General features: G+C 44.6%; 50 protein-coding genes and 1 pseudogene (1 of these 51 cut by a window edge). 24 read left to right on the top strand and 27 right to left on the bottom strand.

All coding sequences use genetic code 11. The features are described from left to right. Positions 1–123: 123 nt before the first annotated feature. The 4 genes from AB4558_RS18650 to AB4558_RS18635 all read right to left on the bottom strand — a co-directional run bounded on the left by AB4558_RS18650 (position 124) and on the right by AB4558_RS18635 (position 3,420). Positions 124–636 (bottom strand): YchJ family protein, encoded by a 513-nt coding sequence (locus AB4558_RS18650; protein ID WP_017060272.1) that lies wholly within the window; start codon positions 634–636, stop codon positions 124–126. 136 nt (positions 637–772) lie between these two features. Then, complete coding sequence (locus AB4558_RS18645) at positions 773–1,990, bottom strand: EAL and HDOD domain-containing protein (RefSeq protein ID WP_029235542.1); 1,218 nt, start codon at positions 1,988–1,990, stop codon at positions 773–775. A 123-nt stretch (positions 1,991–2,113) separates the two neighbouring features. After that, positions 2,114–2,848 (bottom strand): UDP-2,3-diacylglucosamine diphosphatase, encoded by a 735-nt coding sequence (gene lpxH, locus AB4558_RS18640; protein WP_017060274.1) that lies wholly within the window; start codon positions 2,846–2,848, stop codon positions 2,114–2,116. A 77-nt stretch (positions 2,849–2,925) separates the two neighbouring features. After that, on the bottom strand, positions 2,926–3,420 hold the full coding sequence (locus tag AB4558_RS18635; protein WP_017060275.1) for a peptidylprolyl isomerase: 495 nt from the start codon (positions 3,418–3,420) through the stop codon (positions 2,926–2,928). Positions 3,421–3,785: 365 nt separating this feature from the next. On the opposite strand from AB4558_RS18635, the gene cysS reads away from it, so the two are divergent. Continuing rightward, positions 3,786–5,171 (top strand): cysteine--tRNA ligase, encoded by a 1,386-nt coding sequence (cysS, locus tag AB4558_RS18630; protein WP_372073098.1) that lies wholly within the window; start codon positions 3,786–3,788, stop codon positions 5,169–5,171. 98 nt (positions 5,172–5,269) lie between these two features. Further along, a complete protein-coding gene (locus AB4558_RS18625) occupies positions 5,270–5,848 on the top strand; it encodes a thymidine kinase (RefSeq protein ID WP_017060277.1) in 579 nt (192 codons plus the stop codon). A 149-nt stretch (positions 5,849–5,997) separates the two neighbouring features. On the opposite strand, the gene AB4558_RS18620 is transcribed toward AB4558_RS18625, so the two are convergent. The 3 genes from AB4558_RS18620 to AB4558_RS18610 form a co-directional block, all read right to left on the bottom strand. Then, entirely contained in the window at positions 5,998–6,663 is a 666-nt protein-coding gene (locus tag AB4558_RS18620) for a YdcF family protein (RefSeq protein WP_032545711.1), read from the bottom strand. After that, on the bottom strand, positions 6,656–7,510 hold the full coding sequence (locus AB4558_RS18615) for an NAD(P)H-binding protein (RefSeq protein WP_017060279.1): 855 nt from the start codon (positions 7,508–7,510) through the stop codon (positions 6,656–6,658). Before AB4558_RS18615 ends, AB4558_RS18620 begins: the two co-directional genes overlap by 8 nt. 114 nt (positions 7,511–7,624) lie before the next feature. Beyond that, entirely contained in the window at positions 7,625–7,855 is a 231-nt protein-coding gene (locus tag AB4558_RS18610) for a TIGR02647 family protein (RefSeq protein ID WP_017060280.1), read from the bottom strand. Between the two features lie 257 nt (positions 7,856–8,112). Here AB4558_RS18610 and AB4558_RS18605 point away from each other — a divergent pair, with 257 nt between their 5' ends. Together AB4558_RS18605 and focA are read left to right on the top strand one after the other, a co-directional pair. After that, the gene (locus tag AB4558_RS18605; RefSeq protein WP_372073096.1) at positions 8,113–9,420 is read left to right on the top strand and encodes an ATPase; all 1,308 of its coding nucleotides are present in this window, start codon (positions 8,113–8,115) and stop codon (positions 9,418–9,420) included. Positions 9,421–9,782: 362 nt separating this feature from the next. Beyond that, positions 9,783–10,625 carry a formate transporter FocA gene (focA, locus tag AB4558_RS18600; protein ID WP_017072124.1) on the top strand — a complete coding sequence of 281 codons (843 nt, stop codon included), beginning with the start codon at positions 9,783–9,785 and terminating at the stop codon, positions 10,623–10,625. A gap of 318 nt (positions 10,626–10,943) precedes the next feature. Here focA and AB4558_RS18595 read toward each other — a convergent pair whose 3' ends face one another. Beyond that, complete coding sequence (locus AB4558_RS18595) at positions 10,944–11,738, bottom strand: ABC transporter permease (RefSeq protein ID WP_050645084.1); 795 nt, start codon at positions 11,736–11,738, stop codon at positions 10,944–10,946. 437 nt (positions 11,739–12,175) lie between these two features. Here AB4558_RS18595 and torE point away from each other — a divergent pair, with 437 nt between their 5' ends. Genes torE through torA form a run of 3 tightly spaced genes read left to right on the top strand, consistent with a single transcriptional unit; the run spans position 12,176 to position 16,078 of the window. Next, on the top strand, positions 12,176–12,358 hold the full coding sequence (gene torE / locus AB4558_RS18590) for a trimethylamine N-oxide reductase system protein TorE (protein ID WP_017060298.1): 183 nt from the start codon (positions 12,176–12,178) through the stop codon (positions 12,356–12,358). 51 nt (positions 12,359–12,409) lie between these two features. Further along, positions 12,410–13,591: a pentaheme c-type cytochrome TorC gene (torC, locus tag AB4558_RS18585; RefSeq protein ID WP_017060299.1), complete on the top strand. Its 1,182-nt coding sequence runs from the start codon at positions 12,410–12,412 to the stop codon at positions 13,589–13,591. A gap of 24 nt (positions 13,592–13,615) precedes the next feature. Further along, positions 13,616–16,078: a trimethylamine-N-oxide reductase TorA gene (torA, locus tag AB4558_RS18580; RefSeq protein WP_017067667.1), complete on the top strand. Its 2,463-nt coding sequence runs from the start codon at positions 13,616–13,618 to the stop codon at positions 16,076–16,078. 294 nt (positions 16,079–16,372) lie between these two features. On the opposite strand, the gene AB4558_RS18575 is transcribed toward torA, so the two are convergent. Then, a complete protein-coding gene (locus tag AB4558_RS18575) occupies positions 16,373–17,587 on the bottom strand; it encodes a putative manganese transporter (protein WP_372073094.1) in 1,215 nt (404 codons plus the stop codon). Positions 17,588–17,788: 201 nt separating this feature from the next. On the opposite strand from AB4558_RS18575, the gene AB4558_RS18570 reads away from it, so the two are divergent. Both AB4558_RS18570 and AB4558_RS18565 read left to right on the top strand, forming a co-directional pair. Further along, positions 17,789–18,694 (top strand): manganese-dependent inorganic pyrophosphatase, encoded by a 906-nt coding sequence (locus tag AB4558_RS18570; protein WP_017065328.1) that lies wholly within the window; start codon positions 17,789–17,791, stop codon positions 18,692–18,694. Between the two features lie 149 nt (positions 18,695–18,843). Continuing rightward, on the top strand, positions 18,844–19,233 hold the full coding sequence (locus tag AB4558_RS18565; protein ID WP_004734596.1) for a DUF2750 domain-containing protein: 390 nt from the start codon (positions 18,844–18,846) through the stop codon (positions 19,231–19,233). A 98-nt stretch (positions 19,234–19,331) separates the two neighbouring features. Here the strand turns inward: AB4558_RS18565 and AB4558_RS18560 are convergent, their stop codons facing one another. From AB4558_RS18560 to pspF, 7 genes are all read right to left on the bottom strand, one after another. After that, positions 19,332–20,111, bottom strand: coding sequence for a DUF2927 domain-containing protein (locus AB4558_RS18560; RefSeq protein ID WP_029235328.1), 780 nt, complete (start codon positions 20,109–20,111; stop codon positions 19,332–19,334). A 36-nt stretch (positions 20,112–20,147) separates the two neighbouring features. Then, positions 20,148–20,930 carry an ATP-binding cassette domain-containing protein gene (locus AB4558_RS18555; protein WP_017060304.1) on the bottom strand — a complete coding sequence of 261 codons (783 nt, stop codon included), beginning with the start codon at positions 20,928–20,930 and terminating at the stop codon, positions 20,148–20,150. Then, complete coding sequence (locus AB4558_RS18550; protein ID WP_017060305.1) at positions 20,927–21,928, bottom strand: oligopeptide/dipeptide ABC transporter ATP-binding protein; 1,002 nt, start codon at positions 21,926–21,928, stop codon at positions 20,927–20,929. Before AB4558_RS18550 ends, AB4558_RS18555 begins: the two co-directional genes overlap by 4 nt. Then, a complete protein-coding gene (sapC, locus tag AB4558_RS18545; RefSeq protein ID WP_017065331.1) occupies positions 21,928–22,815 on the bottom strand; it encodes a putrescine export ABC transporter permease SapC in 888 nt (295 codons plus the stop codon). The genes AB4558_RS18550 and sapC overlap by 1 nt, the downstream gene beginning before the upstream one ends. Next, the gene (locus AB4558_RS18540) at positions 22,802–23,764 is read right to left on the bottom strand and encodes an ABC transporter permease subunit (protein WP_017060307.1); all 963 of its coding nucleotides are present in this window, start codon (positions 23,762–23,764) and stop codon (positions 22,802–22,804) included. The genes sapC and AB4558_RS18540 overlap by 14 nt, the downstream gene beginning before the upstream one ends. Continuing rightward, the gene (sapA, locus tag AB4558_RS18535; protein ID WP_372073090.1) at positions 23,764–25,386 is read right to left on the bottom strand and encodes an ABC transporter substrate-binding protein SapA; all 1,623 of its coding nucleotides are present in this window, start codon (positions 25,384–25,386) and stop codon (positions 23,764–23,766) included. The genes AB4558_RS18540 and sapA overlap by 1 nt, the downstream gene beginning before the upstream one ends. 102 nt (positions 25,387–25,488) lie before the next feature. Continuing rightward, the gene (gene pspF, locus AB4558_RS18530; RefSeq protein WP_017060309.1) at positions 25,489–26,511 is read right to left on the bottom strand and encodes a phage shock protein operon transcriptional activator; all 1,023 of its coding nucleotides are present in this window, start codon (positions 26,509–26,511) and stop codon (positions 25,489–25,491) included. Between the two features lie 273 nt (positions 26,512–26,784). Between pspF and pspA the strand changes: the two genes are divergently transcribed. The 7 genes from pspA (at position 26,785) to AB4558_RS18495 (ending at position 34,109) form a co-directional block, all read left to right on the top strand. After that, the gene (pspA, locus tag AB4558_RS18525; protein WP_010440091.1) at positions 26,785–27,456 is read left to right on the top strand and encodes a phage shock protein PspA; all 672 of its coding nucleotides are present in this window, start codon (positions 26,785–26,787) and stop codon (positions 27,454–27,456) included. A gap of 14 nt (positions 27,457–27,470) precedes the next feature. Further along, positions 27,471–27,704 carry an envelope stress response membrane protein PspB gene (pspB, locus tag AB4558_RS18520; protein WP_004734605.1) on the top strand — a complete coding sequence of 78 codons (234 nt, stop codon included), beginning with the start codon at positions 27,471–27,473 and terminating at the stop codon, positions 27,702–27,704. After that, complete coding sequence (pspC, locus tag AB4558_RS18515) at positions 27,697–28,083, top strand: envelope stress response membrane protein PspC (RefSeq protein WP_017065334.1); 387 nt, start codon at positions 27,697–27,699, stop codon at positions 28,081–28,083. Before pspB ends, pspC begins: the two co-directional genes overlap by 8 nt. Before the next feature lie 158 nt (positions 28,084–28,241). After that, positions 28,242–29,276: an efflux RND transporter periplasmic adaptor subunit gene (locus AB4558_RS18510; protein ID WP_029236444.1), complete on the top strand. Its 1,035-nt coding sequence runs from the start codon at positions 28,242–28,244 to the stop codon at positions 29,274–29,276. A 1-nt stretch (position 29,277) separates the two neighbouring features. Next, entirely contained in the window at positions 29,278–30,363 is a 1,086-nt protein-coding gene (locus AB4558_RS18505) for an efflux RND transporter periplasmic adaptor subunit (RefSeq protein ID WP_017060312.1), read from the top strand. Beyond that, positions 30,356–33,466: an efflux RND transporter permease subunit gene (locus AB4558_RS18500; protein ID WP_372073088.1), complete on the top strand. Its 3,111-nt coding sequence runs from the start codon at positions 30,356–30,358 to the stop codon at positions 33,464–33,466. The genes AB4558_RS18505 and AB4558_RS18500 overlap by 8 nt, the downstream gene beginning before the upstream one ends. A 76-nt stretch (positions 33,467–33,542) precedes the next feature. Continuing rightward, complete coding sequence (locus AB4558_RS18495; protein ID WP_108112045.1) at positions 33,543–34,109, top strand: DNA-3-methyladenine glycosylase I; 567 nt, start codon at positions 33,543–33,545, stop codon at positions 34,107–34,109. A gap of 245 nt (positions 34,110–34,354) precedes the next feature. On the opposite strand, the gene AB4558_RS18490 is transcribed toward AB4558_RS18495, so the two are convergent. Both AB4558_RS18490 and cls read right to left on the bottom strand, forming a co-directional pair. Beyond that, complete coding sequence (locus AB4558_RS18490) at positions 34,355–35,539, bottom strand: cystathionine beta-lyase (protein ID WP_017065338.1); 1,185 nt, start codon at positions 35,537–35,539, stop codon at positions 34,355–34,357. 188 nt (positions 35,540–35,727) lie between these two features. After that, positions 35,728–37,182, bottom strand: coding sequence for a cardiolipin synthase (gene cls, locus AB4558_RS18485; protein WP_065583881.1), 1,455 nt, complete (start codon positions 37,180–37,182; stop codon positions 35,728–35,730). 366 nt (positions 37,183–37,548) lie between these two features. Between cls and AB4558_RS18480 the strand changes: the two genes are divergently transcribed. The 4 genes and pseudogenes from AB4558_RS18480 to AB4558_RS18465 all read left to right on the top strand — a co-directional run bounded on the left by AB4558_RS18480 (position 37,549) and on the right by AB4558_RS18465 (position 42,599). Further along, the gene (locus AB4558_RS18480; protein WP_050543975.1) at positions 37,549–38,982 is read left to right on the top strand and encodes a sodium-dependent transporter; all 1,434 of its coding nucleotides are present in this window, start codon (positions 37,549–37,551) and stop codon (positions 38,980–38,982) included. 166 nt (positions 38,983–39,148) lie between these two features. After that, a pseudogene (locus AB4558_RS18475) lies at positions 39,149–40,760 on the top strand (methyl-accepting chemotaxis protein). A gap of 178 nt (positions 40,761–40,938) precedes the next feature. After that, positions 40,939–41,637 (top strand): TIGR01621 family pseudouridine synthase, encoded by a 699-nt coding sequence (locus AB4558_RS18470; protein WP_017060318.1) that lies wholly within the window; start codon positions 40,939–40,941, stop codon positions 41,635–41,637. Positions 41,638–41,645: 8 nt separating this feature from the next. After that, on the top strand, positions 41,646–42,599 hold the full coding sequence (locus AB4558_RS18465; RefSeq protein ID WP_372073086.1) for a class I SAM-dependent methyltransferase: 954 nt from the start codon (positions 41,646–41,648) through the stop codon (positions 42,597–42,599). Between the two features lie 93 nt (positions 42,600–42,692). On the opposite strand, the gene AB4558_RS18460 is transcribed toward AB4558_RS18465, so the two are convergent. From AB4558_RS18460 to AB4558_RS18440, 5 genes are all read right to left on the bottom strand, one after another. Next, positions 42,693–43,310 carry a CDP-alcohol phosphatidyltransferase family protein gene (locus AB4558_RS18460; protein WP_102321515.1) on the bottom strand — a complete coding sequence of 206 codons (618 nt, stop codon included), beginning with the start codon at positions 43,308–43,310 and terminating at the stop codon, positions 42,693–42,695. Then, complete coding sequence (locus AB4558_RS18455) at positions 43,300–43,950, bottom strand: ATP-binding cassette domain-containing protein (protein ID WP_017065359.1); 651 nt, start codon at positions 43,948–43,950, stop codon at positions 43,300–43,302. The genes AB4558_RS18460 and AB4558_RS18455 overlap by 11 nt, the downstream gene beginning before the upstream one ends. Next, the gene (locus AB4558_RS18450; RefSeq protein ID WP_372158982.1) at positions 43,916–45,616 is read right to left on the bottom strand and encodes an ABC transporter permease; all 1,701 of its coding nucleotides are present in this window, start codon (positions 45,614–45,616) and stop codon (positions 43,916–43,918) included. Before AB4558_RS18450 ends, AB4558_RS18455 begins: the two co-directional genes overlap by 35 nt. 5 nt (positions 45,617–45,621) lie before the next feature. Then, positions 45,622–46,788 (bottom strand): ABC transporter substrate-binding protein, encoded by a 1,167-nt coding sequence (locus AB4558_RS18445; protein WP_017060323.1) that lies wholly within the window; start codon positions 46,786–46,788, stop codon positions 45,622–45,624. Positions 46,789–47,216: 428 nt separating this feature from the next. Continuing rightward, entirely contained in the window at positions 47,217–47,663 is a 447-nt protein-coding gene (locus AB4558_RS18440) for an META domain-containing protein (RefSeq protein ID WP_004734625.1), read from the bottom strand. 188 nt (positions 47,664–47,851) lie between these two features. Here AB4558_RS18440 and AB4558_RS18435 point away from each other — a divergent pair, with 188 nt between their 5' ends. Together AB4558_RS18435 and AB4558_RS18430 are read left to right on the top strand one after the other, a co-directional pair. Beyond that, positions 47,852–48,115, top strand: coding sequence for a DUF1289 domain-containing protein (locus AB4558_RS18435; RefSeq protein WP_017060324.1), 264 nt, complete (start codon positions 47,852–47,854; stop codon positions 48,113–48,115). Between the two features lie 109 nt (positions 48,116–48,224). Then, positions 48,225–48,392, top strand: a complete 168-nt coding sequence (locus AB4558_RS18430) for a hypothetical protein (protein ID WP_017060325.1) — start codon at positions 48,225–48,227, stop codon at positions 48,390–48,392. A gap of 57 nt (positions 48,393–48,449) precedes the next feature. Here AB4558_RS18430 and AB4558_RS18425 read toward each other — a convergent pair whose 3' ends face one another. The 3 genes from AB4558_RS18425 to AB4558_RS18415 form a co-directional block, all read right to left on the bottom strand. Then, positions 48,450–48,752 (bottom strand): thiamine-binding protein, encoded by a 303-nt coding sequence (locus AB4558_RS18425; RefSeq protein ID WP_017065764.1) that lies wholly within the window; start codon positions 48,750–48,752, stop codon positions 48,450–48,452. A gap of 127 nt (positions 48,753–48,879) precedes the next feature. Then, a complete protein-coding gene (locus AB4558_RS18420; RefSeq protein WP_017057116.1) occupies positions 48,880–49,101 on the bottom strand; it encodes a hypothetical protein in 222 nt (73 codons plus the stop codon). Between the two features lie 253 nt (positions 49,102–49,354). Next, positions 49,355–50,593 (bottom strand): DEAD/DEAH box helicase, encoded by a 1,239-nt coding sequence (locus AB4558_RS18415; RefSeq protein ID WP_371725014.1) that lies wholly within the window; start codon positions 50,591–50,593, stop codon positions 49,355–49,357. 214 nt (positions 50,594–50,807) lie between these two features. Here AB4558_RS18415 and AB4558_RS18410 point away from each other — a divergent pair, with 214 nt between their 5' ends. Both AB4558_RS18410 and AB4558_RS18405 read left to right on the top strand, forming a co-directional pair. Beyond that, positions 50,808–51,428 (top strand): LysE family translocator, encoded by a 621-nt coding sequence (locus AB4558_RS18410; RefSeq protein WP_372158981.1) that lies wholly within the window; start codon positions 50,808–50,810, stop codon positions 51,426–51,428. 267 nt (positions 51,429–51,695) lie between these two features. Further along, complete coding sequence (locus AB4558_RS18405) at positions 51,696–52,052, top strand: hypothetical protein (RefSeq protein WP_017060329.1); 357 nt, start codon at positions 51,696–51,698, stop codon at positions 52,050–52,052. A gap of 143 nt (positions 52,053–52,195) precedes the next feature. Here AB4558_RS18405 and AB4558_RS18400 read toward each other — a convergent pair whose 3' ends face one another. Next, a protein-coding gene (locus AB4558_RS18400; protein ID WP_065583887.1) for a M14-type cytosolic carboxypeptidase crosses the window boundary here: on the bottom strand, positions 52,196–52,335 show its 3' portion. Its footprint extends 985 nt past the window's final position; 140 of the gene's 1,125 nt are visible here — the last part of the coding sequence; the start codon falls outside the window, past its right edge; it ends in the stop codon at positions 52,196–52,198.

Below are 52,335 nucleotides of genomic sequence, written 5' to 3'. Positions count from 1 at the left end.
TTTCAAGATTTCAAGATTTCTAAGCCCTACGTCACTTTTCTAACCTCTGACTTTGCGTCATTCCGAGGAGCCTAAGCGACATCAGGAATCTCTTCTCTTAATCTGACTTCTTAGTCGAACGAGTTACCCGCAGCACTTCTTGTATTTCTTACCACTGCCACAAATACACGGATCATTACGGCCGATTTTAAAGCTCTCAACGGTTTGATTTAAGCGTGGGTCAATTTCTGGTTGTGTAGTTTGTTCCTGCTCTGGGAAGGTACCATCAATGTAGTACCAAAGACCGTCTTCACGTATAAAGCGAGAGCGTTCTTGCATGCAGTATTGCGCGCCTTCTTCATTGAAGTAAGCTTTAAACTCAACAAAGCCTTCGTCTTGGTGCGAGCCTACCGCAGTATCGATGACTTCTAGTCCTGCCCAATCACTGTTGATAGATTCGGCAATACCTTCTCTTTGCGCTTCTGCGTTGCAGCTAGGGTGGTAAGTCGCAACAACATAGTCAACTAAACCCAACACGTGCGCTGAATAACGAGAGCGCATCAACTGTTCAGGCGTTTCAACAGCACTGTGGTGAAGGTGCGCTGATTCACAGCACTGTTGGTAAGTATTTTTGCTACCGCATGGGCATAAAGACATAGTCAGATCCTGTAAAAATGGCCTCTATTAAGAGGCCATAAGTGAATGCGTGGGAGTTTACCAAGAAACGATCGCTCACCAAAGTTTGGTTTCTGTTGAAGTTATTGAAATTATCAAAGTGTTAGCGCGAAGTTTACTATTTCAAGGCTGGAGACAATAGCTCTTGAGCCCAAGTCGTCGCTTCGTCATAAGCTTGACCAAGTTGAGCTTCACTCAGTTTGAGAAGCTGGCGAATACGAGTCGCTTCTTCCCAACGAGCTTGCTCATACGCAACCACCATCGCCAATACAGCACCTAACACGCCTTTACGTTGAATCAAGGCTTGTTTGATCTCGATGTCGATCGGCACTGAATCGAGTACTTGTTTCAATGGTTGGTCAAAGAGTGAGTCCAACAGAGAGAACATACCGGTCAAAAAGGCTTGTCCAGGCTCAACCTTAACATTCATCTTCTCAACCAAGAGTTCACACTGACGTGCGCGTATTACCGCTAAGCCATAAAGTGAGTCCGGCTTATCTTCTTTCGCGGATGCGATAGCCACCAGTGAAACGAACTTACGCAGTTTCTGTTCACCAAGGTAAATAAGCGCTTGGCGGAATGAACGAATCGTTGTTGGTGAACCGCCAGCGGAGTTTACGTAGGTAAGTAGCTTATACGACATGGTCACATCGAGCGTAATCAAACGCTCTACTTCACCAAAGTCGATAGGGTCGTGCGCAATCTCTTTTAACAGCTGAACGGTCGTCAGGAATGCCGGGTTGAGCGCACGCGTTTGGATCATCTCTGGCTTGCTAAAGAAATAACCTTGAAAGTAGGTGAAGCCTGCTTTTTTCGCTTCTTGGTATTCTTCGTACGTTTCTACTTTCTCAGCAAGGAACTTGATATCTAGCCCTTTGAGAGAGTTCATAAACATCGCTGCTTTGGCAATTGGCGTCAAACGGATATCGAACTTGATAATTGAAACGTAGGGTAAGAAGCGCTTCCAAGCTTTACTTGGCACAAAGTCGTCTAGCGCAATGGTATAACCCGCGTCAAAGATGGTTTTGATTGCTTCAAGTAATTCGTCTGTTGGTTCGCAGTCTTCAAGAACCTCAACAACGAGGCTTTCTTTGGGGAACAGAGTAGGGACTAAGTTGATTAGGCTTGCATATGGGAAGTTCACGAACCCAAGCTTATCACCCAACGTATTATAGTGGGTCGATAAGAAGTGATCGGAAAGCAAACGGCTAGTAGCGAGCTCCGGCTCTACTTCAGGGAAAGTGTTCTTAGGACCATCCCTGAATAGCAACTCGTAACCTATGGTTTTCTTGCCTGTGTCGAGTATTGGTTGACGCGCTACGTATGAATATTTCAACTTGGTACTGTGTTCGGTTTATTTCTGGTAGAGAGATAATAGCTAATTCACTAGAAATTACCATACACTTTCTAAGAAAGTCTGACCGACAATAATAATCAAAGTGAAAGTTTAAGCGTGATGTTAAAAGCTATTGCTAAACGCTCGATTCTGTAGTTCAAAACTTTGCGGCGTGAACACCAGCACTGAGCCTTGCGTATACCAATCGCCAAGTACGATACGGGTTTTAGTGCAATTGTTAGCATTAAATGTATGGATGTCTGGGCGGTGAGTATGGCCGTGGATCATCAGATCGACATTGTTTCGTTCCATCACATCTTCGACTTCTTGCTGTGTCACATCCATGATGTCGAGAGACTTGGTCTGCTTGTCATCTTTGATATCTGATTGAACCTTTGAAACAATTTTCTTCTTGATGAAAAATGGAATTCGGTTGAAGACCCATTGTAACCATGGCTGATGCACTTTTTCGCGAAAGGCGAGGTACTTTACATCTTCAGTACATAGGGTATCTCCATGCAATACTACCGCTTTTTGCCCGTAGATATCGATCGTAGAAACTTCGTCGAGAAGTTGTACGCCCGTTTGCTTAGCAAATTTTTTGCCGACTAAGAAGTCGCGGTTCCCTTGAGTAAAGTAACAAGGCACGCCTGTTTTCACTAAGTCGATAAACGCTTGGCGGATAGAAGTCGCGAATTCACTCTTATCATCGTCACCAATCCAGAATTCGAAAAGGTCACCTAATACGTAAAGTGCATCCGCTTCTACGGCTTCTTTCTTCATAAAGGTTAAGAAGCAGTCTGTGATGTCTTCTCGTGACGGAGAAAGGTGCAGATCTGATATAAAATATGTTTTCATAGGTCTAAAAAAAGGGAGCGATTCGCTCCCTATATCCTGATTTTATCGGCTCATCAATACTAACCGAAAGCGATGAATTAAGCTTCGATTGTAGTACCAGTGATGATCACTTCTTCTAGAGGTACATCTTGGTGCATACCCATAGAACCAGTGCTAACACCTTTAATCTTGTTTACGATGTCCATGCCTTCAACAACTTCTGCGAATACACAGTAGCCCCAACCGTCTAGGCTTTCGCTACGGAAGTTTAGGAAAGAGTTGTCGTTAACGTTGATGAAGAACTGAGAGCTCGCTGAATGCGGTTCCATAGTACGAGCCATTGCTAGCGTACCAACTTTGTTCGCTAGACCGTTGTTTGCTTCGTTCTTGATCGTTGCACGAGTTGCCTTTTCTTTAAGGCCAGAAGTCATGCCGCCGCCTTGAATCATGAAACCATCGATAACACGGTGGAATAGTGTGTTGTCGTAGAAACCGTCACGGCAATACTGTAGAAAGTTTGCGCTTGTTTCTGGTGCTTTTTCTTCGTTAAGTTGAACTTTGATATCACCAAAATTTGTGTGAAGGATGATCATGATTGTTACCTTACTGTCTTTTTAATATGAAGTTCGAATTCTAGCGCATGTTGGCAGACTTTCAAATCACCAAATCATTAACTTAACTCGGATGTTTGAGGTAATACCAATCGTAGTAAATAACTGGCCATCCTAGCTTGTTAAAACACTTGATAACGTCGTTAGAAATTTTGAATGTAGAATAACTACTTATCGAAACTTTTTGTCGAAAAGAGCTTCCTTGTTCTCAAGCATTTTTTCTGCGCTATTTATGACCATCTACTTACCGTGATTGGTATAATTCCTGCTTTTAGGGATTACCTATTAAGGTATGACTTGTTATACTGCGAGCTTATTTTGATTAATCCATAAAATAGATAGAGATCATGCTGAAGATATATAACACGCTCACAAGACAGAAAGAGGAATTCAAACCAATTACAGCTGGCAAAGTCGGCATGTATGTCTGTGGGGTAACCATATACGATCTCTGTCATATTGGTCATGGTCGTACGTTCGTTTCTTTCGACGTAGTAACTCGTTACCTTCGTTACCTTGGTTACGATTTGAATTTCGCTCGTAACATCACAGATATCGATGACAAAATCATCAAACGCGCTAACGAAAACGGTGAGTCTTGTGACTCTCTGACTGAGCGTTTAATCGGTGAGATGCACGCTGACTTTGATGCATTGAACATGAAGCGTCCAGATGTTGAGCCTCGTGCGACAGAATACATCACTGAAATCATCGAGCTTGTTGAAAAGCTGATTGAACGTGGTTTCGCATACGTTGCAAGCAACGGCGACGTGATGTTTGAAGTAAAGAAATTCGACGAATACGGTAAGCTTTCAAAGCAAGACCTTGATCAGCTTCAAGCGGGTGCTCGCGTTGATGTTGAATCTGCAAAACGCAGCCCACTAGACTTCGTTCTTTGGAAGATGTCTAAGCCAGGTGAACCTACATGGGAATCGCCATGGGGCCCGGGTCGTCCAGGTTGGCACATCGAATGTTCAGCAATGAACTCGTCTATTCTTGGTAACCACTTCGATATCCACGGTGGTGGTTCAGATCTGCAGTTCCCTCACCACGAAAACGAAATCGCACAGTCTTGCTGCGCGCACGGCACTCAGTATGTAAATACTTGGATGCACAGTGGTATGGTGATGGTAGACAAAGAGAAGATGTCTAAGTCACTAGGTAACTTCTTCACTATCCGTGACGTGCTAGCACATTACGATGCTGAAACAGTACGTTACTTCCTAATGTCTGGTCACTACCGTAGCCAGCTAAACTACAGCGAAGATAACCTAAACCAAGCTCGCGCATCACTAGAGCGTCTATACACGTCACTTCGTGGCCTAGACCTTACAGCCGCTCCTGCCGGTGGCGAAGAGTACGTGACTCGATTCTCTACAGCGATGAACGATGATTTCAACACACCTGAAGCTTATTCAGTACTGTTTGAAATGGCTCGTGAAATCAACCGTATCAAGCCTGAAAGCATTGAAAAAGCAAGCGGACTGGGTGCATTGATGCGTGAACTAGCAGACATCATCGGTATTCTTCACCAAGAGCCAGAAGCCTTCCTACAAGGTGATGCGGCAGGTAACGACGACGAAGTGGCTGAAATCGAAGCGTTGATCAAACTGCGTAACGACTCTCGTGCTTCAAAGGATTGGGCAAATGCCGACCTTGCACGTGATAAGCTAAACGAGTTGGGTATTGTTCTGGAAGATGGCCCAGAAGGCACGACTTGGCGTCGTAAGTAAATCTTATAAAAAGGGCTGATTTTCAGCCCTTTTTTCTAGCACGAATTCTCTATTTTCACCTTTTCTATCTTCAACTTTTAATTAACAGGAATATTTCTGTGGCTCAGATGTATTTTTATTACTCGGCAATGAATGCGGGTAAATCAACAACGCTTCTTCAATCTTCATTCAACTACCAAGAACGTGGCATGACGCCAGTGATCTTTACGGCAGCTTTGGACGATCGCTATGGTATCGGTAAAGTGAGCTCACGAATTGGTCTGCAATCTGAAGCTCAGCTGTTTAAAAATGACACCAACATGTTTGATGCGATCAAAAAGCTCAATGAGGAAGAAAAGCGTCATTGTGTTTTGATCGATGAGTGCCAATTTTTATCGAAGGAGCAGGTGTACCAATTAACAGAAGTGGTTGATAAGCTGCACATCCCTGTACTTTGTTACGGCCTACGTACCGATTTCCTGGGTGAACTGTTTGAAGGTAGCCGTTACTTACTGTCTTGGGCAGATAAACTTGTTGAGCTTAAAACAATTTGTCACTGTGGCCGTAAAGCGAACATGGTAATTCGTACCGACGAGCACGGTGTGGCGATTGCTGAGGGCGACCAAGTGGCTATTGGCGGTAACGACAAATACGTTTCTGTTTGCCGTCTGCACTACAAAGAAGCGTTAGGTAAATAAGCAGCTCTATTTGCTAACGCGAAAGAACGAAAAACGGTGACCAAGTGTCACCGTTTTTGTTTATTGGGCCTGTGTTTTGCTTTCTTCCAAGCCGAGCTTTTGTTTTATTTCCTGCCGAGCTTTTACTTTGTTCAAAGTCTAACTTTTGCTTATTCGAAACCGAGCTTCTTCAATGCTTGATAGGCGTGGTCAACGTCGTCGGGGATCGGCATCTCAATCTGAAAGCCTTTCTCTGGGTAGGATTTGATTCGCTCGTAATCAGCAATTAATGCGCCTAACACCATATCTAACGGCAACTCTTCGTTAAAGTAATCATCCCAAGTTTGCCATCGCGACGTCACGGTAATCTCGGAAGTTTCGTCAGGCCACTGTTTACTGAAGGTTGCGTAGGTACGTTTCTCCATGAAGGGCTTCTGAACTAAGGTTAGCCTCTTCGGCGATAACCCTTTTTCTGTCAGCAACTCATGAGTGAATCGTACATTTTCCCCAGTATTTGTTGCGTGTTTCTCTATGATAATGTCAGAGTCAGGCACGCCACAATCTCGTGCGATAGAAGCGAATGTTTCTGCTTCTGAGCGTTCAAAGCTTCTTTCGGTAAAGCGTCCCACACCGCCAGAAAAAACGATGTAAGGCGCGATCTGTTGGTGATAAAGCTCGGCTGCATATTCAGCTACGCGAGTATCGTTGCTACACAATACAAAGATACAGTCGGAAGGCGTAACCTTGTGACCCATCGACATAAAGTTCCAAAGGGTGTCGACTGAGCGATGCAGTTTTATGTTGGGATTTTTGTTAGCAATAGATTGTTCAGTCATGAAGTGCGTCCAGTGTGGATTCGAATTTAAATGAATAACCTAAGTCGAGAATCTTCTTCGAAGAGATTAACTTGTCTGGGGTATCAACAACAGCGGGCAGAGGCTCACTGCTGTTGGCGCTTTTCAGTGCCGCGGCATAAAACTCCGCCTTACTGACTGTATTTGGTGTGGTCACGTTAACTATTTCATTGTGCAGTTGACTGATAGCGAAATCGACAGCACCAATTGCATCATCAAGGTGCAGCATGTTGGCTGGAGCTTGAGTGCTGACTTGTTTTAACTTGCTTGCGAAGCGTGATGGGTGACGGCTTGGGCCGATTAAGCCACTAAAGCGAAGAATGGTGTAGTCGATACCGGAATCAATCACTGACTGTTCAGCTTGCAGCATGATTCGTGCGTTATCGGAAAATAAAGACGCGTGCTCGTTATCTGAGGTCGAAAGGGGGAGTGATGCATCCAGCTCGTTCAGCACACCCGGCTTAGTTGGGTATACCGTAGTTGAACTAACCATAATGAGCTTTTTAATGTTGGCCTTTTGGCATGCATTGGTGAGTTGCTGCCAGTAGTCGGCATACTCTTGTCCTGCTCCTTTTCTAAAGCCAGGAGGGAAGCTGCCAATCACAATTTCAGTGTTGTTTTCGAGTAACAATGAATAGAGTCGCCCGATAGTCTGTTGTGGATCGGATGAATCAAAGCTAAACACTTCACATGGAATTTGTTCGCTACCAATGGCATCTGCTCCCGCTTGGGTCGTTTTCGTGACCACTACTCGGTTACCATGTTTTTCTAAATGTTCAGATAAAGGTGCACCTACCCATCCTGCACCGACAATAAATATAGAAGCCATGTGTTCCTCACAACTGCAAATGACGAATTTACAATAAGCCTAACAAAGCTTTGCCCAAAAATGAAAAAACTCCACGGCCGAAGCAAGTGGAGTTTTTACTAGAACAATGGAGCTTTAGTTTAGTACGCGAAGAAGCTTGTCTGCGCGCTCTGCCATCTCGATACCTTCATCTGTTAGGTAACCGCCGTCTGGCTGAGTACAAAGGTTTTTTTCGAATAGGCGCTTAACAGCGTCTTGAGTTTCTTGAGCTGCCTCTTGATGGACTTTAATTCCAGTAGCTGCACTACTTACATCAAATTGAAGAAGGAGGTTTAAATCAGCAATATGTTCAGCGTTGTACTTCATAATTGACCTATATATTCATAACGTTCTCTACCTTCACCTTAGTGCGCATTCTCGGCTCAGGCAATAGCAAATAAAGAGAATTGATAAGTGATACCAAATTGATTGATTAATCATCGAGTGATGAGTTTATTTTGGTTATATTGGGTGATTTGCACCCACTTAAATCATCAGTGATGTTTATTGCTAAGTGGTTGTAATATATTGTGACTAGAAATAATTTGCATTGAGCGAATATTGTATAAAAAGGATATGCATAAGTGAGAGCGAACAAAGTAGCATTAACGATCAGTATGCTATTTGCTATCTCAGGTTGTCAAAGTACACCCTCAGAGCAGACAGACGCGAACCAAACCACAAACAACAATAATGAATCGACAATAGAGGTCCGTTCATTTCAGTCTGTCCAAAGCGTTTACTCCGAATGGGAAGTTAAGCTTGAAGACCATGCTCAATTGTCTCTCTATGCACCAGAGAATTACAATGAACTATTAGACGCATGGGATGATGCTGAAAGCATTTATGCGGACTTACTTAAAGACGAAACTCGGATAACCAAGAGTTACTCCATTTTTTCGAGCCTAACTTACGCTGAAGCCTTCGATGAAAAAATCGCTTTGATCAAATCAAACTATGACTCGATCTTAGTGTTAAAGAAGAAGGCTGATCGAGTACTCGCGGATTCGATTGTCCAAATGGATTACCTGAAGTTTCTTGGCGCAGATACCATGTTTACCTCGAGCTACAAACGTTTGTATTCAGAATACAGCGAGTTGTTCGAGTATGTGCTGGTCGATGAGCTTGAAGACGCTCAAGAAGCGCAGGTGGAATTTCTTAACAATGCTCGCTTACTAGAAGTTAAAGTGGCGCATAAGAAATACATCGAACCTTTGAAGAACGAATTAGAGTTCTTGGAAGATGAAGATTTCGATGACGTTGTTCCACTGACGTTTGCTAAAGCGGCATCTCAAATTGCTTTGGCAGAAAGCCAAGTGAAAGCCAGTCCCCGTGAAAAGTCTATCATTGAAGACGCAGTTCACGCTGCGGAGTTCGAATTAAACCACGTGCGCAGTGTCGCTCATGAAGTAAAAGTGCTCGCGAGTGTAAAAGGCGACAAGTTCGAACAATCGGTTTTGAATGCAGAGAATCAGTTGCTGAGCATTTCACAAGTGGTTAATGATGAAGATCACCGTGATGTTGTATTGCGCCTTCAGTCTCAAAAAATTGTAGCGAGTGTTAAAGCGCTGAAAGGCTCAGACATGACGGCGTCATTAAAGTCAGAGATTAAAACTTTGACTGAGCAATTAGCTAAGCTGGAGTCTGAAAACCAGAAGCAAGCGCAGCAACTGTCTGAAGCAACCAAGCACAGTGAGTTGCTCGGTGAGCAGATTACCAAGAGTGATGCTCACATTAAAAGCTTAGAAGAGTTAGTGGATAGTTTGAAAAGCTTAGGTGGCAAAGTGGCCAACGAAAGTGATTCTGATGCGATCTCGCCGAGTATTGAAACAAATCTAGAGAACCCGGCTCTAGAACTATCATCAGAAGAAGTGATTGAACCTTCGGTTTAGCATAACCAATGTCTTTATTTGTGACTGACTTAAAAGCGCCTCTGGGCGCTTTTTTACGTTCTGTTGATCTATGTCAAAATCTGAAAAGAAAAGCTCTCAAAACACGGCTATAGTGTACGTCATTCTTATGGTTTTAACGTAACTTGTTGATATTTATAGATGTGTTGTTTTTATCGTTGGTAGTTTTTCATTCATCAGAGTTTTCTTTTTACTACTAAAGTCGTAAGAAATTTCAATATCATTGAAGGTTTGGTGTTTTCTTAGTTGTTGAAGGAAATTCGAGCTTAAAATAGCTCTTGAATTCAGAAATGAAAGAGAGGATTATCGCGCTCCCGACGACATGTTTCAAAATGTAAATCATCATGAATCTAAACCAATTTGACTCATTATTACCGCCACAAATGGCTGAGCGCGCTGCAGATATTGGCGTAGGTAAAGCAACTAAAGATCCAATCAAATCTTTTCTCCTAGCGATTTCAGCTGGCATCCATATCGGTATTGCGTTTGTGTTCTACACCATCGTAACGACCGGTGCTGGTGATTTGCCTTGGGGTATTACTCGCCTATTAGGTGGCCTTGCATTTAGCCTGGGCTTAATTCTCGTTGTTGTTACCGGTGGTGAGTTATTTACCAGTTCGGTGCTTACTCTTGTTGCTCGTGCAAGTGGTAAAATTACTTGGCGCACGCTCGTCAAGAACTGGGCTACGGTTTATGTAGGTAACTTGATTGGCGCATTGTTGCTGGTGGCATGTATGCTTCTGACTAAACAGTACATGTTTGACCATGGCCAGGTTGGTTTAAATGCAATGGCGATTTCCCAACACAAGATGCACCATGATTTTATCCAAGCTATCGCGCTTGGTATCATGTGTAATGTATTGGTTTGTATCGCGGTATGGATGACGTTTAGTGGACGTACACTTACCGACAAAATCGCGGTAATGATTTTACCTGTTGCGATGTTCGTATCAGCTGGTTTCGAGCACTGTATTGCGAATATGTTCCAAGTCCCTTTAGCTATCGGCATTAAAACATTTGCTTCGGCTGAATTTTGGACAATGACAGGCGCTAACCCAGCGGACTATGTTGATCTGAACATGGCGGACTTTTTGATGAACAACTTGCTGCCCGTTACCATCGGTAACATCATTGGCGGCGGTATCTTTGTTGGTATGTGGTACTGGTTGATCTACCTACGTGACTAACTCAGTTGACGAGATGAGTTAACGCTCTGTGGAAACACTGAACTGACTTATGACATTTACAAGACGGCCTGCATTGCAGGCCGTTTTTTATTTGTGGAAAACCTACTTCTTCATCTCTCTAATGATCATCTGAAAATTCAACAGCGCTGATTACCATGTGTGTATATGTCTTTGAAATCACCCAAAGATCGAAGGCGATGATCTTTCCTTGGGTCGAAATGGACAAAAAAGGATCTATATTGATTTGGTTATCCACAGTTTCTGTGGATAACCTGTCTCAAATTCAGTGAGTAACCAGATCTAAGTGGAGCAGGGAGGTTATTTCGAAGGCTGTATTTGAGCGAGAACTCGCCCTTCTTTGGTTAAAGATGTCTTCAATGAGAGGTGAAGTGCAAGGGCTAGAGAGCAGCTCATCATCACGAAAATTGCCAGCATGATCATCAGTTGATACTTAATCGCGATCATCGGCGAAGCACCACCTAAGATTTGTCCCGTCATCATTCCCGGCAGCGTTACTAGGCCTGTGGTTGCCATAGAGGCCATGATAGGGGACATCGCTTTCTGTATCGCATTACGTACAAAAGGCGCAGCAGCATAAGTAGGAGACGCGCCTAACGCGATTGCGGCTTCATATTCTGATTTCTGTGTTTCAAAGGCACCAAACAGGTTCTGCAATGCCACTATATTACTGCTTAAGCTATTACCCAATAACATCCCTGCGATCGGGATAAGGTACTGCGCGTTAAAAACCGGTGTCGGTTTAATGATGAAAAAGCAGATGAACAAGACAATAGGTACACAAGTTACCGCAAGGCTAACGGCGACAGGAGCCAAAAGTAGGTTTCTTGGCAGTCTAGATTTTTCAACAATCGAGCTTGCACCGACGATAATCATAGTAAATAACCACAGCAAATTGACCCACAAACTATTCAAAGTGAACAAGTATTCTAGGTAAAGTCCCACCAGAAATAGCTGAATAACCATACGAATGATGCTGATAGAAGCCTCTTTGCCAAGGCCGAGTTTTAACTTGTGGTTGATGGTAATGGGTAGCAAGAGAAGTGAGCTGAAGAACAATAACTGCCACCAAGATATATCAATAACGTCTTGCATAATGTTTCCTTTTAAGTAGGTCCCCATCATATCTGAAAGTGCCAAATGATGCATTTCAGCTTCTCAGCCGTTGCTTTAAAAAATACTCAATAATTTAACAATCAAACCACAAAATATTGGTTTTTTGAGGCATTTTTGGCTACTACTTAGTAGGTAAAACGTTAAAATTGGTTACAATACGGTTGCGCAGGTGTTGGAATTTAACATTTGTGAAATATACTTAATTCTTCACATTTGTTAATACTTTTTAATAACTTTGTTTAACTAAAAACAACTTTGGATGAGCTCAAAAAAGTATTGATTAGCAAGGGTTATAACGGGAGATTTGATTGAACCCTACTTTGAGTATGGTCTAAAATTTGTCGTTAGATACTTAAGAACTTTAGCCCCATAGAATGGGTTACTCGAAATTACTAAATACAAAATAGGCAAAATGTATGAGTGATGTTAATAAAATTGAAACTAGCGAAAAACATTCGCTGGAGTGGAAGTCTTTCCTCTTCATCGCGGTGGTTCTCTTCCCAATATTAAGTGTGGCTTTTGTAGGCGGTTACGGCTTCCTAGTTTGGGCACTGCAAGTGTTTGTATTCGGACCTCCAGGTGCTCACGGCGGCATGTAATGCCCTCTAAGTAACAACATTTTTTAAAATCAATATTTAAGAGAGCTAAACATGAAATCATTTTTAGTTAAATTATGGCGCACAATGACTCGCCCAGCAGTACACATCAGTCTTGGTGTACTAACTATGGGTGGCTTTATCGCCGGTGTTATTTTCTGGGGCGGTTTTAACACAGCTCTAGAGCACACAAATACAGAAGAATTCTGTGTAAGCTGTCACACCATGCGTGACAACGTATACGTAGAACTACAAGAAACGGTTCACTGGAAAAACACTTCTGGTGTACGTGCTACTTGTCCTGACTGTCACGTTCCACATGAATGGACAGCAAAAATCGCTCGTAAGATGCAAGCTTCTAAAGAAGTATTCGCTCAAGTATTTGGTGACCTAGATACGCCTGAGAAATTCGAAGCTCGTCGTATCGAACTGGCTAAACACGAATGGGATCGCTTCTCTTCGAACAAATCTCTAGAGTGTAAAAACTGCCACAACTACGATTCAATGGATTTCGAAAACATGCGCCCAACAGCGCGTATCCAGATGAAGAACGCGGCAGAGCGTGATCAAAGCTGTGTTGACTGTCACAAAGGTATTGCTCACAACCTTCCATTAGATATGGCATCAGCGAGCGGTATTGTTGGCGAGCTAGAAAACGTAGCAAGCAGCACATCTTACGCAAATGGTTCAGACGTGATCTCTATTCGTCACCTACCAATGTACACAGATGAAACAGCTGAAGTTGAAGCGGGTCTATTAAGCCCTGCAAGTAAAGTTGCGGTTATCGACGAAAAAGGCGACATGATCAAGATTCAAATCGACGGTTGGCGTAAAGCGAAAGGCTTCGGACGTGTAATCCAAGAAGACTTCGGTATGAACATCTCAACTGCAATCTTGACGAAAGAAGTATCTCAAAGTGACGTTATCACTGTTGGTGAGAAGAAAGAAGATGAGCTTACTGGCCTTCCATGGGAAGAAGTTAACCTAGCACTTTGGATGAAGAAAGAGTCTATGGTTGATAACTTCGATCCAATCTGGAACGCAGCGGGTCAAGCGTACCAATCTAACTGTTCAACGTGTCACTCACAGCCAGATGAAGCTCACTTCAGCGCTAACGGTTGGGTAGGCATGCTAGATGGTATGATTGCATTCGTTAACTTCGATACAGATACAGAAGCACTGGTTCTTAAGTATCTACAGAAGCACTCATCAGATTTTTCTGAAGGCCATCACTAATAAGACGTCAATTGGAGTAACACAATGGCAATTACAAGAAGAAGTTTTCTGAAAGGTGTCGCGACGACAAGTGCGGCATCGGTTATCGGTCCAAGCTTATTGGCGTCGGCTTCAGCATCTGCTGCAGAAACAGACGGCGCGTGGAAAGTCTCTGGTTCTCACTGGGGTGCATTCCGAGCTCGCGTTTACGCGGGTAAAGTACAAGAAATTAAACCTCTAGAAATCGATCAGCACCCAACAGAGATGCTGAAAGGTATTAAAGGTATTATCTACAGCCCATCACGTGTGCGTTACCCAATGGTTCGCCTAGATTGGTTGAAGAAGCATAAGTACAGCGCAGACACGCGTGGTAACAACCGCTTTATTCGTGTGACTTGGGATGAGGCACTAGACCTTGTTTACCGCGAGCTAGAGCGCGTACAGAAAGATTACGGTCCATGGGCGCTTCACACAGGTCAAACTGGTTGGAGACAAACAGGTCAGTTCCATAGCTGTACTAACCACATGCAACGTGCAATGGCACTTCACGGTTACTCTGTGAAGAAAATCGGTGACTACTCAACAGGTGCTGGTCAAACGATCATGCCTTACGTGCTAGGTTCTACTGAAGTTTACGCACAAGGTACATCTTGGGAACTTATCCTAGAAAACAGTGACAACATTGTTCTTTGGGGTAACGATCCAGTTAAAAACCTTCAAGTAGGTTGGACATGTGAGACTCACGAGTCGTTCGCATACCTAGAACAGCTGAAAGAAAAAGTTGCTAAGAAAGAGATCAACGTTGTTTCTGTTGACCCTGTTAAAAACAAAACAGGTCGTTACCTAGAAAACGAGCAAATGTACATCAACCCACAAACTGATGTGGCGTTCATGCTTGGTGTTGCTCACGTTCTTTACAACGAAGGCCTATACGACAAGAAGTTCATCGAAACTTACTGTCTAGGTTTTGAAGATTTCATCAAGTACGTTCAAGGTGAAACGAAAGACAGAGTTGAGAAGACGCCAGAATGGGCTTCTGCTATCTGTGGCGCAAGCGCGGACTCTATTCGTGACTTCGCTAAGATGCTGGTTAACGGTCGTACACAGATTCTTGTGGGTTGGAGTATCCAACGTCAAGAGCACGGTGAACAGCCTTACTGGATGTGTGCAGTTATCGCAGCAATGGTTGGCCAAATTGGTCTTCCGGGCGGTGGTATCTCTTACGGTCACCACTACTCTGGTATCGGTGTATCTTCAACTGGCTTCGCTGCTCCGGGTTCATTCCCGCTGAACATCGACAAAGGTCAATCGCCTAAGCACACTAACACTGATTACAACGGTTACAGCCGCGTAATCCCTGTTGCTCGTTGGGTAGATAGCCTGTTAGAGCCAGGTAAGAAGATCAAAGCAAACGGCGCAACAGTGACACTGCCTGACATCAAGATGATGGTATTCAGTGGTAACAACCCGTGGCACCACCACCAAGATCGCAACAAGATGCGTAAAGCATTCAAGAGCCTACAAACTGTAGTGGCTGTTGATTTCGCTTGGACTGCAACTTGTCGTCACTCTGATATTGTTCTTCCAGCTTGTACTCAGTGGGAACGTAACGATATCGATGGTTACGGCGCGTACTCTGGCCGTGGTTTGATCGCAATGCACAAGCTAGTGGATCCTCTGTTCCAGTCTAAGACTGACTTCGAGATCATGTCTAGCCTAACTAAGCGTTGGGGTCGTTACGACGATTACACGCGTGGTATGGACGAAATGCAGTGGGTTAAATCTCTGTACGACGAATGTCGCGCATCAAACGAAGGTAGCTTCGAAATGCCTGAGTTTGCTGAGTTCTGGGAGAAAGGTTTCCTAGACTTCGGCAAAGGTAAGCCATGGACTCGTCACGCTTCATTCCGTGAAGATCCAGAGATCAACGCACTAGGCACGCCTTCTGGTTTCATCGAAATCACAAGCCGTACTGTTGGCAACATGGGTTACGAGCACTGTCAAGAACACCCAATGTGGTTCGAGAAATCTGAACGTTCACACGGTGGTCCAGGCTCTGACAAGCACCCGTACTGGCTACAATCTTGTCACCCAGACAAGCGTCTTCACTCTCAGATGTGTGAATCTGAAGAGTGGCGTGCGACTTACGCGGTACAAGGCCGTGAGCCAATCTACATCAACCCAGTAGATGCTAAGAAGAAAGGCATCAAAGATGGCGATGTAGTACGTGTGTTTAACGACCGTGGTCAACTACTAGCAGGTGCTGTTCTAATGGATAGCTACGCTCCTGGTGTTGTTCGTATCGAAGAAGGTGCTTGGTACGGTCCGATCAACGAGAAAGTGGGCGCGCTAGATACATACGGCGATCCAAACACACTGACTCAAGATATCGGTACGTCTGAACTTGCTCAAGCAACGTCAGCAAACACATGTTTGGTTGATTTCGAGAAGTTCCAAGGCAAACTGCCTCCAGTAACTTCATTCGGTGGTCCAATCGAAGTTTCTTAAGTCTTGTCTTAAGAACCAAGATTAAAGCTTGAATTAAAGCCCCTGTAAGCACTCTTACAGGGGCTTTTTGTATTTTTGATATCAGTGTTGGTGTTTCTAAATAAGCATTATACAGGGTTAATAGAGGGCGTTTTTGAGACAGGCTGTAACGCGCTGTTTGAGAGAGGTGGTAGAAGCAGTGAAGCAGGAAGGGAATGTAAAAAGAACCTGTGGAAAGACTTAAGCAGGCGGAAACAAAAAGGCCGATACAAAGTACCGACCTTACAGAAGCCTATGGAGTTAACTCTACTCAAGTTAGATCTCAAATATAAACCAGTAGCTATAAGCACAGATTAGTGCGGGCACACTAGAGTATAAGGTCGCGACCAGTGCCGCTTTGGGAGCCATCGCAATCGCAGGGAATAGCGCGTCACCATCATTTGAAATTGCGTTACCTACCTGAGCCGAAAGTGGCAGGGCGCCTGAAAGGTATAAGCTAGTGACCAATAATTGCGGTCCACAGCCCGGTAGCAAACCCATCAACACGCCAGCCAGGGGGAGCATGATGCCCCAGCTTGAGAATAGCGTCGCAAAATCAACATTTGCTATCACAGAGCCAAATTCAAAGAAAAGAAAGGCAACCACCACCCAAGCGGTGACAAAGTTTGTATCTTGAGCGGTCTTTTGCAATGGGTGAGAGCCTATACACTTTTCGTCCTCACTCACGGCTGATTTGTAATCCTCAATTTCACGGGTTAGCCCCCACAGAAACATCGAGCTGATCAGCAAAACTGTCCCCGCCCATTCCATCGACATTTCAGGCAAAGCGAGCAGCTCGTTCACATCGACTTGAAAAGAGCCAAGTAGGGCAACGGCAGCACCCGGAATAATCAGTACAGACCACAGGTAACCTTGCAGGTTTATCGCTTTTTTAGAGACCGATTCTTTGTCTTGAGATTGAGAAGCACAGCTGCTCACCACTTCATTTTTCTGTGCTTTTTTTGGGCGTAAGAAGTCGTCTGCGTGAAACAAGTTAATGATTCGGCCTGACGCAGTACCCACAATCACGCCCATCGCCATCATGGCTAAACCTGTCTTAGGCTCGCTCGCTATGAGCAGGAACGCCGCGTCACCTATGGTTGAGACGAGCACCGCAACTACCGCACCAAATCCGAGTTTTCCCGAGATAAATTGTGTGGTTACCACTATCGCACCGCCACAGCCGGGCAACGCGCCCATGAGAGCCGCGAATACCACTTGGTTTGAACGAGATTGATGGACGAGCTTATTGAAGACGTTATCTTTGTTTATGTACAGACTTAACCAGTGGTAAATAGCCAAGGTTAAAGCAACATAACAAGACACAGCCCAAAACGCGTCTGACAAAGTAGTCACCGTCAGCTCTCGTGTAGCTGGGGCTGCAACCAAAGCTGCAAGTGAGACAGGCAAAAGCAGGCGCTTAAAGGACAGTGAAAACTGAGTTGTTTTCGCAGCACTACTGCTTGGCAAAAAAGAGATTAGTCGATCCATAGGTGTTACTCAAAATTAGTGGCTTAAGATAAATATATACGAATGATAATAATTATCAATTGCATTTGTTGTTTTTTTATCTATTGTTACTATTGGCTAAACCCACGAAACATGACCAATCTAAAAAAATGAGGTAAAGTATGGCTAATAAAGAGAGGCTCTAAAGGTAGAGTCATAATTGTTAGTGTAATAGGAAGAAACATGATTTTAGTTGTTGGTCACAAAAACCCTGATAGTGACAGTATTTGTAGTGCGTTAGTTGCAACTGAGCTTCTTAAGGCTCGTGGCGAGGAAGCGACACCAATTCGCCAAGGCGAGATCAACCGCGAAACTCAACACATTCTAGAAGTCGCTGGTGCTGAAAAGCCAGAGCTTCGTACTTCTGTTGCTGGTGAGAAAATCTGGCTAGTAGACTACTCAGATCTAGCACAAGCACCAGATGATGTTGCTGATGCAGAGATCGTAGGTATTGTTGATCACCACCGTCTAGGCGACGTGATGACAGTAAACCCAATGGAAGCTTGGATCTGGCCTGTTGGTTGTACAAACACTGTACTTTTCAACATGTTCAAGATTGAAGGTCACGCAATCTCTCAACAAATCGCTAAACTAATGATGTCTGCAATTCTTTCAGACACAGTGGGTTTCGCTTCTCCAACATGTACTCAAAAAGACAAAGACGCGGTTGCTGAGCTTGCTGAAATTGCTGGCGTAACTGACGTTGATGCATTCATCAAAGCGCTTCTAATCGCAAAAACAAACATCGAAGGCCTATCTGCTGCACAGCTAGTAGAAAAAGACCTTAAAGGCTACCCATTCAACGGTCGTGATGTTGTTGTTGGTCAAGTTGAACTTGCGACTCTTGAGCAAGTAGACGGCATGATCGAAGCGCTAGAAGCTGATCTTGAAGAGCGTTGTGAGAAAGACGGTCTAGCGTTCGCTGCGGTAATGCTAACAGATATCACTACTGCTCAAACTCGTCTTCTATACAAAGGTGAGTGGGCTGAGAAATTGGTTAAGCACGAGAAAGGCGGCGTATTAATGATGGAAAATACACTAAGCCGTAAGAAGCAAGGCTGGCCTTGGCTACAAGGTGAGCTTGTTTAATCAAGTCGCTTAATATTAAACGCCTGCTTATTTAGCAGGCGTTTTTCTTTGAAGTAGACTTTCTTCTTCATCGATAATGTTTGAAGTTAACAACACTCGGCATAAAATAGCTTTAAGAGCAAAGTTACTGACTAAAGTAGGAAATTAAGATGACTACACAGCTAGACGATAAAAAAATCGCTGAAATCAACAAGTATACGGGCGAGCAACGCCTGAAATACTGTGTGAAAGAAATCGTAGCAAACCGTGAAGTATGGATCTTAACCGATGAACACGGTTGTGTAATGCTGAACACAGAAGATGAAGATTGTGTTCCAGTATGGCCAAACCAAGAGTTCGCAGAATCATGGGCAACGGGTGATTGGTCTGAGTGTAAAGCTGAGTCTATTTCGTTGAACAAATGGCACAGTCGCTGGACGAACGGTCTAGAAGACGACGAACTTGCTGTTGTAGTCTTCCCGAACGAGCAAGAAGAAGGCGTTATCTTGTTCCCGGATGAGTTCGACTTCGAATTGAAAAAGCAGGCAGCTAAGCGCTAGTTCTTTCGTAATACAGTAACATCGTAAGTCAGCGTTGCCTTTCTTAGGCAGCGCTATCATTCAATTATCCCATCTAAGTTACTTCCAACGTATATTCGTCAATACCCAATCAACTGATACAAAGGCGCTTGCTGTGCGGCTTTAGAAGCTTGCTGAAGCACACCTGTTTTGCTGTATCTCTTGAGTATCTTTCGAACGATAGGTTTTACTTCAGATTTTGTCATTCCAGCTTTCAATTCTGGTTCATACAGCAATTGCAGTAGCACTACGTCTAACGGCGATAATAAGTCTTCTGGCGTGTGGTCGTTGAAAATAGAAGGGTAGGCTTTATCTGAATCATTCGGCAGGCCTAGAACTTGTGTGATCTCTTCCACGATACAGGCGACCAGCTTACCTCGCGATCTTGCCTGATCAACCGGGATTACAATCCCAGCGTATACAATCTCGCCTTTAGAATTGGTTCTATAGCCCGCCGTGCAGATGGCGCTATTTAAATGTTGAGTTGATTTGAGCTTGAGCACCGATTTCGCCTCAGATACCCACTGGCTCTGCCTTGTGTATATCCATTTAACGTTCGCTTCGGACTCTTTACTGACGATTGTTATTGGATGTTGGGTGACTTCAGATAAGTGTTTGATATGAAGCTCTGTGATCTCTTGATGCAGTTCCTCATCGCCCACTCGATGATCGATCCAAATCTTGATCGGTTGTTTCCACTTGGCGAGCGGTTTGTTGCCTTGGGAGTATTCGTGTTGAAGCGCGACGTTATAAAAGGCAGTTTCGACGAAGCTTCTATCTAGCCATGTGAGCGGTGTGCTTGTCGCGTTAAAGGACAACAGCACCAACAAGAGGGGAAGCATTGAAGCTGTTCGATACATACTTTTCCCCTCTGCTAAATGTAGCGTGATTCCAGGTTAGTGGTTCGGCGCTTTGGAGAAATGGCTCTCAACCAATCTTTGGGTGATTTGGTGAGTTGGATTGGTTAGCACTTGATCTGTTTCCCCACTCTCAACCACATTGCCTTCATGCATGACAATAATCTTGTCGGTAATGTGCTTAACAATACCGAGGTGTTGAGATACATAAACGAACGATACGCCCATCTCTTCTTGTAACTCTAAGAACAGATTGATGATTTGCGAGCGCATTGCCATGTCCAAACCATTTAAAGCTTCATCAGCAACAATGATGGATGGCTGAAGTATTAAGGCACGAGCCAAACAAACCCTTTGTTTCTGGCCTGCAGCAAGCATCTGAGGGTAGAAATACGCATGTTCCGGTAGAAGGCCTACGCGCAGTAGTGTGTCTTTCACACGACGCATACGAGCTTCTGGAGGCATGTTGGTGTTTCGCTTTAATGGACCTTCAAGAATTCGACCGATCTGAATGCGCGGGTTAAGTGACGTATTCGGATCTTGGAAGATCATTCGAATCAGCTTACAACGAGTCGAGTAGTCTTTGTGCTCTAGCTTTTCGCCATTCACGCGGATCTCGCCTGCGGTTGGCTCCACCATGCCTGCGAGCATTCTGGCTAATGTTGATTTGCCAGAACCATTCTGGCCGATAAAACCAATTGTCTGGCCTGCTTCAAGAGAAAAGCTAACTGGCTTCACCGCCTGATGAATCTTTTTACGGAAAAGACCAGAGCGAGTCGTAAAGTCTTTAGACAAATCACTGACTTCTAATAATGCACTCATGATTTCTTTTTCTTCTCCATATTCAGAGGGAAGTGACAGTTGAACTTATGGTTCTTGATACGTTTCGTATGTGGGATCTCGACACACTGCCTTTGTGCGTATGGGCAGCGAGGCCCTAATCGACAACCAATAGGAAGATGTTGCAGCGGTGGAATTGACCCCGGCAAAGACTGGAGCTTCTCCTTGTGGGGAATCCAGTCGTTAAAGTCTGGCATCGCTTTTAACAAAGCAACGGTGTACGGGTGCTTTGGTGCATCCAACAGCTTCGGTGTATCAGCGGATTCTACCGATTGACCACAGTACATCACGGTAATGCGAGTCGCCCATTGGGTAATGGTGGTTAAGTCATGGCCGATCAACACGATGGTGGTGTTATTGATCTGGTTCATACGACTCAAAAGACGCAATATTTGAGACTGTGTAATTGGGTCTAAATCGTTGGTTGGCTCGTCAGCAATCAAGACTTTTGGCTTGGCAGCGATCGCCATTGCGATCATGACTTTTTGACACTCACCATCTGTCAGCTCATAAGAGTAACTGTCCATTAGGCGAGAGTGGTCTTTGATGCCGACTTTGTGTAGTAATGCGATCGCTTGCTTCTTACGCCACTTAAATCGTTGCCACCAACGACCTTCAAACGAATGGGAAGGGATCGCTTCAACGAGCTGGTTACCTACTTTTTCAGAAGGGTCAAGACACGTTGATGGCTCTTGGAAGATCATTGCGATATCGCGGGCGATCACTCGGCGTCTTTCTTTCGGCGTCAGTTGCAGTAGGTCGATATTACCTAAGCGCATTCGGTCTGCAGAAACCTTCCAGTTTTCTTTACATACTCCGACGATCGCTTTTGCAACCAAACTCTTACCTGAGCCTGATTCACCTACTAAGCCACGAATTTCCCCTTCATTGAGGGTAATACTCATTCGATCTACGGCTTTAACCATCCCTTGAGGGGTCTCAATCTCGATGGTTAGATGTCGAATATCAAGTAACGGCATTATTCGATTCCTGCATTTAGCGCTTGGCGAACACCTTCACCGACGAGGTTAATCACGATAACTGTAAACATAATAGCTAAGCCGGGTAGGGTAACTGTCCATGGCGCAAGGTAAATCAACTCGACCGAATCACCCAAGATGGAGCCCCATTCGGTACTCGGTGCTTGAGCGCCAAGCCCTAGGAAACCTAAAGCCGTGATATCAAGAATTGCGACTGACAGTGCCAGCGTAACTTCAAGAGCGATCACGGTAAGGATGTTCGGAAGGATTGAGTTCCATAGCAGGTAAAAATCGTTCGCACCATCAAGGCGAGAAGCCAGAATATAGTCTTTTTCTACTTCAGCATGCACGGCAATGTACACCGAGCGTATAAAGCGCGGGATCAGTGCCAAGCACAAGGCGAGCAAGATATTAAACTCCCCAAAGCCAAGGAATGCCACGAAGATAATCGCCAGCAGAAGAGATGGAATCGACATAACAGTATCAAGCAGGTGGTTTAGCGTGCTTGATAGTAAACCGCGCGTCATACCAGCAAGTACGCCAATCAGACAACCAATGACGGCTGCGATAAAGGTAATCACCACCGCGGCGCCGAAGGTTAACTGAGAGCCAATTATTAGGCGAGAGAGAATATCTCTGCCTAAGTCATCCGTACCCAAAAAGTATTCTACCGTTCCCGCAGGATCCCAAGAGGGCGGCGTTAATAGGTGACCGGTTTGTTCTTGTGCATCATGCGGGGCTAGCCACGGTGAAGTGACGGTGACCAGAATGATAAGCACCAAACACCACAAGCCAAACATAGCTAGATTATTGCTGCGGAAGCTGCGCCAGAAACGTTCGAACTGGGTTGGAATCTGTTCTTCTTGGTAGACGTTATTTGTTAGCATACCATTCCTTCCTTACCAGTGGATTGATCATCGCGCCCAGTAGATCGGACAGAATATTAGCGGTCAAAACTAAGGTAGCCACCACAATTACACCAGCTTGAATTGAAACGTAATCTTGATTCGATAAGGCATCCAATAACCAGCGGCCAATGCCCGGCCAGTTAAAGATAGACTCGGTAACAATAGCAAGCGTTAACATACTCGATAGCTGAACACCGACCTTAGGAATAATCGGAGGTATCGCGTTTCTTAGCACGTGCTGCGTGATGATCTCTCTAGTGGAAAGACCTTTAATTCGCGCAGCGCGGATGTAGTTTTGCGTCATTACTTCAGCCACTGACGCTCTCATCAATCGGATGACCTGAGTCGTTGGCGCCAGTGCTAAAACAAGACAAGGCAACGCCATGTGCTCGATAACACTTTGTAGTGCGTGCGCACGGTAGCGACCCTCGGCAAAAAAGGCGTCAATCATCGCGAATCCAGTCACGTGTTCAATCTCGTAAAGTAGGTCGTATCGGCCACCAACTGGGAACATTTCAAAGTGCAGTGAAAACACCATGATCATCAGCAACGCGACCCAAAATATAGGCGCAGAGTAACCGGCCATTGAGGTGAACGATATGGTGGTATCAACAAATTTACCTTGTCTCATACCAGCAATGGTGCCGAAAGGGATACCGATGATGAGTGCCAACACAAAGGCAAAGAAGCACAGCTCTAGCGTTGCAGGGAACACCAGGACCAACTCATCGATGATAGGCACACCGTGTTTGCTTAGGCCAAAGTTTAGCGTCGATAATTCAGTGATATAGCTAATCCAACCGGGCCAAAAATCTTGAATTGCCCAAGGTGAGGTTTGGTCTAATCGAAGCAGGGAAAAACCTACCAAGGTCAGAATTCCTAGCGTAATAACGAATAAGTTTACACGTCTTAATGTATACCAAAACATTACTGCACCTCTCTTCTGACTTGATCAAAAGGTTGGGCATTGAAAGGACTTGCTTTAAAGCCTGTTAGCGAACGATCGTGCACGCGAAATTGCACGCCATGAGCTAAAGGAATCACAGGAACTTCTTCATTGAGAATGTTTTGGGCTTGTCGGTACAAGTTCACACGGTGCCTTTGTTGATTGATCTCTAATGCTAAGTCGAGAAGGAAATCAAAGTCTGAATTACACCACATAGAGACGTTTAATCCTGCGCGCTCTGAGCTACATGAAAGAAGCGGACGTAAGAAATTGTCTGGGTCGCCCGTATTGCCGATCCAACCTGTGAGCAACAAGTCTGTTGAGGAAATTGATGACAGCTGCGTACGATCAAATCGGTCGTCGGTATAGAGTTTCAATTCAATACCAATATCAGCTAAATTTGCTTGGATTAATTCTGCCGTTTTCCTTGGGCTTGGGTTGTATGCGCGTGGCTCTAGTGGTACCCACATTGAAAGCTCTAACCCAGGTTCAACGCCAGCTTCTTTGAGAAGCGCAACTGCGTAGTTGCGGTCATAGCGAACTTGAACGCTGTCTTTTTGGTAAGCCCAAGAGGTCGGTGGCAAGAGAGTGTAGGCTTTCGTGCCCGTACCGTAATACACAGAATCAAGAATGTTCTGACGATTGATGGCTAAGTTGAGCGCTTTACGAACTCGAGAGTCACGCAGTGCAGGGTGCTCAGTATTCAGCGCGATGAAAGAGACATTAACCGCCGGAGTAGCAGAAATCTTCAACTCTTCATGAGCCTGAATAATAGGGATTTGGCTAGAAATTGGTGAGTTGAGCACGTCACACTCACTACGCAGAAGCTTGGCAAGTGTGCCTGTTCCACGTTGCGAAGTATCGAACACAACTTGGTCCATTTGTACTTCACCTTTCCAGTAGTGCTTGTTCTTTTTCAAGCGCACTAGGTCGTTGATTTGGTATTCATCCAAGTAGAAAGGGCCAGTGCCGACTGGATTGGAATCGATTCGATTTTTCTCATCCGCTGCAATGAGCTGATTGGCATACTCCTTAGAGTGAATGACTGCATAGCTGGTGGCGATATTGTTGAGAAACGAATTGTCTGGGCGACTTAATTGGAATTTCACCGTTAGGTCATCAACTGCGGTGATATCGACAATCAGGTTTTTGAAGTCGATTCCGGCAAACCATGGGTATAGGCCGCCACCCACATAATGAAATGGGTTTGAACTATCAATGACACGTTCAAAGCTAAACACCACATCTTGTGCATTCATGCTACGAGTTGGGGTGAACCAGTCTGTGGTTTGGAACGCAACATTTGGGCGCAGTTTGAACGTGTATTCTGTACCTGATTTATCAACAGACCAACTTGTCGCCAAGTTCTGTTTTGGTCGGTACGTCATCGGATCAAGAGTGAGCAGTGTATCGAAGATTTGAGGGCTCAGCGATTCTGCGGTAATGCCACTATCAACTAGCTGTGGATTGAAGGTACTAGGATTACCTTGGCCGCAATAAATGAAGCCTTTTTCACGGATTTGCTCGTGATTCACACTCTCACCACATCCAGCGAGAAAGCTCAACGTGCAGATGCTCAGTGATAGTCTTATTAGTGCTTTCATAAAAAGAAATACTTTTCGAAACGAGGCGTTAGAGGAGCCTCAAGATCCGGACAATTTAACATTTTATTTATTCGGCTCCAAATAATAATCAAGCGTGGACAGCTATTTATCGTTAGCTTGTCCGACAATCGCGTACTTCCTCACCATTCCACGTAATTGGTTGTAGGTTAACCCAAGTAATTCTGCGGCTTGTTTCTGGTTATATTTGCTCTGTTTGAGGGCTTGGTTGAGTAGCTTGATGTCTTGTTGTTCTTGCCATGCTTTGTAATCAAGCGGCAAAGAAAACAAGCTCTCTGATGAAGTATGGCTGTTAGACGGCTCATTGCCAGTTTCCGGAGAGGAATCTTGCTCTGTTTTCCATGCGGGTTTAAATGGGTTAAACACCAAATATTCAATAGGATATGGATCTTTTCCGTGCTGATAGATAGCTCGCTCAATGACGTTTTTGAGTTCTCGTACATTCCCTGGCCAAGAATAATCCAAAAGCGATTCAACGGCAGAGGGGGCAAAGCCAACAAACAACTCCAATTCCAATTCACGACACATCTTAATGGCGTAATATTCTGCCAGTAGCATGATGTCTTCTTTTCGCTCACGCAAAGGAGGGATAGTAATGACGTCAAACGCCAGTCTATCTAATAGGTCTGCTCGGAATTCGCCCTTTAATGCCATGTCTGGTAAGTCGGCATTGGTTGCACACACCAGTCTGACATTGGCACTTAGCGCCTTTTGCCCACCGACACGTTCATATTGCCCGTATTCAATAACGCGCAGTAGTTTCTCTTGAACCGCAAGGGGAGTGGTCGCCAGCTCATCCAGAAACAGCGTTCCGCCTTCTGCTCTTTCAAAACGACCTTGATGACGCCCTTTCGAACCCGTAAAGGATCCCGATTCATGACCAAACAGTTCTGAATCAATCAAACCTTCACTTAAGGTTGAGCAGTTCAATGAGATCAAAGGTTGATCCCAACGTCTTGAAAGGTAATGCAGTCTTTGTGCGATCAACTCTTTACCTGTGCCACGTTCGCCAATGATCAGAATGGGTCTTTCTATTGGTGCGAGTTGGGAAACTTTATCTAACACAGAGAGAAAGCTAGGTGATTCACCAATGAGGTTCTGCTGCATAGCGGGTCCTTGTATGAATTAATCGCTGGAGAGGTCATGTAAGAGCCATAGTGGTGAAAAATACCAATACTTGGCTAAATTCATCATAGCATGGTTCGAGTTAATCACCATTTTATTGTAAGTAACTGATAATAAATGGCTTAAAAGTTGGCACGCTACTTGGATTATTTATGGTAGGTTTAACAACAAACGTAAATTTTTGAGCAAGTGGATTGATAAAGTCGCACAACGATTTGAAACGCATTTGCCATCATTGTATTTAAGGAGTTCCTCATGGGTATTTTTTCTCGCTTTGCAGACATTGTAAATTCAAACATCAGTGCACTATTAGATAAGGCTGAAGATCCAGAAAAGATGATTCGTCTTATTATCCAAGAAATGGAAGACACCTTAGTTGAAGTTCGTACCAACTCAGCAAAAGCAATTGCTGACAAGAAAGAGCTAGCGCGTAAAGTAGAAGCTATCGAAACACAGATTCTAGATTGGCAAAATAAAGCGACACTTGCCCTGACCAAACAACGCGAAGATTTGGCGAGAGCGGCGCTAATCGAAAAGCAAAAACTGGAAGACATCATCAAGAGCCTTCACACCGAACAAACCTTGGTTCATGAAACCATCGAAAAATTGACGAGTGAAATTGGTAAACTTGAAACAAAGATCGCAGAAACTCGTGCAAAGCAACAAGCATTAATGATTCGTAACAATGCGGCAAGCAACCGTCGTGATGTTCAAAAACACCTGCACTCAAGCAAAACCAACGAAGCAATGGCGAAGTTTGAGCAATTCTCGCGTAAAGTGGATGAATTAGAAGCTGAAGCGGACGTTTACGCTAAGACTGGCAACGCAAAATCTTTAGACCAAGAGTTTGCCGAGCTACAAGCTCAAGATGAAATCGAAAAAGAGCTAGCGAAACTGAAGCAACAAGTTGAAAACCGCGATAAATAATCTAGGAGTTGTCTATGTCAACATTTCTAATTGCAGGTCCACTGATTGTCTTTTTAATCTTCGTGGCACCGCTATGGTTATTCTTACATTACCGCAGCAAGAAGAAATCCAGCAATGGTCTTTCTGAAACGGATCTTCAACGTCTGCATAAGCTTTCTGCGCAAGCCGAATCCATGCAAGACCGAGTGAAAACGCTAGAAAAAATACTGGATGCGGAGTCGCCTAACTGGAGACGAAACTATGAGTAGAGAACTGTATCGCGACACGATTAACGGCAAATTGTCTGGTGTGTGTGCAGGGTTAGCGAACTATTTTGGCCTTGAAGTGTGGTTGGTTCGCATCTTAGTTATCTCAGCAGCACTGCTTGGTGGTAGTTTTCTGGTGTTATTAGCGTATTTAGCTTTGACATTTATGCTTGAAAAACAACCACCTCAGTATGTCGACCAAATGAAGGCGAAACAAGAGCATACGCTGAAGCAAAAGCCTTGGGAAAAAGGGCAAACTGCAGAGTCGCTATTGAACACTTTAGAGGGTGATTTCCAGAAGTTAGAGACCAGTGTCCGCAACATGGAAGCTTATGTCACCTCAGACACGTTTAAAGTGAATCGTGAATTTAAGAACATGTAGTGGTAAAACCTAAAAAGGATTAGATAACGGTTTAGGAAAATTTATTCCAAGCCGTTATTTTTTTTAATAATTTTCTCTAAATAAATCTTACGCTGACTGGTAAGTTACATGTGATTAATCTATGTTATAAAAATATTTATAGATATGGATGATCACCAATGTATAGAGCCTCCCTTGTCCTATTGACTGCCTTAGCTGGGTTGTCTGGGTGTGGTAAGGAGCTTCCTCCCGTGCCTGAACCTGAGTCCAGACCCGCCAAACTCTTCACTGTCTCCGTCGGTAATAATGCCTTTGAGCGTAATTTCCCTGCTACCACAGAAGCTGGTGACAGAGCGGTACTCGCATTCCGTGTTCCTGGGTTATTGCAGAGCATCGATGTGACCGCTGGGCAGCACGTGTCTAAAGGCGACGAGCTTGCTAAGTTAAATCCCGATGAATATCAACTACTCGAGAAGCAAGCAAAAGCGAATTTTCAGCTAGCCGATGTTCAATATCAACGTGCGATCAAACTTCGTAAAGATCGTGTGGTATCAGAGCAAGATTTCGACCAAGCGAAAGCGAACCACAATTCAGCTCGCGCGGTGCTTAATCAAGCTAACGCGAATCTTCGCTACACCACTTTGGTTGCGCCGTATGACGGAACCATTTCCATCATTCCTGCTGAAAACCATGAATACATTGCGGCTAAACAAGGCGTGATGAATATTCAAACCAATCAAATTCTTAAAGTCGTCTTCTTATTACCCGACCAACTTATTACGCGCTTTTCATCAGGGTTCGAGATGGATGCAACCATGGTTTTTGATGCGTTTCCTGAAAACTCTTACGTTTTAACCTTCCAAGAAGTGGATACCGAAGCTGACCCGAAAACAGGTTCGTACAAAGTCACCATGGTAATGGAAAGACCAACCGATGTGGGTATTTTGCCCGGTATGTCTGGCTCGGTAAATCTCGTTTCATCGTTAGCGGCGGCCACCAAAATACCAACGTCAGCAATGATGACCGATGGGGATGATGTCTCTGTATGGCGTGTGAATAGCGACGGCATTGTTGAAAATGTTGCCATTGTCATCGATGAAAAACGCCATATCGTCTCTGGATTGAACGATGGCGATCGCATTGTGACTTCTGGCGTCAATGGTCTTGAGTCGGGCATTAAAGTTCGAGAGTGGATCAAGGAAAGGGGGCTATAACATGAAAACACTTAAAGTGGCTGCTGGCCTGTCGTGTTTAGCCTTACTGACGGCTTGTGAAGATAAGCAAGCTGTAGAAGTGAATAACACGCCCTTGGTTAAAGCTATCGAGATTTCAGTCATCGATTTTAGCGACAAACTCTATTTCCCTGCGGTAGCAAACGCTGCTGAGAAGGCTCACCTCAGTTTCCGAGTTGCGGGTGAAATCTTCAAGCTAGATGTGAAGGAAGGTGAACGAGTTGCCAAAGGGGACATCATTGCCGAGCTTGACCCAACCGATTATCAATTGGATGTGGACAATGCTCAAGCTCGTTACACGGTAATCAATAGTCAATACCGACGTTCGAGTCCGCTAGTGAAGAAAGGCTTATTGGCTAAGTCGCAATTCGATGAAATTGCCGCTCAACGCCAGATTGCTTATGCCGAGTTGGAACTGGCGAAACTGCGCTTATCGTTCACTATGCTTCGTGCGCCTGTTGATGGGATTATTTCTCGAGTCAGTGTCGACCAATATGAAAATATTCAGGTAGGCCAACAGATTGTGAACATTCACAGTGTTGAGGATGTCGAAGTTGTGATTCAGCTCCCTGACCAAATTTATGTGAATCAACCCAATGAAACGCTCCTCTCGAACGTGGAAGCTGTGGTGAGAGTGCCAAGCGGTAATGAATACACCGCAGGTATTAAAGAGTTCACCACTGAACCCGATCCAAGTACGGGTACCTTCACGGTTACATTAGCTTTGCCGATGCCAGAAGACGATTTGATTCTTGATGGTATGGCCGTTGATGTGACTTCAAACGGGCGGGATATCGGTTTGGAGCTAAAAGCTGGTGTACTTATTCCGATCGAAGCGGTATTCAATGCAGACGGTGATGAACTGGATCGTAAAAACTCTTATGTGTGGGTTCTTAACGACGACAAGACAGTCTCGAAACAACAAGTCGTGTTAGGAAAAGCAAACCAGGAAACATTGCAGGTAGTGAAAGGATTGGAAATGGGGCAGCATGTCGTTGTTGCAGGCGTATCGCGATTGCGAGATGGGATGACAGTGGAAGTATTGTCTCAGGAGACGAACAATGAGTGAAGTAAATAACAAGCCCCAAAATGACGATCAACAGGGTGATGATCAGATCACAGGTGTTGCTTCTTACTTTATACGTAACAAAGTCATTAGCTGGATGCTATCTCTGATCTTTCTTATTGGTGGTGTTTCAGCATTCTTCGGTTTGGGCCGTTTAGAAGATCCTGCCTTTACCATCAAAGATGCAATGGTCGTGACTTCATACCCGGGGGCAACGCCTCAGCAGGTGGAAGAAGAAGTTACCTACCCACTAGAGAAAGCGATTCAACAGCTTACCTATGTCGACGAAGTGAACTCTATTTCAAGCCGTGGCCTGTCTCAGGTAACGGTAACGATGAAGAATAACTATGGTCCGGACGATCTTCCGCAAATTTGGGATGAACTTCGCCGAAAAGTGAATGATCTTAAGGTTGAACTGCCACCTGGGGTCAATGATCCTCAAGTCATTGATGACTTCGGTGACGTTTACGGGATCTTGCTTGCGGTGACGGGTGATGGTTATAGCTACAAAGAGCTGCTGGATTACATTGATTATCTAAGGCGAGAGCTGGAGTTGGTTGATGGGGTCAGTAAGGTTTCTGTTTCTGGTCAACAACAAGAGCAAGTATTCATTGAGATATCGATGAAGCGGATAAGCTCCTTAGGTCTGTCTCCAAGCACGGTATTTAATCTTTTATCGACTCAAAATATTGTATCAAGTGCAGGAGCGGTAAGGATTGGTGATGAATATATTCGAATCCATCCAACAGGTGAGTTCCAAAACGTTGAACAGCTTGGAGATTTGATTCTTACGGAAGGTGGCGCTCAAGGGCTTATCTATCTAAAAGATGTGGCGAATGTAACTCGTGGTTACGTTGAGGTACCGAGTAACATCATTGGTTATAACGGCGAACTCGCGCTTAACCTGGGTGTCTCTTTTGCGCAAGGCGTGAACGTGGTAGCGGTTGGTGAAGCGTTTGATCGAAGATTGGCCGAGCTAAAGTATCAACAACCCGTCGGCATCGACATCTCCGAGGTTTATAACCAACCTAAAGAGGTGAACAAGTCGGTAAGCGGATTTGTAGTGAGTTTAGGGCAGGCGGTTGCGATCGTAATTGTGGTGTTACTGTTCTTCATGGGAGTACGATCGGGTCTGTTGATTGGTTTGATACTGCTATTGACCGTATTCGGCACCTTTATTTTCATGCAGTACTTCAAAATCGACCTTCAACGTATTTCACTGGGCGCGTTGGTTATTGCCTTGGGGATGCTGGTGGATAATGCCATTGTGGTGGTGGAGGGGATATTGATCGGCACGCAGAAGGGGCGAACCCGGATGCAGGCCGCCACTGATATCGTGACCCAAACCAAATGGCCACTGCTTGGCGCAACGGTGATTGCGGTCACCGCGTTTGCTCCAATTGGTTTGTCTGAAGATTCAACGGGCGAATACTGTGGCACTTTGTTCACGGTGCTATTGATTTCATTGATGCTGAGTTGGTTTACTGCCATCTCGATCACGCCGTTTTTTGCCGATATCTTCTTCAGAGGACAGAAGGTTGATCCCGATAACGAAGGCAAAGATCCATACAACGGGATGGTTTTTGTTATCTATAAAAACTTCCTTGAGTTCTGTATGAAACGCGCGTGGCTAACCATGATCGTTCTGGTGATTGGTTTAGGTGCGAGTGTGTACGGTTTTGGCTTTGTGAAACAAGCATTCTTCCCATCTTCAACTACTCCGATGTTCCAAGTGGATGTTTGGATGCCAGAAGGTACGGATATTCGAGCAACTAATACCAAGTTGAGAGTGCTTGAGAGTTGGTTGTCGGAACAAAGTGAAGTTGAACATATCACGACCACGGCCGGTAAAGGTCTGCAGCGTTTCATGTTGACCTACTCACCCGAGAAGAGTTATAGCGCGTATGGCGAAATCACGGTTCGTGTGACAGATTATCAGGTACTTGAAGGGCTGATGCGTCGCTTCCGTGAACACGTTGACAGTCAGTTCCCTGAAATTGATTACAAACTTAAGCAAATTGAATTAGGCCCTAGTGGCGGTGCGAAAATTGAGGCTCGAATCGTCGGTTCAGACCCAACCGTGCTACGTTCAATCGCAGCTCAAGTTATGGACATCATGCGTGCCGATGACGGAGCGTTTAACGTTCGTCATGATTGGCGTGAAAGAACTAAGGTCTTAGAGCCTCAGTTCAATGAAAGCCAAGCGCGTCGTTATGGTATTACCAAGTCTGACGTTGATGATTTCCTAGCGATGTCTTTCTCTGGTAAGTCGATTGGTGTGTATCGTGATGGTACTACGCTGATGCCTATTGTGGCTCGTTTACCTGAAGATGAGCGAGTTGATATTCGCAACATCGAAGGTATGAAGATTTGGAGCCCGGCATTAAGCGAATATATTCCGTTGCAGCAAGTGACGCTTGGCTACGAATTGGAATGGGAAGATCCACTTATCATCCGTAAGAATCGTAAGCGCATGCTGACGGTAATGGCCGACAACGACCTATTGGGTGAAGAAACGGCTTCGACGTTACAGAAACGCTTACAGCCACAAATTGAAGCGATTGAGATGCCTCCGGGTTATTCGTTGGAGTGGGGTGGTGAATATGAGTCATCTGCTGATGCACAAGCGTCACTGTTTACCACTATGCCGATGGGTTACCTGTTCATGTTCTTGATTACCGTGTTCTTGTTCAACTCAGTCAAAGAGCCGCTGATTGTTTGGCTAACGGTTCCATTAGCGCTAATCGGGGTAACGACGGGCTTATTAGCCTTGAATACACCATTTGGCTTTATGGCATTGCTAGGCTTCTTGAGTTTATCCGGGATGCTACTTAAGAACGGTATCGTATTACTTGATCAAATTGAGATTGAAATGAAATCAGGTAAAGACCCTTATGTTGCGGTAGTTGATGCTGCATTGAGTCGTGTTCGCCCAGTATGCATGGCAGCGATTACAACGATTCTAGGTATGATCCCGTTACTGCCTGACATCTTCTTCAAGCCAATGGCAGTAACCATTATGTTTGGTTTAGGCTTTGCGACTGTACTCACGCTAATCGTAGTACCTGTGCTGTATCGTTTATTCCATAAAATTGAAGTGGCTTAACGTCAACTAACCTTTGAAATAATGCCCCTATTTGGGGCATTATTTTTATGTACGATTACTAAAAGAGACTATCGAAATGGAAGCGAATACAGTGGATAGAACGTGTGCATGGGCGCTTAAACATGAGCTTGAAAGGGAGTACCACGATGCAGAGTGGGGCGTGCCTGTTTATGATGACCAAGTTCTGTTTGAGTTCATTACTTTAGAAGGCGCTCAGGCGGGTCTTAGCTGGATTACGATCCTTAAAAAGCGTGAAGGCTATCGTGCTGCATTTGATAATTACGATCTAAACAAGCTAGCTGAGTTGAATGAAGACAACGTGCCGTTCATCATTGAAAACTTCGATGTGGTTAAGCATAAGGGCAAGATCGCCTCTGTATACGGTAATGCTCGAGCAACACTTGAACTCCAGAAAGAGTTTGGTTCTTTATCAAATGCTTTGTGGCAATTTGTCGATAACAAGGTGATAGAAAACAACTGGACTGAGATGTCTCAAGTTCCCGCTTCTACCGAGCAATCTAAAGCAATGAGTAAGTTTTTGAAAAAAAGAGGCTTTAAGTTTGTAGGGGAAACAATCTGTTACGCGTTTATGCAAGCGACAGGTATGGTTAATGATCATTTAGAAGGTTGTCCACACAAATAAAAGTGTTATTTATTTCAGCGGAACAATCACTTAGAAATTGAAAAATTCATAGCCATTTTTTCATCGCTCTGAGATCTTTAAGTGGATGTGCTTTAAGGTTCAATATTGGCTTTGAAAGCTTCTGGACTATGAGCGGTTTGTATTATGAGCTGAAGTATCTGAATATGAGTATTTTGAGTTATGCTTTAAACAGAAAAAGGCAGGAATATCCTGCCTTTTTTGCATATTAGACCTATCGTCTCAGATTAAATCAGAGCGCTATAACGTTCTAATCCCGCCTCTAGATCAGCAATCAGGTCATCAACATCTTCTAACCCAATATGAACACGTATCAAGGTACCTTCGAAATTAGGATTGGCAACAGTTCTCAAGCTGTCAAAACTGCTTGGTTCGTTAGCTAGAATCAAACTTTCAAATCCACCCCAAGAGTAACCCATACTAAAATGTGTCATTCCATCAAGTAACGCTGTCGTCGCTTTGATATTAGAGTTGTTTAGTACAAAAGAGAACAAGCCATTACCGCCAGTAAAATCTCGTTTGAAGAATTCATGGCCTGGGCAAGACTCAAGAGCAGGGTGACGAACGTGGTTAACTTCAGGACGAGTCTCTAACCATTTTGCGACCTTCAAGCTGCTTTCTGCGTGTTGGCGTAGACGCACATCAAGAGTACGAATGCCGCGAAGCCCTAAATAAGCATCATCAGGTGAGACACATTGCCCCATCAAGTAACTTTGCTCTCTTAGTTGATCCCAGCATTTCTCATTGGCGACTGCCGTACCTAGCATCACATCAGAGTGACCCACGATGTATTTGGTCGCTGCTTGAATCGAGATATCAACACCAAAATCAAACGGTGAGAAGTTCACGCCAGCCGCCCAAGTATTGTCTAGCATAACGATGATGTCATGTTCATGAGCGATACGCGCTAGTGTTGGAATATCCTGCACTTCCATGGTGACAGAGCCTGGAGACTCAGTAAACAGCACCTTAGTGTTTGGCTTGATAAGGTCTTGGATACCTTCACCAATCGTTGGCTCGTAGTAAGTTGTCTCTACCCCCATCTTTTTCATGATGGTGTCACAGAAATCACGAGTAGGTTCGTAGCAGGTGTCAACCATTAAAATATGATCACCTGTTTCTACAAAAGAGAGAATGGCATTAGAAATGGCGGCCGTACCACACGGGTACAGTGCACAACCCGCGCCGCCTTCTACTTCAACCATCGCATCTTGGAAGGCAAAATGAGTGTTGGTTCCACGACGTCCGTAAAAAAGGGTCTTGTTAGCGCGGTTAATCGTAGCTTTACGCTTCTCTTCTACTGAGTTAAATACGACAGTTGAAGCGCGTTGTACTGGTGGGTTAACAACACCATTGGTCCACTTCTTATCACGACCGGCAGTGATAAGTTTAGTGGTTTTGTTCTCGGACATGCTGTGAATTCCTTATCAATCGGTTATGTCCTATTTAAAACATGCGAGTAGCCATCAAAGCAAGAGGGAAGAGAGAGTTTTTAACGTTTTCTTTTGCTTTTTAACTTTTCCTCGATTTGTGATGAAAAGTTAAAAAGCGATCGCAAAGATACTATTCGTTGCCAATGGTGGTCGGCGAGCGAGGAGTATTAGAGCAACGGGTTGAATAAATAGAACAGTCTCTCAAAGAAGCGGTTACGTAAATTTCTCTGTTCCCACTGCTCTAATTCCACGGGATGAGATGATTCAATATAGGATTGCTGTAAATCAAACAATTGCTTGGTGAAGTGTACGTCGTCAACGGCAAGGGTTACTTCAAAGTTGAGCCACAAACTGCGCATGTCGATATTGACGGTTCCGATCAAGCAAAACTCTTCATCGATCACTACCGATTTGGTATGAAGAAGGCCACCGTAAAATTCATAGATCTTTACGCCAGCTTCAAGCAACTCGGTATAAAACGCACGAGAAGCCCATTTAACCATTAGTGAATCGTTGTTGTGTGGAATGATCAGTTCTACAGTTACGCCGCGTTGAGCTGTCATCTTAAGTGTTTCGAGTAAGTCAGCACTTGGCACAAAATAAGGTGTAGTAATACGTACAGAATGATTCGCTTGATTGATGGCGATGGTCAGTACTTGTAAGATCAAATATTCCGGCATGCCAGGGCCAGACGGCACTACTTGAACCGGATGATGTGTCATGATTTCTTCAACTGGGCATTCAGGTATATCAGGGAGAATGCGTTCACCAGTCTCAACTTCCCAATCCCAGCCATGAATAGCGGATAACACATTAACGGTTGGCCCAGTCACTCTGACCATTACATCAATCCACTGACCAACGCCGGAACTTTGTTTGAAGTGAGCAGGATCGACCATGTTCATTGAACCCGTATAGGCGATAGTCTCGTCAATCACAATGATTTTGCGGTGTTGTCTTAAATCTAGGCGACGTAAAAAAATACGCCATGGGCTCACTTCTAGTGCTTGTACGACTTGAACGCCTGCGTCCTTCATCATTGACTGCCAGTGGCTTTTGAAAAAGCGAGGGCTACCGGCTGAATCGAGCAAAACTTTAACATCTACGCCACGTTTTGCAGCGCGAATCAGCGCAGAGGCAACCGAATCGGTCAGGCCACCTGGATGCCAAATATAGAAAACCATCTTGATACTGGTTTGTGCATTTTCTATATCTTCGATAATTGCGTGTAGGATCTCGTTTGGTGAAGATTGCAGCGATAGAGTGTTTCCACTGAGTGCAGGGATGCCCATTCGATTGTTACAAAGCTCGTCAATCTTATGGATAGGGGAGCCGACTTTCCCTGGTTGGTGAAGTTGGCAATCATTCAATTGACGGAACCAGTCGCCGAAAGGGGTAAACATACGATGAGCGCGTTCAGCCCTTTTTCTGCCTAGGTTTAGCTCACCAAAAAGGAAGTAACAAGCTACACCAACAATCGGGATAATGTAGATAACCATTAGCCAAGCAAGAGAAACGCTGACAGAGCGTCGTTTTAGTACAACACGAAACGTCACACCGGCTACGAGAACCCAGTACAAAACAACAGAGGCCAAAGTTAAAAAATGATAAAGCTTATCCACATTGAATACTCGAAAAAAGAGACACTTAGATAGTAATGCTATTTAACGGATATGGGAATTTAAGGATTCAACTATTTACAAAATAGAGCAAAAGATGTAAATAGGTTAAAGTTGTTAAGTTTTGGTCAACTTAAGAAGAAAACGATTGTTTTGTATGAAAAGTCGGCATTTAACCATAAAAATTTACATCTTTAACGAAATTTGTACGGTATGCTCTTCCAATTTTATTCTTAAACTGGTTTACTTGCTAGACAACGAGCGTCAATCAAATCTTTTAGGTGTGTAAATTTATTTATACACCTTCCTTTTAAAGACGCCACCCAAAGCAAAACACAACATCACATAACACAAAAGTTTGGAGTACACGTGGCTACTAGTAATACAACCACAACACCCCGCGATACCTGGGGTTCGAAGTTAGGATTCGTAATGGCTGCAGCAGGTTCTGCTGTTGGCTTAGGTAACATTTGGAAATTCCCATACACAGCAGGCGAAAGTGGCGGTGGTGCATTCGTTGCCATTTACCTGTTTTTTGTAATTTTTATTGGTTTCAGTGTCATGCTGACTGAATTTGCGATTGGCCGTCATACGCAAAAATCAGCAGTAGGTGCATTTAAAACAACTGACCGTCGTTGGACGTTCGCTGGCGTTATCGGCGTATTCAGTGGTCTACTTATCATGGGTTTCTACCCAGTAGTAGGCGGTTGGTCAATCGCATACATCGGTAAAATTGCAGGTGGTCTTCTAGACGCACCAGAAGCAATTGGTGATAGCTTTGGTGGCTTTATCTCAAACCCAGTTCAACCACTAATGTGGATGGGCTTATACCTACTACTTAACGTTGTTATCGTTATGAAAGGTATCTCTGGTGGTATTGAGAAAGCAGGTAAGATCCTGATGCCGCTTCTTTTCATTATCCTTATTGTAGTATCAATCAAAGGCATTATGCTTCCGGGCGCGATGGCTGGTCTTGAGTTCCTATTCAGTCCTGACTTCTCTAAAGTAGACAGCAATGTAATCCTAGCCGCTCTAGGTCAAGCATTCTTCTCTCTAAGTCTTGGTATGGGTTGTATGATGACATACGGTTCTTACCTTAAGAAGAAAGAGAACCTAGTTCAGACAACAGCAATGGTAACCGCAATGGATACTGGTGTTGCTATTCTAGCTGGTGTTGCAATGTTCCCTGCAATGTTCGCGTTCGGTATGGAACCTGCAGCGGGCCCTGGTTTAGTATTCGTTGTTGTTCCTCAGCTATTCGCTGAAATGGGCGGCGTAATCGGTCTTCTATTTGCTCTTATGTTCTTCGTTGGTTTGAGTGTTGCGGCACTAACATCTTCAGTATCTCTACTTGAAGTTGTGGTTTCTTACCTAATCGATGAGAAAGGCATGAAGCGTGTAACAGCGGTACTGTCTGCAAGTGTTGTAATGGCGATTCTATGTATCTTCGCTTCTCTATCACTTGGCGGCTTCGGTCCAACACTGTTTGATACTGGCGCGTTCGACATTTTCGACCTACTAACGGATAAGATTTTCCTAGCGGTTGGCGGTATGTTGGTATGTATCTTCGCTGGTTGGAGACTAAACCGTGCAGACCTAGAGAAAGAAATCACTAACGACGGTGAAGTCTCTTTCCCACTATTTGGTCTATGGTACACACTAGTTAAGTACATCATCCCTGTAGCTATCGCAATCGTTGCGTTCATGGGTATCTCTTCTGGCTTCGATAGCGGTAAAGGTGCAATCATGCTACTAGGTATTGGTATCATTGCTGGTTTTGCGCTGATTTCTAAGAAGTTCTAATCGCAAGATAAAGTAATTTGATAAACGGGAGCTCATTAGCTCCCGTTTTTTTATGTCTGGAACTTAATTATCTAAGAAAAATAACCATTAAAGGTATCCGTCTGATAGCCGATATAAATGGAACGAATAGCTGTTAGAGCTATATTTTGATTTAGGTAGGTGTTGTTTGAAATTGTCAGTGAGAAAGAAACTGTATGCCGGTTTTGGCTCTATATTGGCGGTGCTTGTCACGTTAGTCGGTATTGTATGGATGGAAGTTATTGGCGCTCATAAGAGCGCCGATGAGATTAGATGATGTACCGGGTACCGTTACCTACCTTGTTTTGATCGATGAAGCTGGAGATGTCTATCGAGATGCTCTGGGTGCAATCACTCTGGTCGATAATGCACTCAATGATTATCGAACCAACAAGAACGAATTTGCTCAAGCTATCGAGCAGGCTAAGCGTTTGGAGAGTAGAGGTTCGGAAGACCACCGCCGTATTCAGCGAATTGAAGACCTGATGGGGCGTTTCACTCAAGAGTTTGAATCAAAGCTTGTGCCGAAGATCAATGATGAAGCTGCGCTACTAGCCAATATTCAACAGCTACGATCTTTGTATGAGAGCAATCTTATCCCTATTGAGAACTTACTGGATCAAGCGTCAGCAAGTGAGCGCGCAGATACAGAACAGTCACTACTGACACTAACCGACACGTTTACTACCATCGAGCGCACCATCATGGTGTTGTCTGCTATTGCGATTGTCTTTGGTTGTGTGATTGCGTATCTATTGTCTAGCTCTATTACCAATCGTCTTACTCGTGTAGAACAAGTAGCACGACGTGTAGCAAATGGTGACCTAACGGCAGGCGACATTATTGATGATTCTGGTGATGAATTGGCTGAACTGGCTAAGTCGATTAACCAGATGCAGAAATCACTAGTAGACCTATTAGGTTCAATCTCGTCTGTGACTCACCAAGTCCAATCGGTGACAGGGGAGCTCTCTTCTATTAGCCAAGACATCGTTACTGGTGCATCAGCTCAAGCAGACAAAGCTAACTTGATTGCAACGGCTGCTGAAGAGCTAAGCTTGACCATTTCTGAAGTGGCGCAGCAAGGTACTTCAACTTATGAAGAAGCACGTCGCTCAGAAACCTCTGCAGAAGATGGCCGCAACGTGATTGTTGAGATGGTGGCGAGTATTCAACAAGTGTCGACTCAAATGAGCGATATGTCGTTGCAAATGAATACTCTAGGTTCTCACGGTGAGCAGATTGGTAGCGTTATCAAGGTAATCGAAGACATTGCTGAGCAAACTAACCTGTTAGCTCTTAACGCTGCGATTGAGGCTGCGCGTGCTGGCGAGTTTGGTCGTGGTTTTGCTGTGGTAGCCGATGAAGTGCGAGCGCTAGCAGAAAGAACAACCAAAGCGACACGAGAAGTCTCGGGCATCATTCAATCGATTCAATCGGGCACTCAAGAAGCGGTGACTTACACTCAAGATAACTGTCGTTTAGTTGAGATTGGTGTTGAGCAAAGCTCAGGTGCGGTTTCTGCCCTAGAAGCGATTGTAAGCGGTGCAGGCAATGTACAAAGCATGGTTAACTCTATTGCGACCGCAGCAGAAGAGCAGACAGCTGTGACCAAAGAAATTGCGGCAGATATCACGGCAATCAGCGATATCTCTGAGCAATCCTTGCAACTGGCAACGCGCAGCTCAGAAAATACTTCAGGTTTGAACGCTAAGGTTGCGGAGCTAGAAGCTTTGGTTGGTAAGTTTAAACTGGGGTAAAGCGGTAGCTTGGTTCTATTTATCGAGTGGTAATCGAGTAAAGACCAAGCACTGGTCGCTACTTGTTGAAAAGAAGCCCAACGATTCAATGTTTATTGAGTGAGTTGGGCTTTTTCGTAGCTGGAATCTGGGTTCAGACGCGGTATACTCCACGTTCTACAATGGAGCTAGCCTTTACATGTTCGATATTCTTCTGAACCACTCTGATTTTTTACTTATCAATAAGCATCCTGGAGTCAGCGTCCACAAAGACGATGGCGATACCATGTTGCTTCAAGAAGTTGCTAAGGCAATTAATGAGCCTAAGCTGTATCTCGTTCATCGACTAGATAAAATGACTTCGGGCATTCTGCTGCTGGCAAAAAATGCGTCGGCGGCGAGCGAGCTTTCACAGCTATTTGCAAAGCGTGAAGTAGAGAAATACTACCTTGCGATCGGTTCTAAGAAGCCAAAGAAAAAGCAAGGTTTGATCTCAGGAGACATGGAGCGCTCACGACGCTCAAGTTGGAAACTTCTGACATCCAAAGAGAACCCTGCGATTACTCAGTTTTTATCAGCAACGGCTGAACCCGGTGAGCGTCTGCTGTTATGCAAACCCTATACGGGGCGAACTCACCAGATCCGTGTCGCGATGAAGTCGATCGGCTCAGCCATTGTTGGTGACCCTATTTATAATCCATCGAGTGAGGCTGACAGAGGTTATCTGCATGCCTTCGCGATTCGATTTGCCTATCAATCACAAGCCTACGAATATGTCTGCGATCCAAGAAGCCTAAACTCCTTGGGTGAGAAGTGGCATCAAGAAACCGTGTCGAACGGTTTGGACAGTTGGCTTGAACCTTGGTCATTAACTTGGCCAAAGCTAAACACTAAGTGAGTGAAATAATGGAAGCATCAGCTTTACCTCTGTTTTTTAGTCATATTGAACAGCAACTTAATGAAGTACCAAACGAGCTACGCCGTATTTTCCACGGGCGCGGTAAGTTTTGGCCTGGTCTAGAGCAACTGACATGTGACTGGGTTGATGGACAACTACTGGTTAACGTGTTTAAAGAAGTAGACGATGAATTCTTGTCATCTCTTAAAGTCGGATTGGTTGAACTCACCAACAAAGATATCTGGCAATCAAAGCAGGGCACAAGCATTGTTCTGCAACACCGTTATGCCGATGGCGCGCCTTCAGAGGTTCTATGGGGAGAGTTGAATGATTCTCCGGTTGTGGTTGAACATGGTCTTAAGTACCAATTAGACATTGGCCGTAATCAGAACTTCGGTTTGTTCCTAGACATGCGTAATGGTCGCCAGTGGGTACAAGATAATGCCAAGGATAAGAACGTTCTTAACCTGTTTGCATACACTTGTGGTTTCTCTGTCGCGGCTATCGCTGGTGGCGCTCGTCAATGCATGAACGTGGACATGTCACGTGGCTCGCTAAACAAAGGCCGCGATAACCACCGTCTGAATGATCACGATATGCGCTCGGTTAACTTCCTTGGCTACGATATTTTTAAGTCGTGGGGGAAAATCAAGAAGGGCGGCCCTTACGAGCTAGTGATCATCGATCCACCTTCGTTCCAAAAAGGCAGCTTCGCCCTAACTAAAGATTACAAAAAGATCTTACGTCGCTTGCCTGATCTTCTAACAGAAGGCGGAGAAGTGATTGCTTGTGTTAACTCACCAGCAGTATCGCCAAACTTCCTAATCGAGACGATGGTAGAAGAAGCGCCAAGCGTTGAATTCATTGAGCGTCTGGACAACCCACCTGAGTTTGTCGATGTCGACCTTGATTCAAGCCTAAAGGTATTGAGGTTTAAAATCACGGCTTCAGCTGAAGCTTGATGTCATGATTTAGCGGGCATTATCCATACTAATATAGAAAACGCCGCTCACAATGAGCGGCGTTTTTATAGGTGCAAGAAACTAACTCATTTATTAACTAGCTTGGTTTTTTAGTGTCTGAAAACCAAAATAAATACGCATGAACGTGGTTAGCCAACAAGCTGCACCAAAGGTGTAAGCGATAACCGCAAAGTGTTGAGGCCAAATACAAAACGCGATGAAACAAGCGATGGTTTCAGTGCCTTCGGTTAGCCCTGACATGTAGTACAGAGACTTATGCTTATAGACTGGGTTTTCAATGCCTCGCTTGCCTGCCATAACCGCAAACGCTAAAAAGCTGCTGCCTGTGCCGATAAAAGAGAAGATCAAAAATGCACCGGCAATGGCGTTGTGTTCTGGGTTGGCAATGACAAATCCAAAAGGGATCAGCGAGTAGAATAGGAAATCTAGGCTGATATCGAGGAAACCGCCCGCATCACTAATGCCTTGGATTCGAGCCAAGGCTCCATCAAGCCCATCACATACTCTATTAAACACAATGAAGCCTAACGCCCACTCATATTGTTGAAATGCCAACGCTGGAAACGCTAAACACCCAATCAGAAATCCGAATAACGTGGTTTGATTGGCCGTGATACCCAATTGGTTTACTAACTTAGCAGACTGATTTAATGGCCACTTAATGACCTTAATGGAGTACTTATCCAGCATGGTTACTTCTCCATGGCCAAGACAGTACTTCTGCCCCTTGAGGTACATCGGCTTCGTCGTGCGTGACCATTAATGTAGGGATATTCGCTTTGGTCAGCTGTTCGAAGACCCAATCGCGAAATTGTGCTCTGAGCTCTTGGTCTAACTTACTGAACGGTTCGTCAAGCAGGGCGAGTTTAGGCTTGGCTAACAACATACGAGTCAAGCTTATTCTTGCGCGTTGACCGCCGGATATTTGATCCGGGAAAGATTCAGCTAAGTGAGTTAGCTCTATGTCTTTTAGTGCAGCCATTGCTTGTTTTTGGCGAGCGGAACCTTTAACAGAGTTCGGTAACGAAAAGGCCAAGTTTTCCCATACTTTGAGGTGCGGAAACAACAAGTCATCTTGAAACAAAATACCGACTTCACGCTGATGTGATGGAAGCTCGTCGAGCTGAATATTGTTCAACACAACGGTGCCAGAGTACGAAAACTCTTCACTTAAGTGACCAGCAATCGCATCCAGTAAGGTCGACTTTCCGCAGCCACTCGGCCCCATCAAAGCCAGTATTTGGCCAGATTCTAATGTGACGTTTAGCGCTGAGAACAGCGAATCTCCATCGGTTTTACGGATGGCGAGGTCGTTGAGGTACAGACTCATTACTTAGGAAACCTTTAAAAGTAAGACGGCGATATCTCAGTTGAAGTCGGCTGACTAATATCGCTAAAGAGAAAAAGAACAGAGGCAATAGGGCCTGCCAAATGGCATAGATTGCTGTCACCCTGCGGTCGAAACCACTGGTAAGTGCAACGGCTTCTGTGGTGATCGTGCTAATACGGCCCGCGCCGAGCATTAATGTTGGAAGGTATTGGGCCAAACTCACGCTGATCCCGACCGCCCAAGCAAAGGCAATCGCAGGAAGCAAGATTGGTAGTTTGATCGAATACCAACTCTGAAATGGCGATTTACCTAGGCTCAGCGAGGCTTTAATCAACCCATCATTGAAGCTTTTCCACGGGCCATCCAAAGACAGGTACACAAACGGGAAAGCAAAGAAAACATGCGCCCAAATCACCCAGAACTCATAGGCGCTACTGCCGATGTAGAGGGTCGTGACTTGCATACCAAACAACACTGAAAGCTGTGGTATTAGCATTGGAATAGCGATAATGAAGCCCGGAACTTGCCACTTGTATTTGATTCTGTATTCGTGAGCAACCAGCGCAAGCAACAAAGCGATTGAAGCAGCAATCAGACCAATCCATAAGCTTTGACCAACGGTGCTCATGATGCCTTCCCACTCGAACTCCCAGAAGCGCGTGCTGTAGCGGCTCGGCAGTAAATCAGGGAAGCGCCAACGCTGAGCAACGCTCCAAATTACCATTAAAGGAATGATCAGCAGTGAAAGGCTAGCAAGGACAGTGAATACCGTTTTCCCCGGAAGGTTTGCCCCTGTTCTTCCGGAATACTGCCAAGTTCGAAAGTACTTAAGAACCGCCCATTCAACTAAACGCGCCAAGGCGATGATCAACGAAGCTAAACCAAACAAAACGATGGCACCAGCAGCAGCTCGCGGAAGTAGGTTAAGATCCGGATCGTTGAACCATTGCCACACTAAAACGGCAAAAGTCGGCGGGTTGGTTGGGCCAATGATCAGAGCAATATCGACAACCGAGACGCTATAGGCGAGCACAGCCAGCACTGGGAAGCGAAGCTTAGTAAACCATTGCGGGAAAATACACTTCCACCAGATCTGAGCGCGGCTGTAACCGAGTGATGCACTCACCTTAGTGACACGTTCTACATCGATTTGTTGAAGTATCGATATGCTCATCAGCAACAAGAAAGGAACTTCTTTGAGTGCGAGCATAATGATTAGGCCAAACGCGTAAGGATCTTTGATCAACAAAGCCAATTCAGAGCTTGTAGCCGATTCACCAAGTAAGTGGTGTACGGCTCTTGCTGCAAGGCCTGTTGGGCTAAACAAAAAAGCAAAGCCGATAGCGAAAGCCACATGCGGAATGGCAAGCATTGGCGATAGCGTTAGCTCAATCTTTCTCCAAAACTTGTTTCCCCAAGAAGCCTGAAGAATGCAAAAGGTAAGAAAGCAGGCGATGTAGCTGCTGGCGACCGCTGAACCTAGGCTTAAGCCAATAGAGTGCCAAGCCCCTTCCCATTGAAAGACTTGGCTAAACCCGTTGAGTGTTGGCTCGTCTAAACCTAAGGGCGGGATGAAACTCAGTGACGAAGCCACGACTCCCGCTACCCCAGGAATGGTTGGGATGATACATACCGCTATAACAACAAAATATAGAGCGCGAAGCATGAAGACTAGTTACCGTATCGCTTAAGCCACTCTTTCTCGAGCGCGTTTTGCCAGCTAGGGTGTGGTTCATCAACCGATTTAAATTGCTGGGTGTTTTTAGCGCTGCCAGTGAGGTACTTGCTGCTCAGAACCGAAGGATCGCCCCAAACATTGAGGTCCCCCTTGCGAGACTGTGCTTCAGGGCTCAGTAAGAAGTTAATGGTCACTTGAGCACCCGCGGTTGCATTGGCGTTCCAAGGAATCGCAAGGAAGTGAATGTTAGATAGAGCGCCGCTTTCTAGAGCATAAGCCTTAGTGGTTTCGGCTAAGCGACCACTGGCTTGTGCTGAATAAACAGAGTTTGGATTAAACGTAATCGCGAGATCGATCTGTCCGTCATCCAGAAGTTGGATGCTTTCCGATGTGCCTGCTGGGAACTGCTTTCCACCGCGCCACGCCACTTTATGGAATTTATCTAAGTAAGCCCACAGTGGTGCCGTTACTTCTTGGAAGTTGTCTTCTGAAACCGGCTGAGCCAGCGCAGGGTTATTGTTTGTTAGTTCAATCAGTAGTGACTTAATGAAGCTCGTGCCATGAAACTCTGGTGGGCGAGGGTAGCTTAAGCGGTTCGGGAAAGCCTGAGCGTAGCTTAACATCTCAGAGAATGATTGTGGCGGGTTGTGAAGTGTTTCTTGGTCATGAATGAACACCAGTTGTCCCACGCCCCACGGTGCTTCTAAGCCTTCTGTCGGCTCTGAGAAATCGACATCAATTGGCAGAGACTTATCGACATACTGCCAATTTGGAAGTGATTCCGTAAATGGCCCAAACAATAGCGCGTTGTCTTTCATCGAGCGGAAGTTCTCGCCATTAATCCAGACGATATCGACGCTGCCTTCACTGTTCTTTCCTGCTGCTTTTTCAGCAAGCAGTCGAGTGGTGGTTTCCGCAATATCGGTCACTTTCACATGCTTTAACGTGACACCGTAGTCACTTTGTAATTTCTTGCCTGCCCACTGTAGGTAACGATTGATCTCTTGGCTTCCGCCCCAAGCGTGAAAGTAGACAGTTTCTCCCTCTGCCTGCTGTTCTATTTGGTTCCAGCTGTCGGTGGATGTTGCTTCATCAGCATAAATGGTTGCGCTGTATGCAACGGTTGCCATGATTCCTAACGTACTTACTATCTTGTTCATAAACTTTTCCATTTGGTAGTGAACGGGCAAGAGCATTGTATTTTCGAACTCCCTAGTGCGTATTGACCCTTCGTGGTTAACGAAAGATCAACATGCCCTAATAGTTATTCTATCTGTTTCTGAAATAAATTCTAATTCAACAGTAAATTCAATCAATTACTTGAGAATAAGCAGGGAGTTCGCGGTCGAGTTTTGTTCGATACGTAATCATCTCGAAAACTCGACAGACTCTAGGCTTTTGCCATCCTAGCAACAGACCGCTGAACCGTTGAATTTATTGCATCTAAATGAGAGATTTTTGAGGTTTATTGGAGGTTGGTACGAAAAGTCGGCGATGAGCGTCAATTTTGAAGAAGTAGTGAGGGCAAGCTGACAATAAAAAAGGAGCCATCAGGCTCCTTTAATCAGTATTTGGTTTCGATGACGGATTAGTTTACCCAGTCACGAATTGTGTACGTTAGCGTGTGTACATCGTTTTTCAGTACTAGCGTATCGTTTGTTAGCGTTACGTCGCTCCACTCGCTTAGAGTAGCAGAAACCGATTGTTCGATTTCCATCGCAGAGCCGTGACACATTTTCATTGTCATGCCCATTTGCTTGATACGGAATTGACCGTCTTTCAGCTCGCCTTGACCGAAGAAGTTGTTACAACCAGCCATGCCGTTTGCAGTCATCTTTTCGCCGATCTCTAGACGAGGAGCTGCTTGGTCTTCGCTTTTCACAATGTCCTTGCCATCAATTTGCGCAAGTTCCCAATTATGGTGCTGTAGATCGGTTGGTGTTACTTGCATCGCGTTGTCACCTGTTGTTGTGCATGCTGCTAGCATCATAGGTAAAGCGGCTACTGCTAGTAATTTTTTTGAACTAAACTTCATATTATAAGGCTCCAAAGGAAAGAACGAAGTTACCGGATAAGTGTAACTTGATGGGTTCAAAGTATAGTTTACAAAACACTATATGTGTCAGTATAAGGTCATAGTTTAGTATGGATTTCACGAGCCAGGCGACAAATTAATCGCTTATTTTTGAGAGAGTAAGCGTAATTTTGAATGTGTAAGGAGGCATGGTGGAGCAGTTAGAGTTTTTCCAAGTTCCAAGCCCTTGCGTTGGGGTTTGTTCAAGCGATGACAAAGGCTATTGCAACGGTTGTATGCGCAAGAGAGAAGAGCGCTTTAATTGGATGTCGATGACACCGTCAGAACAATTGCACGTGATAAAGCTGTGTCGTCAGCGCTATAGAAGAAAAATAATGAATCAAAAAAACTTGATTGGTAAGCAGGTCGATGAAGAGGGAAATACCAGTCCCCAAAGAGATCTTTTTGGCTAAAGAGGAAGTATTTAGATTTTATTTAACTCCGAAGTAACTATTACTTTACATAATGGTTGGGGTGTAATATTAAAGTAGGTACCTTTGTACCTGAAGGAGTGGTGTCGGTATGAATAAAAAGAACGTAAAAATCAAAAAAGAGCCAGTCAAAGCACTTGACCGAAAACCGATCGGGGCAAAAGATGACCCTGAAGAGACTCCGCGTGATTGGCATTCGATGTCAGAAGAAGAACGAATGGAAATCCTTTCTCACCTCTCAGACATGCCTTTCCAATAACACCACTGGTTCTTCAGAGCCTTTCTTAAAGCTCAGTTTTCAGAAACAAAAATGTGATTAAACAAACATGTGATTCGCTTTCGTTACACCACGATGGTACGTGCAAAATGTATCATCGGCCTCGGTGGTTTTACTGTGAATCTTAATGTTTGTGATCACTTCTACCGCCCCTGCATCGTAGCAAGCTTGTTCTGCTTTTTTAACGATATCGAGTAATTGGTTGAGTTCACCTTTCATCGTAGTTTCCATCGCACCGACTTGGAAAGGCACATCGGCAGCTTTCACAACTTCAATGGCTTTATCAACCACTTCGAAGTTGTTGCCTTCTTTAACGCGAGGTATCACTTGGAAGGCAACCATCACTTCTTTTTCTCTTTTTAACTCAGACACTTTCTGCTTACTCTAGGATAGGGAATTGTTGCAGATGATAGGTTAATTCGGAGACGAATTCTACAGCGATTATGCTGGTTGGATTACTCTCTTTGTCCTACTTGTTACCCCAGTGGTCACTTACCCAACCACCTATGTGCTCATCAAAATGACTGCCACTGAACCTCTGGTTGCGTTCAACCGAAGTATCACAATCATCTTTATTATCTATTAGGGTTTGTATGTAGTTTGCCATCGGGTCATTGGAACGTTGACGATCTCGGCGAGTTGCCACTTCCTTAATCAGTTGTAATCGATATGTAGAGCTAGCACGTTTCATTTCAATGACCTCCTGTTGTAGACACTAATAGAAAAATCTAGTTGCTAGATATAGGGGCGTCAACGTGATTTAAGAGTATTTTTTTTGAGCAACCAAGAATCAATACGTTGGCATCATAATTCACAAAAGTGTCATTTAAGTTGGCAACTTTAGGGAAGTTTTTGGGTGTGAATTTGTATTTTGTTGCATATAAAAAAGCCCAGTACAAACTGAGCTGACCATTCTATTTCTGGTTACTTAGAGTTATTTCTGGTTACTTAGAGCTATTTGGTTTGCTTTTAAATTGCTTAATGCTTTTCTTTTTAGCTGTTCTTCGATTGGCCATTTTATCTTTAGGTGGACGCTTGCGAGCGGTCGTTTCAGATGCAGGTTTGTCGGTAACCGGGAAACCCTCTAATGGTTGCAGCACTAACGGCTTATTGGTCAAGGTGCGAATCGCATTGAGGTAGTCAGTTTCGCTGTGGCTAACCAGAGAGACCGCGCAGCCAGTACTTCCTGCTCTTGCTGTACGACCAACGCGGTGTACGTAAGTTGCTGAGTGAGAAGGTAATTCGAAGTTAATTACGACAGGTAATTGATCAATATGAATGCCTCTAGCCATCACGTCTGTCGCGATAAGCACACGAGTCTCGCCATTTTTGAAACTTTCTAATGCTTGCTCTCGTTCTTCTTGGCTCTTATTTCCATGTAACGCACTCACACTGATTTTGGCTTTATTCAATCGTTTGGTTAATGCATCGGCATTGTCTTTTGCGCCAATAAATACCAATACTTGCGGCCATGTGTGTTGATTGAGTAGTGCGATGAGCGCTTGAGCTTTACTGCCTTTGTTCACTAAATACAGGGTTTCTTCAATAGTCGCGACCACGCTGTTTTCTTGATGTGTCGTGACTTTAACTGGATTTAAAAGAAGCTCTTCAGCTTGCCCTACTAATTCGGGCGGAAGTGTCGCAGAGAACAACAGTGACTGACGTTTGCTCGGTAGTGCTGAAGTAATCGCTTGAACATCTGGCCAAAAGCCCATGTCGATCAGGCGGTCGGCTTCATCAAGAACCAATGATGAACACTGAGCGACATCCAGTTCATCACTTTTGATTAAAGCAAGTAAGCGGCCCGGTGTGGCGATGGCTAATTGTGGTTTAGTCGATAATTGTTGCTGTTGATCATCAGTATTTACGCCGCCCGTTAGCGTTACCAATTTGATATCAAGCGCTGTTGCGATCGGCTCTAAAGATTTGGTCACTTGAGATGCAAGTTCACGGGTTGGAACAATGATCAGTGCTTGCAGTTCATTCACATCTTGGTTGATGTTATTCAGTAACGGTAAGCCAAACGCCAATGTTTTACCGCTGCCCGTTTGAGCCAATGCAAGTACGTCTTTCCCCGCAATAATGGTAGGAATTACCGCTTGCTGTATCTCTGTTGGCTTATTGAATTGAGATGGGAGCGCGGAGACGGTTTTTGCGTTAAGGGTTAGGCTAGCAAATGACATAAATGAACCAAGTATCAAAAGGGAGGTGGAGTCTAACAGGGCTACAAATGTTAGAGAATCAGTTTTGTATGTTAGACGATAAACACATTCATTATACGCGCGAATTATGTATGTTAGCCATACGCGATAATTAAGCGTTTATCATATTGTAATGGCACTGAATGGACGTACAATGTCCGCCCTAAAAATGTTCATGAAATGAGATCGAAATGAGTTGGGACAGTATCTGGCTGTTTATTGTTATCGTGTTTTTTATTGCTATTATCCCGGGCCCAAATGCGCTGTTGGTATTAAGCACAGCCTTAACTCAAAGAAAGCTGTTCGCATTTGTGAACGTGTTGGGCGTGTCATGTGGTTTTTTTTTCACGCCTTTATCTCGGCCAACGGCATAAGCCTATTATTGTCGAACACTCCCATGGCCTTTGAAGGGCTAAAGTGGGCTGGGGTTTTGTATCTTGTCTGGCTTGGGTATAACCATTTTCGTGCGGCGCTGCGCGCTCAAGAGGGTGTGCTCTCTGTGGTCAGTGCATCGGGAAGTAAGCTTTACAGCCAATTTTTCAAAGGGCTCCTCACTAATCTACTGAATCCTAAAATCGTCCTGTTTTATCTTTCTATATTCCCTCAATTTGTTTCAACAGATGCGATTGTGACAGACAGTTTGATACTTGGTGCAATTCAAGCGTCAGTGGTGTCGATGTGGTTCTTAGTTGTGATCTTAATGGCGGATACCTTTAAGCGCTTGTTAGTTCAAAAGCGCACCTCGCAAATGATGAACATTGTGTGTGGGATTCTATTCGTGGGCTTCAGCATTCAGTTGGCATTGTTTCAGCTTTAGGGTGCGATGCGAAGAATTGGGTTTTTAGCTATTGGTTCAGTTCATTTCCGGCTTAGTTCTCGTTTCCATCTTAGTTTTCATTTCCGATTCAGTTCTCATTTTTTACTGAATGCTAAGCAATCAGTGTTTCTCTGCATAAATCTCTAAAGCATTAGCTCGGGAAGTCGATATAATTATTAGCTATCAATTTGGTGAATGTGTTTATTTGAGACCAATTGAAGCTACAGCCTATTGCTTGACCGAAATAACAGAGACAGGGAGTCACCAATGCGTGAAGATTCATTCACCCAGAAACGCAAATATTACCGCTTAAAGTACCCTCAAAAGGCTCGTCCGGTGATGCGAATTAAGGATGAGCTTTTTCATGTCAGCGAAGTTTCTGAAAAGGGTGTACGCCTGATGATGCGTAACATCATTCCGGTTTATCGTGGCTTTTCAATGGCCGGCACCTTGAGGTTGCATGACAACAACAGTATCGATATTAGCGGTGCTGTATTGCGACAAGAAGGTGACGAAGTGATCGTTCAGTTATCACAAGGTCCGAGCTTCAAAGATATGGTGTCTGAACAACGCCACATTAGGCAAAGATACCCAGTGTTTTTTGCTAGCCTCAGAGTGGCATAGAAAGCTTTTAAAGTTAGATTCACTCATCCAAGCCGATATTAAAAAGCCCAGCACTTTCACAAGTGCTGGGCTTTGTTCTATCTATAGCCCAGATTCTTATAAACCAAAGGCGATACAGGTAAAGCTAATGAGCTTAGTTCGCCTTATAGCTCGTCTACTGTAGCCCAAACTGCGGCTAGCATATCGTGACCAAACGCGACACTTCGTTCTGGAGACCAGCCGTAAAGTTCGTCAGCGTGACTGATGTGATCTTTAAATGGCATCTCGACGGTGTAAGCCAAAC

Origin of the sequence: Vibrio sp. 10N.222.51.C5, from assembly GCF_041474575.1 — a bacterium.
Taxonomy (GTDB): domain Bacteria; phylum Pseudomonadota; class Gammaproteobacteria; order Enterobacterales; family Vibrionaceae; genus Vibrio; species Vibrio crassostreae_C.
The sequence above is the reverse complement of the archived record's forward strand: the minus strand, read 5'-3'. Positions and strand labels throughout refer to the sequence as shown.

Bases quoted from the DNA above. Each gene is read 5' to 3' on its own strand.
- AB4558_RS18650 (WP_017060272.1), bottom strand. From the start codon at position 636: ATGTCTTTATGCCCATGCGGTAGCAAAAATACTTACCAACAGTGCTGT.
- lpxH (WP_017060274.1), bottom strand. From the start codon at position 2,848: ATGAAAACATATTTTATATCAGATCTGCACCTTTCTCCGTCACGAGAA.
- AB4558_RS18635 (WP_017060275.1), bottom strand. From the start codon at position 3,420: ATGATCATCCTTCACACAAATTTTGGTGATATCAAAGTTCAACTTAAC.
- cysS (WP_372073098.1), top strand. From the start codon at position 3,786: ATGCTGAAGATATATAACACGCTCACAAGACAGAAAGAGGAATTCAAA.
- AB4558_RS18620 (WP_032545711.1), bottom strand. From the start codon at position 6,663: ATGACTGAACAATCTATTGCTAACAAAAATCCCAACATAAAACTGCAT.
- AB4558_RS18615 (WP_017060279.1), bottom strand. From the start codon at position 7,510: ATGGCTTCTATATTTATTGTCGGTGCAGGATGGGTAGGTGCACCTTTA.
- AB4558_RS18610 (WP_017060280.1), bottom strand. From the start codon at position 7,855: ATGAAGTACAACGCTGAACATATTGCTGATTTAAACCTCCTTCTTCAA.
- focA (WP_017072124.1), top strand. From the start codon at position 9,783: ATGAATCTAAACCAATTTGACTCATTATTACCGCCACAAATGGCTGAG.
- AB4558_RS18595 (WP_050645084.1), bottom strand. From the start codon at position 11,738: ATGCAAGACGTTATTGATATATCTTGGTGGCAGTTATTGTTCTTCAGC.
- torE (WP_017060298.1), top strand. From the start codon at position 12,176: ATGAGTGATGTTAATAAAATTGAAACTAGCGAAAAACATTCGCTGGAG.
- torC (WP_017060299.1), top strand. From the start codon at position 12,410: ATGAAATCATTTTTAGTTAAATTATGGCGCACAATGACTCGCCCAGCA.
- torA (WP_017067667.1), top strand. From the start codon at position 13,616: ATGGCAATTACAAGAAGAAGTTTTCTGAAAGGTGTCGCGACGACAAGT.
- AB4558_RS18575 (WP_372073094.1), bottom strand. From the start codon at position 17,587: ATGGATCGACTAATCTCTTTTTTGCCAAGCAGTAGTGCTGCGAAAACA.
- AB4558_RS18570 (WP_017065328.1), top strand. From the start codon at position 17,789: ATGATTTTAGTTGTTGGTCACAAAAACCCTGATAGTGACAGTATTTGT.
- AB4558_RS18565 (WP_004734596.1), top strand. From the start codon at position 18,844: ATGACTACACAGCTAGACGATAAAAAAATCGCTGAAATCAACAAGTAT.
- AB4558_RS18560 (WP_029235328.1), bottom strand. From the start codon at position 20,111: ATGTATCGAACAGCTTCAATGCTTCCCCTCTTGTTGGTGCTGTTGTCC.
- AB4558_RS18555 (WP_017060304.1), bottom strand. From the start codon at position 20,930: ATGAGTGCATTATTAGAAGTCAGTGATTTGTCTAAAGACTTTACGACT.
- AB4558_RS18550 (WP_017060305.1), bottom strand. From the start codon at position 21,928: ATGCCGTTACTTGATATTCGACATCTAACCATCGAGATTGAGACCCCT.
- sapC (WP_017065331.1), bottom strand. From the start codon at position 22,815: ATGCTAACAAATAACGTCTACCAAGAAGAACAGATTCCAACCCAGTTC.
- AB4558_RS18540 (WP_017060307.1), bottom strand. From the start codon at position 23,764: ATGTTTTGGTATACATTAAGACGTGTAAACTTATTCGTTATTACGCTA.
- sapA (WP_372073090.1), bottom strand. From the start codon at position 25,386: ATGAAAGCACTAATAAGACTATCACTGAGCATCTGCACGTTGAGCTTT.
- pspF (WP_017060309.1), bottom strand. From the start codon at position 26,511: ATGCAGCAGAACCTCATTGGTGAATCACCTAGCTTTCTCTCTGTGTTA.
- pspA (WP_010440091.1), top strand. From the start codon at position 26,785: ATGGGTATTTTTTCTCGCTTTGCAGACATTGTAAATTCAAACATCAGT.
- pspB (WP_004734605.1), top strand. From the start codon at position 27,471: ATGTCAACATTTCTAATTGCAGGTCCACTGATTGTCTTTTTAATCTTC.
- pspC (WP_017065334.1), top strand. From the start codon at position 27,697: ATGAGTAGAGAACTGTATCGCGACACGATTAACGGCAAATTGTCTGGT.
- AB4558_RS18510 (WP_029236444.1), top strand. From the start codon at position 28,242: ATGTATAGAGCCTCCCTTGTCCTATTGACTGCCTTAGCTGGGTTGTCT.
- AB4558_RS18505 (WP_017060312.1), top strand. From the start codon at position 29,278: ATGAAAACACTTAAAGTGGCTGCTGGCCTGTCGTGTTTAGCCTTACTG.
- AB4558_RS18500 (WP_372073088.1), top strand. From the start codon at position 30,356: ATGAGTGAAGTAAATAACAAGCCCCAAAATGACGATCAACAGGGTGAT.
- AB4558_RS18495 (WP_108112045.1), top strand. From the start codon at position 33,543: ATGGAAGCGAATACAGTGGATAGAACGTGTGCATGGGCGCTTAAACAT.
- AB4558_RS18490 (WP_017065338.1), bottom strand. From the start codon at position 35,539: ATGTCCGAGAACAAAACCACTAAACTTATCACTGCCGGTCGTGATAAG.
- AB4558_RS18470 (WP_017060318.1), top strand. From the start codon at position 40,939: ATGTTCGATATTCTTCTGAACCACTCTGATTTTTTACTTATCAATAAG.
- AB4558_RS18465 (WP_372073086.1), top strand. From the start codon at position 41,646: ATGGAAGCATCAGCTTTACCTCTGTTTTTTAGTCATATTGAACAGCAA.
- AB4558_RS18460 (WP_102321515.1), bottom strand. From the start codon at position 43,310: ATGCTGGATAAGTACTCCATTAAGGTCATTAAGTGGCCATTAAATCAG.
- AB4558_RS18455 (WP_017065359.1), bottom strand. From the start codon at position 43,950: ATGAGTCTGTACCTCAACGACCTCGCCATCCGTAAAACCGATGGAGAT.
- AB4558_RS18450 (WP_372158982.1), bottom strand. From the start codon at position 45,616: ATGCTTCGCGCTCTATATTTTGTTGTTATAGCGGTATGTATCATCCCA.
- AB4558_RS18445 (WP_017060323.1), bottom strand. From the start codon at position 46,788: ATGAACAAGATAGTAAGTACGTTAGGAATCATGGCAACCGTTGCATAC.
- AB4558_RS18440 (WP_004734625.1), bottom strand. From the start codon at position 47,663: ATGAAGTTTAGTTCAAAAAAATTACTAGCAGTAGCCGCTTTACCTATG.
- AB4558_RS18435 (WP_017060324.1), top strand. From the start codon at position 47,852: ATGGTGGAGCAGTTAGAGTTTTTCCAAGTTCCAAGCCCTTGCGTTGGG.
- AB4558_RS18430 (WP_017060325.1), top strand. From the start codon at position 48,225: ATGAATAAAAAGAACGTAAAAATCAAAAAAGAGCCAGTCAAAGCACTT.
- AB4558_RS18425 (WP_017065764.1), bottom strand. From the start codon at position 48,752: ATGGTTGCCTTCCAAGTGATACCTCGCGTTAAAGAAGGCAACAACTTC.
- AB4558_RS18420 (WP_017057116.1), bottom strand. From the start codon at position 49,101: ATGAAACGTGCTAGCTCTACATATCGATTACAACTGATTAAGGAAGTG.
- AB4558_RS18415 (WP_371725014.1), bottom strand. From the start codon at position 50,593: ATGTCATTTGCTAGCCTAACCCTTAACGCAAAAACCGTCTCCGCGCTC.
- AB4558_RS18405 (WP_017060329.1), top strand. From the start codon at position 51,696: ATGCGTGAAGATTCATTCACCCAGAAACGCAAATATTACCGCTTAAAG.